Annotated in this window: 56 protein-coding genes (1 of these 56 cut by a window edge); 36 read left to right on the forward strand and 20 right to left on the reverse strand. The window is 67.9% G+C overall.

Annotation, left to right across the window (positions count from 1 at the left end):
• Positions 1 to 124: 124 nt before the first annotated feature.
• From ACFYO0_RS28820 to ACFYO0_RS28830, 3 genes are all read right to left on the reverse strand, one after another.
• On the reverse strand, positions 125 to 682 hold the full coding sequence (locus ACFYO0_RS28820) for a hypothetical protein (protein ID WP_388681752.1): 558 nt from the start codon (positions 680 to 682) through the stop codon (positions 125 to 127).
• A 17-nt stretch (positions 683 to 699) separates the two neighbouring features.
• Entirely contained in the window at positions 700 to 2328 is a 1629-nt protein-coding gene (locus ACFYO0_RS28825) for an MFS transporter (protein WP_388682254.1), read from the reverse strand.
• Positions 2329 to 2664: 336 nt separating this feature from the next.
• Positions 2665 to 3324, reverse strand: coding sequence for a hypothetical protein (locus ACFYO0_RS28830; protein ID WP_388681755.1), 660 nt, complete (start codon positions 3322 to 3324; stop codon positions 2665 to 2667).
• Positions 3325 to 3471: 147 nt separating this feature from the next.
• On the opposite strand from ACFYO0_RS28830, the gene hemL reads away from it, so the two are divergent.
• From hemL to ACFYO0_RS28845, 3 genes are all read left to right on the forward strand, one after another.
• Complete coding sequence (gene hemL / locus ACFYO0_RS28835) at positions 3472 to 4788, forward strand: glutamate-1-semialdehyde 2,1-aminomutase (protein WP_388681758.1); 1317 nt, start codon at positions 3472 to 3474, stop codon at positions 4786 to 4788.
• The gene (locus ACFYO0_RS28840; protein ID WP_388681761.1) at positions 4785 to 5459 is read left to right on the forward strand and encodes a histidine phosphatase family protein; all 675 of its coding nucleotides are present in this window, start codon (positions 4785 to 4787) and stop codon (positions 5457 to 5459) included. Before hemL ends, ACFYO0_RS28840 begins: the two co-directional genes overlap by 4 nt.
• Before the next feature lie 158 nt (positions 5460 to 5617).
• Entirely contained in the window at positions 5618 to 6907 is a 1290-nt protein-coding gene (locus ACFYO0_RS28845; RefSeq protein ID WP_388681764.1) for a hypothetical protein, read from the forward strand.
• Positions 6908 to 7689: 782 nt separating this feature from the next.
• Here the strand turns inward: ACFYO0_RS28845 and ACFYO0_RS28850 are convergent.
• Positions 7690 to 7950 carry a hypothetical protein gene (locus ACFYO0_RS28850; protein WP_388681767.1) on the reverse strand — a complete coding sequence of 87 codons (261 nt, stop codon included), beginning with the start codon at positions 7948 to 7950 and terminating at the stop codon, positions 7690 to 7692.
• A 184-nt stretch (positions 7951 to 8134) separates the two neighbouring features.
• Between ACFYO0_RS28850 and ACFYO0_RS28855 the strand changes: the two genes are divergently transcribed.
• The 7 genes from ACFYO0_RS28855 to ACFYO0_RS28885 all read left to right on the forward strand — a co-directional run bounded on the left by ACFYO0_RS28855 (position 8135) and on the right by ACFYO0_RS28885 (position 16759).
• On the forward strand, positions 8135 to 9304 hold the full coding sequence (locus ACFYO0_RS28855) for a hypothetical protein (protein WP_388681770.1): 1170 nt from the start codon (positions 8135 to 8137) through the stop codon (positions 9302 to 9304).
• A gap of 1304 nt (positions 9305 to 10608) precedes the next feature.
• Positions 10609 to 11241 (forward strand): TlpA family protein disulfide reductase, encoded by a 633-nt coding sequence (locus ACFYO0_RS28860; RefSeq protein WP_388681773.1) that lies wholly within the window; start codon positions 10609 to 10611, stop codon positions 11239 to 11241.
• A gap of 6 nt (positions 11242 to 11247) precedes the next feature.
• On the forward strand, positions 11248 to 12012 hold the full coding sequence (locus ACFYO0_RS28865; protein WP_388681776.1) for a cytochrome c biogenesis CcdA family protein: 765 nt from the start codon (positions 11248 to 11250) through the stop codon (positions 12010 to 12012).
• A gap of 3 nt (positions 12013 to 12015) precedes the next feature.
• Complete coding sequence (locus tag ACFYO0_RS28870) at positions 12016 to 13884, forward strand: cytochrome c biogenesis protein ResB (protein WP_388681778.1); 1869 nt, start codon at positions 12016 to 12018, stop codon at positions 13882 to 13884.
• Positions 13881 to 14972, forward strand: coding sequence for a c-type cytochrome biogenesis protein CcsB (gene ccsB / locus ACFYO0_RS28875; RefSeq protein ID WP_388681780.1), 1092 nt, complete (start codon positions 13881 to 13883; stop codon positions 14970 to 14972). The genes ACFYO0_RS28870 and ccsB overlap by 4 nt, the downstream gene beginning before the upstream one ends.
• A gap of 81 nt (positions 14973 to 15053) precedes the next feature.
• Positions 15054 to 15686, forward strand: a complete 633-nt coding sequence (locus ACFYO0_RS28880) for an RNA polymerase sigma factor (RefSeq protein ID WP_388681783.1) — start codon at positions 15054 to 15056, stop codon at positions 15684 to 15686.
• Entirely contained in the window at positions 15683 to 16759 is a 1077-nt protein-coding gene (locus ACFYO0_RS28885; RefSeq protein WP_388681786.1) for a CU044_5270 family protein, read from the forward strand. Before ACFYO0_RS28880 ends, ACFYO0_RS28885 begins: the two co-directional genes overlap by 4 nt.
• Here the strand turns inward: ACFYO0_RS28885 and ACFYO0_RS28890 are convergent, their stop codons facing one another.
• Together ACFYO0_RS28890 and ACFYO0_RS28895 are read right to left on the reverse strand one after the other, a co-directional pair.
• Complete coding sequence (locus tag ACFYO0_RS28890; protein ID WP_388682257.1) at positions 16760 to 16882, reverse strand: DUF397 domain-containing protein; 123 nt, start codon at positions 16880 to 16882, stop codon at positions 16760 to 16762. It abuts the gene before it with no gap.
• Complete coding sequence (locus ACFYO0_RS28895) at positions 16824 to 17840, reverse strand: Scr1 family TA system antitoxin-like transcriptional regulator (protein WP_388681788.1); 1017 nt, start codon at positions 17838 to 17840, stop codon at positions 16824 to 16826. The genes ACFYO0_RS28890 and ACFYO0_RS28895 overlap by 59 nt, the downstream gene beginning before the upstream one ends.
• Positions 17841 to 17980: 140 nt before the next feature.
• Here ACFYO0_RS28895 and ACFYO0_RS28900 point away from each other — a divergent pair, with 140 nt between their 5' ends.
• From ACFYO0_RS28900 to ACFYO0_RS28910, 3 genes are read left to right on the forward strand one after another with little or no spacing between them, the layout of a single operon-like run.
• Complete coding sequence (locus tag ACFYO0_RS28900; RefSeq protein ID WP_388681790.1) at positions 17981 to 18208, forward strand: hypothetical protein; 228 nt, start codon at positions 17981 to 17983, stop codon at positions 18206 to 18208.
• A 2-nt stretch (positions 18209 to 18210) separates the two neighbouring features.
• The gene (locus ACFYO0_RS28905; protein ID WP_388681793.1) at positions 18211 to 18402 is read left to right on the forward strand and encodes a hypothetical protein; all 192 of its coding nucleotides are present in this window, start codon (positions 18211 to 18213) and stop codon (positions 18400 to 18402) included.
• Between the two features lie 40 nt (positions 18403 to 18442).
• On the forward strand, positions 18443 to 19060 hold the full coding sequence (locus ACFYO0_RS28910) for a TOPRIM nucleotidyl transferase/hydrolase domain-containing protein (RefSeq protein WP_388681795.1): 618 nt from the start codon (positions 18443 to 18445) through the stop codon (positions 19058 to 19060).
• 45 nt (positions 19061 to 19105) lie between these two features.
• Here ACFYO0_RS28910 and ACFYO0_RS28915 read toward each other — a convergent pair whose 3' ends face one another.
• Together ACFYO0_RS28915 and ACFYO0_RS28920 are read right to left on the reverse strand one after the other, a co-directional pair.
• On the reverse strand, positions 19106 to 20083 hold the full coding sequence (locus ACFYO0_RS28915; protein WP_388681798.1) for an isopenicillin N synthase family dioxygenase: 978 nt from the start codon (positions 20081 to 20083) through the stop codon (positions 19106 to 19108).
• Positions 20064 to 20522 (reverse strand): nucleoside deaminase, encoded by a 459-nt coding sequence (locus ACFYO0_RS28920; RefSeq protein WP_388681801.1) that lies wholly within the window; start codon positions 20520 to 20522, stop codon positions 20064 to 20066. The genes ACFYO0_RS28915 and ACFYO0_RS28920 overlap by 20 nt, the downstream gene beginning before the upstream one ends.
• Before the next feature lie 233 nt (positions 20523 to 20755).
• Between ACFYO0_RS28920 and erm the strand changes: the two genes are divergently transcribed.
• Entirely contained in the window at positions 20756 to 21553 is a 798-nt protein-coding gene (gene erm, locus ACFYO0_RS28925) for a 23S ribosomal RNA methyltransferase Erm (RefSeq protein ID WP_388681804.1), read from the forward strand.
• 151 nt (positions 21554 to 21704) lie between these two features.
• Positions 21705 to 22415 (forward strand): leucine efflux protein LeuE, encoded by a 711-nt coding sequence (gene leuE / locus ACFYO0_RS28930; RefSeq protein ID WP_388681807.1) that lies wholly within the window; start codon positions 21705 to 21707, stop codon positions 22413 to 22415.
• Between the two features lie 115 nt (positions 22416 to 22530).
• On the opposite strand, the gene ACFYO0_RS28935 is transcribed toward leuE, so the two are convergent.
• Positions 22531 to 22950, reverse strand: a complete 420-nt coding sequence (locus tag ACFYO0_RS28935; protein WP_388681809.1) for a PLD nuclease N-terminal domain-containing protein — start codon at positions 22948 to 22950, stop codon at positions 22531 to 22533.
• A gap of 84 nt (positions 22951 to 23034) precedes the next feature.
• Between ACFYO0_RS28935 and ACFYO0_RS28940 the strand changes: the two genes are divergently transcribed.
• Complete coding sequence (locus ACFYO0_RS28940; protein WP_388681811.1) at positions 23035 to 24495, forward strand: menaquinone biosynthesis decarboxylase; 1461 nt, start codon at positions 23035 to 23037, stop codon at positions 24493 to 24495.
• On the forward strand, positions 24492 to 25394 hold the full coding sequence (mqnP, locus tag ACFYO0_RS28945) for a menaquinone biosynthesis prenyltransferase MqnP (protein ID WP_388681814.1): 903 nt from the start codon (positions 24492 to 24494) through the stop codon (positions 25392 to 25394). Before ACFYO0_RS28940 ends, mqnP begins: the two co-directional genes overlap by 4 nt.
• Here mqnP and ACFYO0_RS28950 read toward each other — a convergent pair.
• A complete protein-coding gene (locus ACFYO0_RS28950) occupies positions 25384 to 26016 on the reverse strand; it encodes a rhomboid family intramembrane serine protease (RefSeq protein WP_388681817.1) in 633 nt (210 codons plus the stop codon). The two genes, mqnP and ACFYO0_RS28950, sit on opposite strands and share 11 nt — an antisense overlap.
• Before the next feature lie 173 nt (positions 26017 to 26189).
• Between ACFYO0_RS28950 and ACFYO0_RS28955 the strand changes: the two genes are divergently transcribed.
• The 7 genes from ACFYO0_RS28955 to ACFYO0_RS28985 all read left to right on the forward strand — a co-directional run bounded on the left by ACFYO0_RS28955 (position 26190) and on the right by ACFYO0_RS28985 (position 31284).
• Positions 26190 to 26864, forward strand: coding sequence for a UbiX family flavin prenyltransferase (locus ACFYO0_RS28955; RefSeq protein ID WP_388681820.1), 675 nt, complete (start codon positions 26190 to 26192; stop codon positions 26862 to 26864).
• A gap of 91 nt (positions 26865 to 26955) precedes the next feature.
• Positions 26956 to 27411, forward strand: a complete 456-nt coding sequence (locus ACFYO0_RS28960) for an Lrp/AsnC family transcriptional regulator (protein WP_344391957.1) — start codon at positions 26956 to 26958, stop codon at positions 27409 to 27411.
• A gap of 50 nt (positions 27412 to 27461) precedes the next feature.
• On the forward strand, positions 27462 to 28625 hold the full coding sequence (mqnE, locus tag ACFYO0_RS28965; RefSeq protein ID WP_388681824.1) for an aminofutalosine synthase MqnE: 1164 nt from the start codon (positions 27462 to 27464) through the stop codon (positions 28623 to 28625).
• A gap of 219 nt (positions 28626 to 28844) precedes the next feature.
• On the forward strand, positions 28845 to 29495 hold the full coding sequence (locus ACFYO0_RS28970; RefSeq protein ID WP_388681826.1) for a UdgX family uracil-DNA binding protein: 651 nt from the start codon (positions 28845 to 28847) through the stop codon (positions 29493 to 29495).
• A gap of 92 nt (positions 29496 to 29587) precedes the next feature.
• Positions 29588 to 30121, forward strand: coding sequence for a GNAT family N-acetyltransferase (locus ACFYO0_RS28975; protein ID WP_388681829.1), 534 nt, complete (start codon positions 29588 to 29590; stop codon positions 30119 to 30121).
• A 106-nt stretch (positions 30122 to 30227) separates the two neighbouring features.
• Positions 30228 to 30533, forward strand: coding sequence for a DUF4229 domain-containing protein (locus ACFYO0_RS28980; RefSeq protein WP_388681832.1), 306 nt, complete (start codon positions 30228 to 30230; stop codon positions 30531 to 30533).
• A 97-nt stretch (positions 30534 to 30630) separates the two neighbouring features.
• Positions 30631 to 31284, forward strand: a complete 654-nt coding sequence (locus tag ACFYO0_RS28985) for a TetR/AcrR family transcriptional regulator (protein ID WP_388681835.1) — start codon at positions 30631 to 30633, stop codon at positions 31282 to 31284.
• A gap of 4 nt (positions 31285 to 31288) precedes the next feature.
• Here the strand turns inward: ACFYO0_RS28985 and ACFYO0_RS28990 are convergent, their stop codons facing one another.
• Entirely contained in the window at positions 31289 to 32167 is an 879-nt protein-coding gene (locus tag ACFYO0_RS28990; RefSeq protein WP_388681837.1) for a MaoC/PaaZ C-terminal domain-containing protein, read from the reverse strand.
• Between the two features lie 340 nt (positions 32168 to 32507).
• Here ACFYO0_RS28990 and ACFYO0_RS28995 point away from each other — a divergent pair, with 340 nt between their 5' ends.
• On the forward strand, positions 32508 to 34409 hold the full coding sequence (locus ACFYO0_RS28995; protein WP_388681840.1) for an AMP-dependent synthetase/ligase: 1902 nt from the start codon (positions 32508 to 32510) through the stop codon (positions 34407 to 34409).
• Positions 34410 to 34567: 158 nt separating this feature from the next.
• On the opposite strand, the gene ACFYO0_RS29000 is transcribed toward ACFYO0_RS28995, so the two are convergent.
• Positions 34568 to 34771 (reverse strand): cold-shock protein, encoded by a 204-nt coding sequence (locus ACFYO0_RS29000; protein ID WP_033319512.1) that lies wholly within the window; start codon positions 34769 to 34771, stop codon positions 34568 to 34570.
• 354 nt (positions 34772 to 35125) lie between these two features.
• Here ACFYO0_RS29000 and ACFYO0_RS29005 point away from each other — a divergent pair, with 354 nt between their 5' ends.
• Positions 35126 to 35974, forward strand: a complete 849-nt coding sequence (locus ACFYO0_RS29005; RefSeq protein WP_388681843.1) for a menaquinone biosynthetic enzyme MqnA/MqnD family protein — start codon at positions 35126 to 35128, stop codon at positions 35972 to 35974.
• A gap of 108 nt (positions 35975 to 36082) precedes the next feature.
• Positions 36083 to 36508 carry a hypothetical protein gene (locus ACFYO0_RS29010; RefSeq protein ID WP_388681846.1) on the forward strand — a complete coding sequence of 142 codons (426 nt, stop codon included), beginning with the start codon at positions 36083 to 36085 and terminating at the stop codon, positions 36506 to 36508.
• A 66-nt stretch (positions 36509 to 36574) separates the two neighbouring features.
• Here ACFYO0_RS29010 and ACFYO0_RS29015 read toward each other — a convergent pair whose 3' ends face one another.
• Positions 36575 to 41149 carry an FtsK/SpoIIIE domain-containing protein gene (locus tag ACFYO0_RS29015; protein WP_388681849.1) on the reverse strand — a complete coding sequence of 1525 codons (4575 nt, stop codon included), beginning with the start codon at positions 41147 to 41149 and terminating at the stop codon, positions 36575 to 36577.
• A gap of 288 nt (positions 41150 to 41437) precedes the next feature.
• On the opposite strand from ACFYO0_RS29015, the gene ACFYO0_RS29020 reads away from it, so the two are divergent.
• The 6 genes from ACFYO0_RS29020 to ACFYO0_RS29045 all read left to right on the forward strand — a co-directional run bounded on the left by ACFYO0_RS29020 (position 41438) and on the right by ACFYO0_RS29045 (position 45617).
• Positions 41438 to 41737, forward strand: a complete 300-nt coding sequence (locus ACFYO0_RS29020) for a WXG100 family type VII secretion target (RefSeq protein ID WP_388681851.1) — start codon at positions 41438 to 41440, stop codon at positions 41735 to 41737.
• Positions 41738 to 42397: 660 nt separating this feature from the next.
• Positions 42398 to 42712, forward strand: coding sequence for a hypothetical protein (locus ACFYO0_RS29025; RefSeq protein ID WP_388681854.1), 315 nt, complete (start codon positions 42398 to 42400; stop codon positions 42710 to 42712).
• Positions 42713 to 42759: 47 nt separating this feature from the next.
• A complete protein-coding gene (locus ACFYO0_RS29030; RefSeq protein WP_388681857.1) occupies positions 42760 to 43959 on the forward strand; it encodes a hypothetical protein in 1200 nt (399 codons plus the stop codon).
• Positions 43956 to 44405 (forward strand): hypothetical protein, encoded by a 450-nt coding sequence (locus ACFYO0_RS29035; protein WP_388681859.1) that lies wholly within the window; start codon positions 43956 to 43958, stop codon positions 44403 to 44405. Before ACFYO0_RS29030 ends, ACFYO0_RS29035 begins: the two co-directional genes overlap by 4 nt.
• Complete coding sequence (locus ACFYO0_RS29040) at positions 44398 to 45027, forward strand: hypothetical protein (protein ID WP_388681862.1); 630 nt, start codon at positions 44398 to 44400, stop codon at positions 45025 to 45027. Before ACFYO0_RS29035 ends, ACFYO0_RS29040 begins: the two co-directional genes overlap by 8 nt.
• On the forward strand, positions 45024 to 45617 hold the full coding sequence (locus ACFYO0_RS29045; protein WP_388681865.1) for a hypothetical protein: 594 nt from the start codon (positions 45024 to 45026) through the stop codon (positions 45615 to 45617). The genes ACFYO0_RS29040 and ACFYO0_RS29045 overlap by 4 nt, the downstream gene beginning before the upstream one ends.
• A 236-nt stretch (positions 45618 to 45853) precedes the next feature.
• Here the strand turns inward: ACFYO0_RS29045 and ACFYO0_RS29050 are convergent, their stop codons facing one another.
• From ACFYO0_RS29050 to ACFYO0_RS29060, 3 genes are all read right to left on the reverse strand, one after another.
• Positions 45854 to 46180, reverse strand: a complete 327-nt coding sequence (locus tag ACFYO0_RS29050; protein WP_388681867.1) for a hypothetical protein — start codon at positions 46178 to 46180, stop codon at positions 45854 to 45856.
• Between the two features lie 13 nt (positions 46181 to 46193).
• Positions 46194 to 46478, reverse strand: a complete 285-nt coding sequence (locus ACFYO0_RS29055; RefSeq protein ID WP_388681870.1) for a hypothetical protein — start codon at positions 46476 to 46478, stop codon at positions 46194 to 46196.
• A gap of 2147 nt (positions 46479 to 48625) precedes the next feature.
• The gene (locus ACFYO0_RS29060) at positions 48626 to 49897 is read right to left on the reverse strand and encodes a hypothetical protein (RefSeq protein ID WP_388681873.1); all 1272 of its coding nucleotides are present in this window, start codon (positions 49895 to 49897) and stop codon (positions 48626 to 48628) included.
• 876 nt (positions 49898 to 50773) lie between these two features.
• Between ACFYO0_RS29060 and ACFYO0_RS29065 the strand changes: the two genes are divergently transcribed.
• Positions 50774 to 51397 (forward strand): GPP34 family phosphoprotein, encoded by a 624-nt coding sequence (locus ACFYO0_RS29065; RefSeq protein WP_388681876.1) that lies wholly within the window; start codon positions 50774 to 50776, stop codon positions 51395 to 51397.
• Between the two features lie 166 nt (positions 51398 to 51563).
• On the opposite strand, the gene ACFYO0_RS29070 is transcribed toward ACFYO0_RS29065, so the two are convergent.
• From ACFYO0_RS29070 to ACFYO0_RS29085, 4 genes are all read right to left on the reverse strand, one after another.
• Positions 51564 to 51869 carry a DUF6510 family protein gene (locus ACFYO0_RS29070; protein ID WP_388681879.1) on the reverse strand — a complete coding sequence of 102 codons (306 nt, stop codon included), beginning with the start codon at positions 51867 to 51869 and terminating at the stop codon, positions 51564 to 51566.
• 1 nt (position 51870) lies between these two features.
• Positions 51871 to 52626, reverse strand: a complete 756-nt coding sequence (locus ACFYO0_RS29075) for a ferredoxin reductase (protein ID WP_388681882.1) — start codon at positions 52624 to 52626, stop codon at positions 51871 to 51873.
• Complete coding sequence (locus tag ACFYO0_RS29080) at positions 52596 to 53195, reverse strand: sulfite oxidase-like oxidoreductase (RefSeq protein WP_388681885.1); 600 nt, start codon at positions 53193 to 53195, stop codon at positions 52596 to 52598. The genes ACFYO0_RS29075 and ACFYO0_RS29080 overlap by 31 nt, the downstream gene beginning before the upstream one ends.
• A gap of 152 nt (positions 53196 to 53347) precedes the next feature.
• The gene (locus ACFYO0_RS29085) at positions 53348 to 53590 is read right to left on the reverse strand and encodes a DUF5996 family protein (RefSeq protein ID WP_388681888.1); all 243 of its coding nucleotides are present in this window, start codon (positions 53588 to 53590) and stop codon (positions 53348 to 53350) included.
• Positions 53591 to 53833: 243 nt separating this feature from the next.
• On the opposite strand from ACFYO0_RS29085, the gene ACFYO0_RS29090 reads away from it, so the two are divergent.
• Together ACFYO0_RS29090 and ACFYO0_RS29095 are read left to right on the forward strand one after the other, a co-directional pair.
• Positions 53834 to 54481, forward strand: coding sequence for a hypothetical protein (locus tag ACFYO0_RS29090; RefSeq protein ID WP_388681890.1), 648 nt, complete (start codon positions 53834 to 53836; stop codon positions 54479 to 54481).
• Between the two features lie 161 nt (positions 54482 to 54642).
• A protein-coding gene (locus ACFYO0_RS29095; protein ID WP_388681893.1) for a DUF6531 domain-containing protein crosses the window boundary here: on the forward strand, positions 54643 to 56257 show its start. It continues 2957 nt past the right edge of the window; 1615 of the gene's 4572 nt are visible here — the first part of the coding sequence; the start codon lies at positions 54643 to 54645; its stop codon lies off the right edge, out of view.

Raw genomic sequence — 56257 nt, forward strand, 5'->3', positions numbered from 1 at the left:
GCTGTCCTCCCCTCGACTGCCTGGGACAGGCGGACGGCGCCCTTCCCTGCGATCGTCCGCTTCCGTGCCCTTTCGGGCCTCACCCGGTACAGGTGACCCGTTGCCCGGCGACGGACACCACGGATCAATGCTGCAGAACGATCTTGAAGGAGATGATCAGCAGGCCGAGCAGCAGATTGACCGATGCGGTGGCGGCCACAAGCCGCCGCGAAGCACCGGCGCGGCGTGCCGCGGCCACGGACCAGCCGACCTGGCCGGCCACGGCGACGGAGAGAGCCAGCCAGAGGGCACCTCGCACGTCCAGACCAAGGAGCGGGCTGACGGCCACCGCGGCGGCCGGCGGGACGGCCGCCTTGACGATCGGCCACTCGTCACGGCACACGTGCAGCACGACCCGGCGGTCCGGAGCCTGTTGCGACAAACGCGCACCGAACAACTGGGCATGCACATGCGCGATCCAGAAAACCACGCCGGTGAGCAACAGCAGCAGCACCAGCTCGGTTCGCGGGAACGAGCCCAGCTCGCCGGCGCCGATCACCACGGAGGCCGCGAGCATGGATCCGTAGACGCCGCCCGAGTAGTCCGCGCGGGCCCGGTACTCGGCACGGCGCTCCCCGCGGGCCGTGGTCGGGCCGGTCCTGCTCCTGGTCCTGGTCCTGGTCCTGGTCCTGGTCCTGGACACGATGACTCCCTCCGGACTCAGCGCGTCGATCCGGTCGCCCCGGCCGCAGCATCGGTGTCCGGCTGCCGCGGACGGCTGTCCCGGGCGGTCGGCAGGTGCGGAGTGACCAGGAAACTGGCGAGAGCGATGCCGCCGGTGGCAAGGATCGCCGCCTTCAGGCCGTCCAACTGCGCGGAGGCGTAGGAGTCCGCGACGGCGTCGGCCTCGGACGGCGGCAGCCCGGCACGCTCGGCCGCCGAGCGCACCTGATCGGTGGAGACGAAGGCGACCCCGGCCTGGAGAGCGATACCGACCTGCTCACGGGTCTCCTCGGACAGCTGCGGGTTGTCGTCCACCTGCGTGGTGAAGGCGTGGGCCAGCGCGCCGATGAGGATCGACCCGATGAGCGCGGTGCCCAGCGCCGAGCCCAGGTTCTGTGCCGTGAACTGGAGCCCTCCGGCCTCACTGCGTTCCTCCTCCCCGACGCTGGACTGGACGACGTTGCCCAGCTGCGAGGCGAGCAGGCCGACACCCACCCCCAGCAGGGCCATGGCTCCGGCGAACTGCGCGTCGTCGATGACCGGGTCGATGGTGGCCAGCAGCCACACGATGGCCGCCGCCAGGGTCGCCAGGGCCAGCCGGACCACCCTGCGCGCCCCCCACACCCGTCCCAGCGAGGACGCGGAAAGGGAGGTCACCAGCATGGTGGCGGACACGGGGAGCAGGCGCAGCCCTGTCTCGAAGGCGTCGAATCCCTGAACCACCTGCAGGTACAGCGGGATGGTGAAGAACAGCCCCAGCAGGATGAGGTTCTGGCTCAGCAGCGTCATCAGGCCGGACCGCAGCACGGGTCTGCCCAGCAGGGACAGGTGCACGAGGGGGTCGGCGCCCTGGTGGTCCCGCCGCCGCTCCCACCACCGGAAGACGGCCAGGACGGCCACCCCCATGCCGACGACGAACAGCGTCGGGGCGAAGCCGAAGACGGTGAAGGGAGGGTTGCGGGGCTGCACCCATCCCCAGGTGCTGCTCTGCAGCACCCCCAGCACGCCCAGTCCCAGTCCGGCCGCCGAGAGCACGGCACCGACACCGTCCAGCCGGGGCCGCGGGCCGGTCCGGGGGGACTCCGTGATCACCCGGCGGCACAGCAGGACGGTCACGACGACCACGACCTCGCCGGCGAAGACCAGCCGCCAGGTCAGGTACGTCGTCACCCAGCCACCCAGCAGCGGGCCGACCGCGATCCCGGCGCCGGCGAGCCCACCGATGACCGCATAGGCGACGGCCCGGTCCTTCCCGCGGTACGACTCCGCGACGAGTGCGGCCATGGCCGGCAGCACCATGGCGGCTCCGAGCCCCTCGATGACGGACCAGCCCAGCGTGAGGACCCAGAGAGTGGGTGCCACGGCGGTCATGGCCGATCCGGCACCGTAGACGACCAGCCCCAGAAGGAACATGCGACGACGCCCCAGGATGTCCCCGAACCTGCCGCCGATGATCATGAACGCCGCCATGACCAGCGCGTACAGAGTGATGACGGCCTGGATGGCGGTGACCTCCGTGTCGAAGTCCTCGACCAGCTGACTGATGGACACGTTCATGACCGAGGTGTCCAGGACCATGAGGAACTGGGCCGTACCGAGGACGATCAGAGCCCGCCAGTGCTTCACGCTGTCCACCTCGCCGAGTCGGCCGGTACGCCGGCGGAGGCGGCCGGGCAGTGGCTGCACACGCCCCGCCGCTCCTGCCCATCGCATCGGAAGTACGCGGCTCGTGCCTCACCCGCCACGGGGGAAGGTCAGCACCCCTGGGAGTCCGGCCGGTGGGGAGCGCGGGCGCCGGACCCTCTCACCGACATGTGTGCACAGCAGCCCGTCCGGCCAGGGCGCATCAGTGCCCCCAGGAAACCAATGTGCCCTCAATGCGCCCTGGCCGCCTGACGCCCCTCTCCTGCACTGAAAAAGGCGAGGCCCGAAGGCCCCGCCCGCTACCAGTGAAACCCCAGGTCAGGGCCACACAAGGCAATACGGCTGATGCCCCGCCTCATGCAGCCGATGCGAGAAGTCCTGCCACTCGTGCAGCAGTTGGTACACATTGAACGCGTCCCGCGGCCCGCCCCGGTCCGGGACCGTCGACCAGATGAAGGCCGCCGCGCCGACCGCCTCCTCGCCGATTCCGCGTAGGGGGTCTACGACCGTCATGGGGAGCTTGACCACGGCGTAGTCCGGGTGAAGGACTACGAGTTCGAGCGGAGGGACCTTGTGCAACGGGACGCCCTCTATGCCGGTGAGGACCATCGCGGCCATCGTCTCCGGCTTGATCTTCGTGAACATGCCGTTCATGCCGAGCTCGTCGCCGCCGAGTTCCTCAGGGCGCATGGAGATGGGGACACGAGCGGCTGTCGCGCCGTCCGGAGCCCCGAAGTATTTGTACGTCACCCCCACCCGGCCACCATTCCTGCTCTCTGCCCGTGGGGCATCGATCCGACGGATCCCGTTGAGTCCGTCGATCCGCTCGCCCGGCTCGGGCTCACTCTCCGTCTGCCGTACCTCGCGGGTTTCGCGTGTTTCGGCCGCCGCTTCCGCCTCGCGCCGGTGCCTTCCCCGCCGGGCACGACGAGGACCGAGGTCATCGGTCCCCTCGCCCAGTCCGCCACCGCGATGCATATCTCCACCCGACTGCTTTTCTAAGGTGCGCCTACCCCGCCACGCAACCCGATCATCATGTCAGTGACCTCCCCCACGGCCGCCCGCCGAAACGTGCGTTGAAACACCTGTCCGCAGGATCTTCGAGGCCTCTGACACCATGGCTGTGTGAACTATCCGTACGAATACGACGCCCCAGTTTCTCATGCTCTTTTCGACCGTGCGGCGGCCGTCACACCCGGCGGCGTGAACTCTCCCGTGCGAGCGTTCCGCGCCGTGGGTGGTACGCCCCGGTTCATGGTGTCCGGCACCGGTCCGTACCTGACCGACGCCGACGGAAGGGAGTACGTGGACCTTGTCTGCTCCTGGGGGCCGATGATCCTCGGCCACTCCCACCCGGACGTGATCGCGGCGGTCCAGGCGGCCGTGGCCCGCGGCACGTCCTTCGGGACGCCCGGTGAGGGCGAGGTCGCGCTCGCCGAGGAGATCGTCGCCCGCATCGAGCCCGTCGCACAGGTCCGGCTCGTCTCCAGCGGCACCGAGGCGACCATGTCCGCGATCCGTCTCGCCCGCGGCTACACGGGGCGGGCCAAGGTGATCAAGTTCGCCGGCTGCTATCACGGGCATGTGGACGCCCTGCTGGCCGCCGCGGGAAGCGGACTCGCCACGTTCGCGCTGCCCGACACCCCCGGCGTCACCGGTGCCCAGGCCGGGGACACCGTCGTCCTCCCGTACAACGATCTCGATGCCGTGCACGAGGCCTTCCGCGCCCACCCCGGCCAGATCGCCTGCGTGATCACCGAGGCGTCGCCCGGGAACATGGGCGTCGTGCCGCCGGAGCCCGGCTTCAACCAAGGGCTCAAGGACGCCTGTGCGGAAAACGGCGCGCTGTACATCTCCGACGAGGTCATGACCGGGTTCCGGACCAGTAAGGCCGGATGGTTCGGAATCGACGGCGTACGTCCCGATCTCATGACCTTCGGCAAGGTCATGGGCGGCGGCTTCCCGGCCGCCGCCTTCGGTGGCCGGCCGGATGTCATGGCGCACCTCGCGCCCGCCGGCCCCGTCTACCAGGCGGGCACCCTCTCCGGGAACCCGGTCGCCACCGCCGCCGGGCTCGCCCAGCTGCGGCTGCTCGACGACGCGGCGTACGAGAAGGTCGACGCGGTGTCCGAGCAGCTCCGTACGCTGGTGTCGGACGCGCTCACCAAGGAGGGTGTGGCGCACCGGGTGCAGAACGCCTCGAGTATGTTCTCCGTGTTCTTCACCGACCGCCCCGTCAAGAACTACGAGGACGCGAAGGCGCAGGAGTCGTACCGCTTCACCGCCTTCTTCCACTCGATGCTGGCGCAGGGCGTCTATCTGCCCCCGTCGTCCTTCGAGTCCTGGTTCGTCTCGACGGCTCACGACGAGCGGGCGGTCCAGCGGATCGCCGACGCCCTTCCGGCGGCGGCACGGGCAGCAGCGGAGGCCACGGCAGCATGAGTGACATCACGGTCGTACACGTGGTGCGACACGGCGAGGTCGCCAACCCGGACGGGATTCTGTACGGGCGCCTGCCCGGCTACCACCTGTCCGAGCTGGGGCTGCGGATGGCCGAGCGGGTCGCCGAGCACCTCGCCGCCAGGGACATCACGCACGTCGTCTCCTCGCCGCTGGAGCGGGCGCGGGAGACGGCCGCCCCGGTCGCCGAGAGACACGGCCTGGACCTCGCGACCGACCGCCGGCTGATCGAGGCCGGCAACGTCTTCCAGGGCAAGACCTTCGGCGTCGGCGACGGTGCGCTGCGCCGGCCCGAGAACTGGAAGCACCTCCTCAACCCCTTCAGGCCGTCCTGGGGCGAGCCGTATCTGGAACAGGTCGTACGGATGATGGGGGCGCTGGACGCCGCCAAGGACGCGGCGCGCGGGCATGAAGCGGTGTGCGTCTCGCACCAGTTGCCGATCTGGATCGTGCGCAGCTACGTGGAGCGGCGCCGCCTGTGGCACGACCCGCGCAAGAGGCAGTGCACACTCGCCTCGCTGACGACGTTCACCTACCAGGACGACAAGATCGTCTCCGTTGGCTACACCGAGCCCGCTCGTGATCTCGTACCTGCGCATCTGCTGGCGGGGGCGAAGCCGGTCAAGGGTAAAGACAAGGCTTTTGGGGCGTAGGCGACGGAAAATCGCGCCCCCTCGTTCCATTTTGTCTGTAACAAGTTCATCCCCGTCCCGCACGGGAAATGTGACGCTCTTTCCAGGAACCCCCATGTTCGTCGCGCCCTCTAATCCGGTGTCATCCGGCACGGAACAGCGCGACGAACGGGGTGGGAATGCGCCACATCACACGGCGGGGAATGCTGGGACTCGGGGCCGGTGCTGCGGCGGCTGTGGGACTCGCGGGCTGTGGTACCGAATTGGGAAACGGTTTCGGCAGTGACGAAGGTTCCCGAAAAGACCCCGGCAGCGAAAAGGGCAAGGGCAAGGGCAAGGGCAAGGGAAGCACCGACCGCCCGATAGGCGACGGCTCCACCGCCTACACCGGCAAGCAGCCCAACCAGCCCCCGAAGCCCGAACCCCTCGAACCCGGCCAGACCCCGCCGCAGTTCGTGGTGTTCTCCTGGGACGGCGCGGGAGACGTCGGGAACGGTCTCTTCGAGCGGTTCCTGAACCTCTCCAACGAGCACGACGCACACATGACGTTCTTTCTCACCGGGCTGTATCTCCTGCCCGAGTCGAAAAAGCGCAAGTACCTTCCGCCGAACAACGCGCCGGGCGCCTCCGACATCGGTTATCTGACCGACGACCACATCAAGTCGACGCTGAAGTACGTACGGCAGGCCTGGCTCGACGGTCATGAGATCGGCACGCACTTCAACGGCCACTTCTGCGGCGGCACCGGCAGCGGTGCCAACTGGACGCCCAAGCAATGGCGCAGCGAGATCGACCAGGCGAAGTCCTTTGTCAAAGAGTGGCGTACGAACACGGGCTGGACCGATCTGCCCGCGCTGCCCTTCGACTACGAAAAGGAACTCATCGGCGGCCGCACGCCCTGCCTGCTCGGCCAGGAGAACCTGCTGCCCACGGCCCGCGAACTCGGCTGGCGCTATGACGCCTCCTCGCCCGGCGGCCGTCAGCAGTGGCCCGGAAAGAGCCAGGGGCTGTGGGATCTGCCGCTTCAGGCGATCCCGTTCCCCGGCCACACCTTCGAGGTCCTCTCGATGGACTACAACATCCTCGCCAACCAGTCCCTCAACTCCACCCAGGCCCCGCCCGCCAACTACCCGGGCTGGCGCAAGCAGGCCACCAAGGCGTACATCGCCGGATTCAATCGGGCATACGAGACGAATCGTGCACCCCTCTTCATCGGCAACCACTTCGAGGACTGGAACGGCGGCATCTATATGGACGCCGTCGAGGAAGCCCTCAAGCACATGGCCGGCAAGAAGGACGTACGGCTCGTGTCGTTCCGCCAGTTCGTGGACTGGCTGGACGTACAGAAGCCGGAAGTGCTGGAGAAGCTTCGGGCGCTGGACGTCGGGCAGCAGCCGGTGGGCGGCTGGAAGGCCTACCTCGGGGACACGGCCGCGAGCCCCTCGCAGGGGTCCGAAAAGGCCGCCTGACTCTCTGTTCATGCCTCCTGGGACCGTAAGCCCCGGCCGTTGAGAATAGGGGTGACCGGGTGTTCACATGGCACGCCAATCGAGAGCGATTGGCCACTTCAATTGCGATGACGTGACGTTGTGCACGTCGGAGCACAGCTGCCCGCTGTTACCACCCACGCAAACCCCGAACGTGTACCTCTTGTTCTCAGCCAGGTTTCCGTCCTTTGCGGCCGTGTACGGGGAAATGTGCCCGTACGTGCTCGCCTCGCGGACGGGACTCGTCCCCAGATAGGTGGCGATGCCATATCCGCATGGCGTGGGGGCGGCCGCTTGGAGGGTGGTCATGGCCTTGCCCACGACGAGCCCGGACGGCCGTGACGGTCCGCTATCTGAACTGGCGAGCTGTCACGGGCGAAGCTCGAAGGAAACTCAGACATTTTATCAAAATTCTGGATTCTATTTCCGATTTAGGGAATTCCCGGCGGAGAAATCAAGAGGGTCGCAATCAGGCGGCACGTCGGTTACGATCTTCGGCGACCACGCAAAATCTTGAATGTAGGGGGAAATGTGAAGGTTTCTGCTGATCGCTCTGCCGGGGCGTAAACCAACTCGCGGACCAGTCCACGGTTCGGCTGCTGACGTGGTCGTTGATGGCCCAGCTGTTGCGTGGCGCCGTCGGAAATTCTCAGACGGCCTTACGCGCACATCGTCGGCCATGATCTCCAAGGAGATAGGCCTCGAGCCGGGTCGGCTGCATCTCGCCTGATGGCCCGGCTCAGGATGCCGGACCGGTAGCGGAGTCAGCCGCCGAAGGTGGCGAGAAGGAAGACGAAATAGAGCAGTGCCATTGCGCCGGTCGCCAGGCCAACCATGCATCGGACTCGATGGAGACGCTTGGCCAGGCCGAGGGCACCGAGAGTGACGCCGAGGGCACCGAACAGCACGGGGAAGGCGATGCCGACGTAGCTGCCGAGCACCGCAGTGATCAGGCCCAGGACGCCGAACGCCAGTGAGGCGTTTCCATACAGGGAGGCGGGGCTGTCTGTGGCTCCGGTAGTCATGGCGGTCCTCAGGTGTTCGTCGTGATCGGTCAATTCGAAGAGGCCTCCGCAGGAGCGGCTCCCCTTTCATGGCCAATGATCGCATCTCGCGTGTCGGCGGGCTGACCCGCCCGTACGGATTTCCGGCGCTGCTGATCAAAGCCGATTGCCCACATGCACGCGTAACCCCACAACGGAGGAAAACATGAAGCGACTGTCTGTAGCGCAGGCGGCTTCTTTGATGGCGGTGCCGTTGGCCCTGCTGGCGACCGGACTGCCGACAGCGGCGGCATCCGACGACATACCCCGGTCGGATGCCGCGGTGTTCTCGATGGACGCCCTGTCCGACGGTGACGTCACGGATGTGTCGGGGGTAAGCGCGAGAAGCGCCAAGGACGAGCCTATGGAGGCACAGGGTTTCAGCGTGATGCGGGCCGCTTCGGGCGCGACCGCGGTCGTCGATACCTCGATGGAGGGGCAGGGAGTCATCGTCGCCTACGGTGCCACGTTCGTGGACCTGTCGTGGAAGGCCTACTCGCCCGACGCCCGCTACGTGATCCTTCGTGACGGCGCGCAGGTGGCTGCCCTTGACGCGGGCGTGAACTCGTTCCGCGACCTGCAGGTGGAGCCGGGAGCCGAGTACGACTACCAGGTGATGCCGGTTCTGCCCCAGGAGGGCGATCCGCAGGCCCGGTTGTGGGGTGTGAAGGCGTCCGTCCCGGAGTCCGGCTCGCTGGCGGAGATGGAGCAGCATGCCGCGACGCAGGCAAGCACGGCAGCCGCGGCCAGGACGACCACGCTGTCTTGGATAACCTTCATCCCGCAGAAGAAGATCAACGCTCCCGCGACAGGATGTGACTACGGCAGCGGGTACCAGTTCGGCGGAGACGGTCGCACGGTCTTTGACTGGAAGTCGAGCAAGTACCGCACCGCGCTGCACGCGGTCGTCACCTGGAGCTCCAAGAAGGTCGTGGGCGGGGTGGGCATCGGGGCTACGACGGTGTACAAGAAGAGCACCGGCAGGAAGGTCGCGACGAAGACCGGCAGCGCGAGCAACATGAGTGTCAAGAAGCTGGGGGCGGGCGCGAACTCCGTGGACGTGCGGATGGTCACGCACGCCGGCAACCCCTACTGCAGGGGCCTGGGCGGCGTCAAGGGCGCCATCGACGGCGCCCTGACCATACAGCTGACCAAGAGTGGCAACTACACCATCCGCTCCGGCAAGCACCGCTTGATGCCGAACCACCACATCTACATCTACGACGGCGGTAGGGTCACGAACGTCTACAAGCGCAAGTACGCCAACGCCGCCTGCCTGATCGGCTCGATCGCCTGTCAGGAAGCCGACCTGACCGGCCGCCGCGGCAGCTTCTGACCCCGCCCCGCAGTACCCAGTAGTACAGGACAACTGATGGCTGGGGCCCGCCGCGCGAAGGAGATGCTTTTGGCGAAACCCGGCGGCAGCGCGGTGCATCGGCCGATGCGGCCGGACCCACGGTATGCGGTCGCGGGAATGTGACACTCTCCCGCGCGAGTGTCACATTCCCGCGACAAGCCACCTGGCCGGGGAAGATTCGCCAACAGCACCCGCGAAGCGGGACGGGCCCCTGCCGACCGTCGCCCGTCAGTCCGCAGTCTGTGCCGGATTCGCCGTAACCCTGCGCGGCAGTGGCCTGCTGGCGGCGATTGTAGCGAGCATCGCGAGGGCGCTTACCGTCACGCAAAGGGTGTGTGACTACCGCTTGGACGTGGGTTCGATTAGGATCTTGGATGACCTGCATTTTTCGCAACGAACGGGTGGGAATGAGTATCTCTATAGGTAAGCGCGCCGCAAAGCTGCTGACGACCGTGGGTGTCACTGCCGGCCTAGTCCTGACGGTAGGCGCAGGAACTGCCGCTGCTGGTCCGTCGAACGTCAGGTTCGCTGTCAGTGCAAAGCAGAGCGACGGGTCGCGCTCAGCGGTCATCTACCACAACGGCAGAGCGGTCGGAGCGGCGTACTGGACGGCGAACGGGGATCAGCTCAAGGCAGTCGATGTTCACGGCGATGGATACGGCATCAGTGCCTACTTGAGCACGAATCCCGTTCGTGTAGCGGACACGCTCGGGCACCCCGCTCCGTACACGAAGACCGTGGGCGGAAACCTGCCTGAGGACAAGTCCTACAGGTTCTGGTTTTGCATCGGCAACAACAGTGCCGGGCTGACTTGTTCAGACACGTATAGCGTGACGTCGTAGCCAAGAAAATTTCGCATTCGAGCCAGTGTAAACATTGCCCTTCGCCGTGGTGGATCGCCCCGATTTCATCGGTGCGATCCACCACCATGCGTTTGCGTTCTCGTCTCCATCAGAAATGTCATTGAGTAGCTCAGAGGCACTGGCGGCGAAAAGTGATTCCTAAATTCCGTCAGCTGCGAGAGCGGTGAGCGGCGTGAGTCCGTAGAGCCGTCCGTCGCGCAGTGGGGCCCAGAGGACGCTGACGCGGCGGCGGGCGGGATTGAGCACGACCTGGCTGTGATGCTTGCCCTCGGCGTGCTTGCGGTCATAGAACCGGCGCCACTCCTCGCAATACCGGAGCAGTCACGCCTGCGGAAGGGCTCGAAACGTGCCTTGAAGTGCGCTTTCCTACTTACAGGGGGGTGCCCGAGATCGCGGGATGAGACATGCGAAACTTTTCACATGAGTGCCGCCAGCCGCGCCTCCCAGCGCTCGACCCCCCTGACCCGCACATGTAGCCGCGCCGCCCTGCTGACCGGCGGGGTCGTCTCCGCGGCGCTAGTTCTGTCCGCCTGTGGATCCGGGGGTACCAAGGGGGGAGGCGGCGGCACCGGGTTCGTCACCGGCACCGACGGCATCGCCATGGTTAAGGAGGGCGACCGGACCCCCGCTCCCGACCTGTCCGGCAAGACCATCGACGGCAATCAGCTCGACGTCGCCGACTACGAGGGCAAGATCGTCGTCCTCAATGTGTGGGGTTCCTGGTGCCCGCCGTGCCGCGCCGAGGCGCCGGGCTTCGAGAAGGTCTACAAGGACCTCAAGGACCAGGGCGTGCAGTTCGTCGGCATCAACACCCGGGACACCAGCACCCGTCCGGCGATCGCCTTCGAGAAGTCGTACGGGATCACATACCCGAGTCTGTACGACCCCACGGGCAGACTGATGCTCCGCTTCGAGAAGGGCACGCTCAACCCGCAGGCCGTTCCCTCCACCCTCGTCCTCGACCGAGAGGGGAATGTCGCGTCCCGTTCGCTGCAGGCGCTCAGCGAGGACAAGCTCCGCAAGATGCTCAAGCCGATCCTCGCGGAGAAGTGACCGCTCGTGTCCCTTCTTGCCGCAGCCAGCGACACCAACACCACAATCCTCAGCGGGGCCCTGCTGCTCGCCCTGCCGGTCGCCATGTTCGGCGGGCTCGTGTCCTTCTTCTCGCCGTGCGTCCTGCCGCTCGTGCCCGGCTACCTCTCGTACGTCACCGGAGTCACCGGCACCGACCTGGCCGAGGCCCGGCGCGGGCGGATGGTCGTGGGCGCCTCCCTCTTCGTACTCGGCTTCACCGCCGTGTTCGTCTCCGGCGGGGCGCTGTTCGGCTACTTCGGCTCGACCCTGCTGGAGCACCAGAGCACCCTGTCCAAGGTGCTCGGCGGGCTCATGATCCTCATGGGCATCTTCTTCATGGGCCTGATGCCCTGGCTCACCCAGCGCGAATTCCGGTTCCACAAGCGGCCGGTGACGGGACTGGTGGGTGCCCCCCTCCTCGGCGCGCTGTTCGGGATCGGCTGGACGCCGTGCATCGGCCCGACCCTCGCCTCCGTACTGGCCCTCTCCTCCAGCCAGGCGAGCGCGGGCCGTGGGGCCATACTGACCGTCGCGTACTGCCTGGGCCTCGGCGTGCCCTTCGTCCTTGCCGCGGTCGCCTTCCGCAAGGCGCTCGGTGCCTTCGGCTGGGTCAAGCGCCACTATGTCTGGGTGATGCGCATCGGCGGCACCATGATGATCGTGACCGGGGTGCTCCTGCTGACCGGCGCGTGGGACCGCATCGTGCAGGAGATGCAGGTCTGGTCCAACGGCTTCATCGTAGGGATCTGATCCATGAGCACCACTGAGACCGGTAAGCCTTCCACGGCGCGGGACGATGACTCGGCCGCACGGGACGACAACGACCTCGGCGCCGCCGGCTCCCAACTCTCCACCGCCCCCCGCGAGGACGCGCCCAACCTGCCCTCCCTGGGCGTCATCGGCTGGGCCCGCTGGTTCTGGCGGCAGCTCACCTCCATGCGGGTCGCGCTGATCCTGCTCTTCCTGCTGTCGCTCGGGGCGATCCCGGGCTCGCTGATCCCGCAGAGCGGGACCGACGCGATGAAGGTCGAGCAGTTCGCGCAGGACCACCCGACACTCACGCCGATCTACGAGAAGCTCGGGCTGTTCCACGTCTACAGCTCCGTATGGTTCTCGGCGATCTACATCCTGCTGTTCGTCTCGCTCATCGGCTGCATCGTGCCCCGCACCTGGCAGTTCGTCGGCCAGCTGCGCGGCCGGCCGCCGGGTGCGCCCCGCCGCCTGACCCGGCTGCCCGCGTACACGACGTGGCGGACCGAGGCCGAGCCCGAGGCGGTCCGTGAGGCCGCGCTCACGCTGCTGAAGAAGCGGCGCTTCCGCGCGCATCCCGCCGGGGACGCCGTCGCCGCCGAGAAGGGCTACCTCCGCGAGGTCGGCAACCTCGCCTTCCACATCGCGCTGATCGTGATGCTGATCGCCTTCGCCTGGGGCCAGCTCTTCAAGTCCGAGGGCAACAAGCTGATCATCGAGGGCGACGGATTCGCCAACACCCTCACGCAGTACGACGACTTCAAGTCCGGGAACCTCTTCAGCACCGACGACCTGCCGCCGTTCAGCTTCACGCTGAAGGACTTCGAGGGCACGTACGAGGGGACCGGGCCCAACAGGGGCACGCCGCGCACCTTCGAGGCCGCCGTCACCTACAGCGTGGGTACCGACGGCGAGGAGAAGACGCGGACGATCGAGGTCAACGAGCCGCTGAAGATCGACGGCTCTAACGTCTACCTCGTCAGCCATGGTTACGCCCCCGTCGTCACCGTCCGCGACGCAAAGGGCGACGTCGTCTTCAGCCAGGCCGTGCCGATGCTGCCCCTCGACTCCAACGTCACCTCCTCCGGTGCGATCAAGGTCCTCGACGGCTACACCAACGCCAAGGGCCAGAAGGAACAGCTCGGCTTCAACGCCTTCTTCGTGCCGACCTTCGCCGGTGCGGGCCAGGGTCAGATGCTGTCCCAGTTCCCGGCGCTGGACTTCCCGGTACTGGCGCTCTCCGCCTACCACGGCGACCTGGGTGTCAACTCGGGCCTCCCGCAGAGCGTGTACCAGCTCGACACGAAGAACATGAAGGAGTTCAAGGACTCCAAGGGCGAACTGTTCAAGCAACGCCTCCTCCCCGGCGAAACCATGAAGCTCCCGAACGGCGCTGGCTCGATCACCTTCGAGAAGGACATCAAGGAGTGGGCCGGCTTCCAGGTCACCCAACAGCCCGGCAGCGCCTGGGCCCTCGCCGGAGCCCTGGCCGCGATCTTCGGCCTCGCCGCCTCCCTCTTCATCCAGCGCCGCCGGGTCTGGGTCCGCGCCACCGCAGGCCCCGACGGCGTCACGGTCGTCGAAATGGCTGGCCTCGGCCGTAGCGAGTCCGCGAAGGTCCCGGAGGAACTGGGGGACTTGGCGGCCGTCTTGTACGACACGGCGCCTGGCGCATCGGATCCGGACGCCGCATCGGATCCAGTCGCCGAGCCGGAGCCCGACGCCAAGCCCGAGCCTGACGCCAAGGCTTCCGAAGCCGAGTCCAAGCCCGACCCCGAGTCGGACGCCAAGGCCTCCGAAGCCGACGCCGAAGCCGCCCCCACCCCCACCCCCGACCCCCCAGCCGTACCTGCCGAAGGGGCAGAGAAGTGACTCTCGCCGCCGCGACCAACGAAAACCTCGCGAACCTCAGCAACACGCTGATCTACTCCGCGATGGCCGTCTACACGCTGGCCTTCTTCGCCTACATCGCCGAGTGGACCTTCGGCAGCCGCAGCAAGGTCAGCCGCACGGCCGCCGCGCTCACCGCCGACGCGAAGGGCGCGAAGAAGGCCGGGGCCCCCGAGGTCACCGTGAAGAAGGCCGGTGGCACGGCCGTACTGGAGCGGCCCAAGGTCGTCACGCGGGCCGCCGCCGGTGCGCGGGACGTGCCGGACGGACCCGGCGCGCACGGCGGGGACGAGCAGGGCGACCTCTACGGACGTATCGCCGTGTCCCTCACCGTGCTCGCCTTCCTCATCGAGTTCGGCGGTGTGCTCACGCGGGCCCTGTCGGTGCAGCGGGCGCCGTGGGGCAACATGTACGAGTTCAACATCACCTTCTCCACCGTCGCCGTAGGCGTGTACCTCTCACTCCTCGCGCTGAAGAAGAACATCCGCTGGCTCGGCCTCCCCCTGGTCACCTCGGTCCTCCTCGATCTCGGTCTTGCCGTCACTGTCTTGTACACCGCCAGTGACCAATTGGTTCCCGCCCTCCACTCGTACTGGCTCTACATCCACGTCTCCACCGCGATCTTCTGCGGCGCTGTCTTCTATGTGGGTGCGGTCGCCACGATCCTGTACCTCTTCAAGGACTCGTACGAGAACAAGCTGGCCGGCGGCGGCACGCCGGGCCGTTTCGCCACCTCCGTCCTGGAACGGCTCCCCTCCTCCGCCTCCCTCGACAAGTTCTCCTACCGCGTCAACGCCGCCGTCTTCCCCCTGTGGACCTTCACGATCATCGCGGGCGCCATCTGGGCGGGCGACGCCTGGGGCCGCTACTGGGGCTGGGACCCCAAGGAGACCTGGTCCTTCATCACCTGGGTCGCGTACGCCTGCTATCTGCACGCCAGGGCCACGGCCGGCTGGAAGGGCCGCAAGGCCGCGTACATCGCCCTCGCCGCCTTCGCCTGCTGGCTGTTCAACTACTACGGCGTGAACATCTTCGTGAGCGGCAAGCACTCGTACGCCGACGTCGGCTGAGCGCAGCACACCACCACGAGGCCGGTTCCGTGTGACGTACGTCACGGGAACCGGCCTTCGTCGTACGGACAGGTGGGAGACGTGGAGACAAACAGGGGGGACCGCCCGGAACGGCGGCGTGAACAGCGCTCCCGCATACGGGCCGGAGACGCGGATGCGTTCGGCGAGCTCTTCGACGCGTATGCACGCTCCGTCTACAACCATGCGTTCCGGCTGACCGGCGACTGGTCGACGGCCGAGGACATCGTGTCGCTGACGTTCCTTGAGGCCTGGCGACTGCGGGAGCAGCTGGACGCGGAGGGTGGTTCGCCGCGCCCGTGGCTGCTCGGCATCGCCACGAACGTGGCCCGCAACACGCGCCGCGCCACCCGGCGGCACGCGGCCGCCGTGTCCCGGCTGCCACCCGCCGAGGACGAGCGCGACTTCGCCGACGAAGTAGCCGGACGTATCGACGACTTGGCGTACCTCAGGGCCGTACGCGTCGCCGTCGACCACCTGCGCCGCCCCGAACGCGAGGTGCTCGCCCTGTGCGCCTGGGGCGGCCTCGACTACGCGGCTGCCGCCGAGGCGCTGGGCATCCCGGTCGGCACCGTACGCTCCCGGCTCTCCCGGGCCCGTGTGAAGCTCGCCGCGGAACTCGCCGCCGGGCGCGGACAGATGAAGGGCAGCCACACACCCGTGGCCGGGCCCATCCAGGAGGGGAACCACCAGTGAGCGAGATTCCCGAGAAGGACCTCCCGCCGGGCCGTCACCACGTCCTGAGGGAGCACCTGATGCGTGAGATCCGCGAGACCGGCACAGCGACAGACCGTACGAGCGGTTCGGAGGAGGACCGGGACCAGCCGGTACGGACCTTCTGGCGCCGCCCCGCCTTCGTGGCCCCCGTGGCAGCCGCGACCCTCACCATCGCCATCGCGGTGGGAGTCGGCGTCACTCGCGACGCCGCCACCGACGCCCCCCGGCCGGGAGGCGCGGACAGCCCCATGGCCCAGCCGACGATCACGAAAGACCCCGACCCGCTGCTGGAACGGCTCGCCGTGGCCGCCGGGGAGGAACTGCCCGGCGAGATCAAGAACGACCAGTTCATCTACACGAAGCGCGAGACCTACCACTGGAAGGTGGACCCCGACAAGGGCGTGCCCGACGGCTGTGACACGACGCTCGAGGGCTACGAATACGGCGTACGCGAACTCTGGGAGTCCGTCGACGGCCGGAGTGGGGGGCTGTCCCGGGAGCTCAAGGGCAACGGCGAGGCAATCGAGCGCGGGATCGCCCGCCAGCTGCCTGGCAAGAACACCGCCAACTTCTACCGGCAGGCAGAGGAACTCCCCACCGACCCCGAGGCCATGCGCCGCTGGCTCTACGGCCTCGGCCCCGGCGAGAAGCCGTCCGGCAGCAAGTCCGCGGACGTGAACGCCTTCGCCAAGGCCGGCAACCTGCTCACCACCAACCTCCTTCCGCCGAAGGTAGCCGCCGCGCTGTACCGGGCGATCGCCGAGATCCCCGGCCTGATCGCCGTCTCGGACGCCGAGGATGCGGCGGGCCGTACGGGTGTCGCCGTCGCGCTGGACGTGTCCGGTGCCTTCGGCACCGCGATCCGCGGGTCGCAGGGCACGGCGCGTGCCGAGCTGATCTTCGACGACGAGGCGCTGACGTTCCTGGGGGAGAGCGTCGTCAACCTTGAGGCCCCGACGGAGAAGTGCGACCCGCTCGAAGCGGGGGACCTCGTCAGCTCGACTGCTGTCCTCGCGCGGGGAGTTGTGGATACGACCAGCCAGAGGCCGTAGTCAGACCCGTACGGCTGAGATGAATGACGACCAGGCCGAGCGGTTGATCAACAAGACGGGTCCGTCAGGGGTTTTGCTGTCGCGTACGGGGACGACGGCGGGGAAATCGGGGGCTACTTCGATGCAGTTGCCGCCGTTGGAGTCGCTGTAGCTGCTCTTGACCCAGGTCGCCATTTCCAGGCAGTTGCCGCCGTTGTCGCCGCTGTAGCTGCTCCTGATCCAGGTCGCCCTGCTGAGATCGATCCTGTCCATCGCGCCCGTATCCTTCCATCGTCTCGCCGATCACAGCGGCAGACTCTTGGGCCGACAGAGAGTCCGCCCTGAGCGCATCATAGGTCTGCTCATGGCGTGCGTAGACGGCTGGATCGTCGTTGAAATGCCCACGATCCAGTGACTCCGAGTAGACCCACCTGTGGCCGTCCGGCAGCGTGATCAACGACAAGGGGGCGTTGGGACGGACGAGTTCAGGGACGTCTGCCGGGGCGACCTGGATACGAATATTGGGGCGCCGCCCGACGCTCAGCAGACGCGCGCACTGGTCACGCATGACGGCCGGGCTGCCCACCACGTTGCGCAGACAACTCTCGTCCAGAACCACGACGTACAACGGACTGCCCTCGGCCAGGAAGCGTCGCTGTCGGCTCAGTCGGGCCCGAACACGCTCCTCCAACTCATCGCCGCTCGCCACGCGCGAGAACAGTGCCCGCGCGTAGTCCGGCGTCTGCAACAGCCCCGGAATGACCCGCTCCTGATATTCCCGCAAGGTCACCGCCACCGCATCCATCTCGGCCCTCCGCCGGAACCAATCCGGATGCTCTACCTGTGGATACCAGTCAATCCGCCCCCACAACCGCACCAACACCCCACCCGTACCGAGCACTTCGTCGCACTTCTTGGCGAACGTGTCCTGCGGAACCCTCGTCCCCGCCTCCACCCGCGCCACATGGGAGCGATCGCACGGGATCTCCTTTGCCAGTCCCTCCTGCGTCAGCAGTGCCGCCTCACGGAAGTGCTTGAGTAACTCCCCGAAAACGGCCCCGGTGGTGGCGGCCGAACCCCCCTCGGCATTACGTCGGCTCACAGCATCCCTCCGTGACAGTGGCCCAGTGGCACGCGTCCGGCGTTGAACACGGTGCTCCGTTGCGCAACGCTGGATTCACCCAGAGTAACGAGTCATTCGCCCCTGGCAGGTGCGAACGGCAGAGAACGTACGGAGTGGAGATGACGGACGAAGCAGGGCGGTTGGAGCCGGGGGCGCTCGTCTACGACCCGGCGGCACGCAAGGTCGGGGAATACCGCGACAAGGCGGGCCCGTACGCGATGCTGCGTCCCGTCGGCGGTGGCCGGGAGTGGGAGGCCGACCCGGCGCTGCTCCGCCCGGCGACACAGGAGGAACGGATCGACGCCACGCTGATGGCGGCGAACCACCGTACGAAGCGGAGGGTGTGACGTTGCAGCAGCCCGTTCAGCCGGACGAGCTCAACCGCCCGCCCGTCCCGACCCCCGGCTGCGCAACGTGCACCGAACTCGCCATCACCCGGGACGACGCCCGCGCCCGTGGCAACCGCAGGGCCGAAACCGACGCCGACGATCTCCTGCGCCGCCACCAACACAGCGACCACGCCTGCCGCACCACGCGGTAATTCCCTACCGTCGCGGCCGGGAAGGGCGGAGACTCCTGTCATGGCTGACATGGGGGCGTTCCGGGATGCGGTCATCGCGTGGGCGGCCGGTGGCCCGGGCGACCCCGCGCGCGAGCTGGCCGCGCGGCTGCCCGTCCGGGCCGCCGTCCTGCTCGAAGGGCCGAGCGACGTCGCAGCGGTCGACGCGCTGGCCGCGAGCCGCAGCCGGGATCTCGCGGCCGAAGGAATCTGCGTCCTGCCGATGGGCGGTGCGATGAGCGTCGGGCGTTTCGCCGGTCTCCTCGGACCACCCGGACTGGGCCTGAGCCTCACAGGACTGTGCGACGAGCGGGAGCGCAGCTACTACGCCCGCGGTTTGGAGCGTGCCGGTGCGGCACAGCAACAGTTCTTCGTCTGCGCGGCGGATCTGGAGGATGAGCTCATCCGCGCGCTGGGTGTGACGCGGGTGGAGGAACTCGTCCGGGCGGAGGGCGACCTGCGCGCCCTGCAGACCTTCCAGCAACAGCCCGCACAGCAGGGCCGCACCTCACAGCAACAGCTGCGGCGCTTCCTCGGCACAAAGAAAGGCCGCAAGATCCACTACGGCCGCGTCCTCGTCGAGGCCCTCGAACCCGACCGCGTGCCCGCCCCACTCGACGGCCTGCTCACCAGCCTCTGACCGCTCGGCGACCGCCAAGCTCGGTGGAAAACCCCGGGCACCGCCTCAGCCGACCGTGATCGAGTCCAGCTTCTCCCGCAGATACACGTGCGAGTCCACCGGCTCGTACGCCACCCGTCCGACCGGAGCAGGCACCGACTCCACGAGCGTCCCCGGCGTGCACTCGCCGAAGTAGACCAGGGACATCAGCTCCTCGGCGGGCGCGTCCGCAGGCGGCGGCAGGACGCGGTGGCGTCCTGAGCGCCAGCGGTCGCCAGTCCAACGGGCCATCAAGTCACCGATGTTGATGGTGAACGCCTCGGCGTCGTACGGTGCGTCCTCCCAGCCGCCGCCGTCCGTGAAGACCTGCAAACCGCCCTTGCCGGCCTGCCGGTCGAGGATCGTGACCGTGCCGAAGTCGGTGTGCGGGCCGATGCGGAACTGGTCGGGCTCGGGCTCGCCCATCACATCCCTGCCCGGATACCAGTTGATGTTGAAGCCGTAGGTCGGGTGGTCCATGTGCTTCGTGAAGAAGTCCGGCTCCAGCCCGAGGGCCTCGCCGAGGAGGGCAAGGAGGTGGTTCTCCAACTCGGCCATCCGGGCCAGGTACTCCTCGCAGAGCGATCTCAACCCGGGAGCTTCCTCGGGCCAGACATTCGGGGCATACCACTCCGCGTTCACGACCGGGTCCTCGAAGGGCTCGTGCGTCGCGAACGTCAGCGACTCCTTCAGGTCCGGCGGGGTCCGAGTGCCCTCCGCATAGCCGTTGGCCTCCGCACCCGGACCGAGCCAGCCGCGACCGCCGACCCGGGCGGCGTACGGCTGCTTCACCTCGACGGGCAGCCGGAAGAAGGCGCGGGCGGAGTCCCGGACGGCCGTCCGCAATTCCGGGGCCACGCCGTGCCCCGTCACGAGCAGGAACCCGGCGCTCTGCAGGGCCTCGTCGACGGTGCGGGCGATCTCCTTGCGGGCCGCGGGGTCGCCGGAGAGCCAGGGGCGCAGGTCGATGGTCGGGATCCGGGGCTCACTCACCGATGTCCTCATTCCACAGGGCCGGATTGCTCTTGATGAAGTCGCGCATCATCTCGACGCACTCAGGATCGTCCAGCAGGACGATCTCCACGCCGTGCTCGGCCAGCCAGTCGTGGCCGCCGTGGAATGTCGTCGCCTCGCCGATCACCACCCGCGAGATGCCGAACTGCCGCACCAGGCCGGAGCAGTACCAGCACGGTGAGAGGGTCGTCACCATCGTCGTACCGCGGTACGTCCGCTGCCGGCCGGCAGCGCGAAAGGCGGACGTCTCCGCGTGCATGGACGGGTCGTCGTCCTGGACGCGACGGTTGTGGCCGCGGCCGAGGAGGGTCCCGTCGGCGCCGTAGAGGGCAGCGCCGATCGGGATGCCGCCCTCGGCGAGCCCCGCCCGCGCCTCCTCGACGGCGGTGACGAGCCACGCGCGTGCCTGGGCCTGATCCATACGCTCCATGAGTCCACTCTCCTACGAAAAATTCAGTTGCCGAGGGGTACTTGGCGTGACGTAACTTGATCGGCATGTGCGCAGCCGCAGCTATCACCAGGATCCGCCGCTTCTAGCGGCGGGCACTCTCACACATAACGCGTAGCGATCTCGCGTAACGAGAGCATCCGCCGCTCCGGAGACCTCCCGCCGGGCGGCCCCTGCCGTGCTGCCCGGCTTCCCTTCGAAGCCGCGGAGATCCTGTGCGCACCCAGCGTCATCACCAGCACTCGCACCAGCGTCCTGGCCGTCACGAGCTCGGCCAGAACTTCCTCGTCGACCAGAGCGTCATCGACGCCATCGTCGGCCTCGTGACCAGTACCGACGGGCCGATCATCGAGATCGGCCCCGGCGACGGCGCGCTCACCCTCCCCCTGCAACGCCTCGCCAGGCCCCTGACCGGCGTCGAGATCGACGACCGGCGCGCGGCCCGGCTCGATAGCCGTACGCGCCCGTCGACCGCGATCGTCCAGGCGGACTTCCTGCGCTATACGGTCCCCAGCACGCCGCATGTCCTGGTGGGCAACCTGCCCTTCCACCAGACGACCGCCATGCTCCGGCGCATCCTCAACGCCCCAGGCTGGACCGAGGCCGTCCTGCTGGTGCAGTGGGAGGTCGCGCGGCGGCGGGCCGGTGTGGGCGGGGCGACCATGATGACGGCGCAGTGGTGGCCGTGGTTCGAGTTCCGGCTCGTACGACGCGTTCCGGCGGCGGCGTTCCGGCCGCGACCCGGTGTCGACGGCGGCCTGATGACGGTGTCCCGAAGGGAGCGGCCTCTCGTCGACCACCGGGACCAGCGGCGCTACCAGGACTTTGTACAGCGGGTGTTCACCGCCAAGGGGCGCAGCCTGCCGGAGAGGCTCGCCGCCGTCGCACCCGAGCTGCCACGGCAACGGATCCGCCGCTGGACGCGCCACCACCGGATCGCCCCGACCGCACTGCCGAAGAGCCTCACGGCGGAGCAGTGGGCAGAGCTGTTCCGGCTCCGGCAGTGGCGTTGATGTGCCTCTTCTCCGGGATGCGGTGGCATTCAGCGCCCGTGGTCGACACCGGCGACCGACTGACCGGCTCTATTTCCAAGGCGTGCAGTCCGAGTGTTTGCTACGTTCGGCCGACAGAATTTGATCACTCGGCGAAGGGGGAGTCGGAGGAATGCTGGGCGTCAACAATCTGCCCACCTATGCGGTGGGGACTCTGCTCATCATCCTGCTGCCGGGGCCGAGTTCGCTCTACACCCTGTCGGTGGCGGCGCGACGAGGCGTGCGTACGGGCTACCGGGCAGCGGGCGGTGTCTTCCTCGGCGAGCTGCTCCTGATGGTGCTGACCGCGGTCGGGCTCGCCTCCCTCCTCGAGGCCAACGCCGTGGTCTTCGCGGTCATCAAGTACGCCGGGGCGGGCTATCTGTCGTGGATCGCGGTGGGCATGATCCGCGCGGCGTGGCGGATGTGGCGCTCACCGCGCCGGTCCGGCGGGACAGCTCCGGCCGCGCGGAACGCGCCAGACGCGCCAGACACACCGGACGCGCACGACGTGCAGAACGGGCAGAAGGGCACGCCAGTCACCGAACGGCCGTTCCGCCGTTCCTTGTTGATCACGCTGCTCAATCCCAAGGCGATCCTGTTCTTCCTCTCCTTCTTCGTCCAGTTCGTGGACCCTGCCTATCCGTACCCGGCGCTGTCCTTCGGGCTGCTCGCGCTGATCTACCAGGCCATCAGCGTCACCTACGTCACGGCACTGATTCTCGGCGGCACCTATCTGTCCGTTCAGTTCCGTCGCCGGCGGCGTCTGTCGGCGGGGCTCACCTCCGGGGCGGGCGCCCTCTTCCTCGGTTTCGCCGCGAAACTGGCCACCGCCGAGGGCTGAGCGCAGCACGTGGAAAGGCGGCATGGGCGGTGCTGATCGTGCAGCTAGGCCGCGGCCCGCGTGAAGCTCAGTACCGTCGCGACCTTGTCGAAGGTGACGAGGAGTCGGAGCTCCATCACTCCTTGCCGGCGCCGCCGGGGGCGTCGTCGCCACCGTTCTGCTCGCGCCGCTTGAGATCCTCCTCGCGGCGGCGCAGATCGGCCTCCCAGTCCTCGAACAGCTGCTCGTCGTCCTTGTCGCCCGTGCCCCTGTCCGGCTCCTTGGAGGACTTCTCATCCTTCAGGGACTTCAGGAACTCGGGGTTGTCGTCCGGCGCCACAAAGCCCCCCGGGCGCCCGCCCGTGGCGCGCCGTGCGGTGCGCTCCTTGCCCACGAGGAGCCAGGAGATGGAGCCCACCAGCGGAAAGAGCAGGACGAGAATGGCCCAGAGCGGCTTCGGGATGTACCGGATCTGCTTCTCATCGGTGCTGATGCAGTCGATGAACGCGTAGATGCTGAGCGCCAGAGGCACCAGCACCATCAGCACCCTGAGCATGAGCACTCCCCTTGCGTTGCGATCGGGCCACTGGACCAGGCCCCGTTACGGGGCCAGGGTAGCCCGTAGCCGATACTGGGACGCATGGCTTACGACGATCTTCGCTCCCTGCTCAGGGCACTGGAACGCGAGGGCGACCTCAAGCGCGTCAAGGCCGAGGTCGACCCGTATCTGGAAGTGGGGGAGATCGTCGACCGCGTACAGAAGGCGGGCGGCCCGGCGCTGCTCTTCGAGAACGTACGCGGGTCGGCAATGCCGCTTGCGATGAACGTCTTCGGCACCGACCGGCGCCTGCTCAAAGCGCTCGGCCTGAAGTCGTACGGGGAGATCAGCGAGAAGATCGGCGGACTGCTCAAGCCCGAGCTGCCGCACGGCTTCGTCGGCGTGCGCGAGGCCTTCGGGAAGCTCGGCGCCATGACGCATGTACCGCCGAAGAAGGTGAAGTCCGACAACGCGCCCGTGCAGGAGGTCGTACTGCGCGGCGACGACGTCGATCTCGACCAGCTCCCCGCCCTCTTCACCTGGCCGAAGGACGGCGGGTCCTTCTTCAACCTCGGGCTCACCCACACCAAGGACCCGGAGAGCGGCATCCGCAACCTCGGGCTCTACCGCCTCCAGCGCCATGACAAGCGCACCATCGGCATGCACTGGCAGATCCACAAGGACAGCCGGAACCACTACCAAGTGGCCGCCCGCCGCGGCGAGAAGCTCCCCGTCGCGATCGCGTTCGGGTGCCCGCCCGCCGTCACCTACGCCTCCACCGCCCCCCTCCCCGGCGACATCGACGAGTACCTCTTCGCCGGGTTCCTCCAGGGCAAGCGGATCGAGATGGTCGACTGCAAGACGGTGCCGCTCCAGGTGCCCGCGCAGGCGGAGGTCGTACTGGAGGGATGGCTGGAGCCGGGCGAGATGCTCCCGGAGGGGCCCTTCGGCGACCACACCGGCTTCTACACGCCGCAGGAACCCTTCCCCGCCCTGACCATCGACTGCGTCACGATGCGCAAGCGGCCACTGCTCCAGTCGATCGTGGTCGGCCGGCCCCCGACGGAGGACGGCCCGCTGGGGCGCGCGACGGAGCGCTTCTTCCTGCCCCTCCTCAAGATCATCGTTCCCGACATCGTGGACTACCACCTCCCCGAGGCGGGAGGTTTCCACAACTGCGCGATCGTCGCGATCGACAAGAAGTACCCGAAGCACGCCCAGAAGGTGATGCACGCGATCTGGGGCGCGCACATGATGTCCCTGACCAAGCTGATCGTGATCGTCGACTCGGACTGCGACGTCCACGATCTGCACGAGGTCGCGTGGCGGGCGCTCGGCAACACGGACTACGCCCGCGACCTCTCGCTCGTGGAAGGACCTGTCGACCACCTCGATCACGCCTCCTACCAGCAGTTCTGGGGCGGAAAGGCGGGCATCGACGCGACGAAGAAGTGGCCCGAGGAGGGCTATACGCGGGACGGCGGCTGGCCGGACATGGTGCTGTCCGACCCCGAGACGGCGGCGCTGGTCGACCGCCGCTGGAAGGAGTACGGACTCAAGTGAGCAGCGCTTCCGCAGCGATCCCTCAACCCGGCCGTACAAAGGCGTTCCTGCGCCTCGTCATGATCGAGCACTCGGTGTTCGCGTTGCCCTTCGCCTACATCGCGGCGCTGACGGCGATGTTCCAGATGGACCGGAACATCCACTGGGGCCGGCTGCTCCTCGTCACCATCGCGATGGTCGGGCTGCGTACGTTCGCCATGGCCGCGAACCGGATCATCGACCGCGAGATCGACGCCCGCAACCCCCGTACGGCGCAACGGGAGTTGGTCACCGGCGCGATGACGGTGCGGCACGCGTGGACGGGCGCGCTGGTCGCCCTGGTCTTCTTCCTCGGCGCCGCGGCCCTGCTCAACCCGCTGTGCCTCGCGCTCGCGCCCATCGCCGTGATCCCGATGGTGGTCTACCCCTACGGCAAGCGGTTCACGAACTTCCCGCAGGCCATCCTCGGTCTCGCCCAGGCGATGGGCCCGGTGGGCGGCTGGCTGGCGATCACCGGCGAATGGTCCTGGGAAGCGGTGATCCTCGGCCTCGCGGTCGGCATCTGGATCGGCGGCTTCGACCTGATCTACGCCTGCCAGGACGTCGAGACGGACCGCGAGATCGGCGTCATGTCGGTCCCGGCCCGCTTCGGCATCCCGGCCGCCATCTGGGGCGCCCGCGGCTGCCACACGGTCACCACGGCACTGTTCGTCTGGTACGCCCTGTCCACCGACGCGGGTGCCTTCTTCTGGCTGGGCCTGCTGATCGTCGCCGCCGCGTTCCTCTACGAGCACTCGATCGTGCGCCCGCACGACCTGTCCCGGGTGAACAGGGCGTTCTTCAGCGTCAACGGGTTCATCGGCATCGCACTGTTCGTGTGCGCGCTGCTCGACCTGCTGGTGCGCGGGCTTACCGTGTAGCGCGTTCGGGTGAGCCGGAGGCCGAGCGGCGGCGGAACAGGAACGCCGCTGCCACGCCCGACACCAGACCGACCAGATGCCCCTGCCAGCTCACCGTGGTGTTGGTGGGGGCTATGCCCGCGAGGACCGAGCTGCCCCAGGCCGCCGCGATCAGTACACCGGCCATGATGCCGAGCGGCCTGCGCTCCACGAAGCCGCTGATCACCAGGAAGCCGAACAGCCCGAAGATCAGGCCGGAGGCACCGGCGGTGTTGGTGTGCGCCGGAGATATCAGCCAGACGCCGAGGCCGTCGGCCACGATGATCAGCGCGCACACGGCGGCGAAACGGCGCAGCCCGCTGAGAGCCGCGACAAAACCCAGGACCAGCAACGGAACCGTGTTCGCCGCCAGGTGGGCGAAGCCGAAATGCAGGAACGAGGCAGGCACGATGTCGACCAGCTCCGACGGCTCGCGCGGAGTGATCCCGAGGCTGTCCAGCGAGTGGCCCGTGATCACGTCGACCACTTCGAGCAGCCACAGCAGGGCCACCCAGCCCACCATCAACTTGGCGGCCGTCCTCGCCCGCTCGCCCTGCGACCAGCCCCGGTCACTCCGGGTCCAACTGACGTCCCTACCAGCCATCGCCGTCCCCCATGTCCGCCCGTACCGCCGCTGGCACCCGTCGTACGCATCTGCCGCGTCTGTCGCATCTGTCGCACGCATCTGCCGTACGCACCAGTCGCCCGGCTCTGTCAGATTAACGGCCCTGCCCCTCGCTCCGTTCCCACTCCGTACCGCCGGATAGGCTCGACACCATGAAGCCAGGACAGACGCAGCGCACGCCTTGGATCGTGGGGGTCTCCGGTGCGTCCGGTACGCCGTATGCCGCTGCTGTGTTGCGTGCGCTTCTGGATGCGGGGGAGAGCGTCGACCTGATCGTCAGCAGGGCTTCGCGGCTGACGTTGCTGGACGAGACGGGGATCAGCTTCCGGGACGCCCACTGGGACGAGGACCTGCGCGAATGGCTGGCCCGTGGCGCGGACGGCAAGCCCGGCATCTTCGACATCCAAGCCCCGGACGTGCGGTACTGGAACCCCGGTGACCTGGCAGCGGGGCCGTCGTCAGGCTCGTACCCCTCGAAAGGCATGCTCATCGTGCCCGCGTCCACCGGCTGCGTCGCGGGGGTCGCGCTCGGCCTCTCGAAGGACCTGTTGCAACGCGCCGCGAGCGTCACACTCAAGGAGAGCCGCAAGCTGGTCGTCGCCGTCCGCGAGACCCCGCTGAACGGCCAGACCCTGCGGCACCTGGTGACCCTGGACGACGCGGGCGCGACCGTACTGCCGGCGTCCCCGGCGTTCTACGCGGGCGCCACCCACATCCAGGACCTCGTCGACTTCGTCGCCGGGCGTGTGCTGGACGCGGCAGGCGTCGCGCACACGCTCTACCGCCGCTGGGAGGGCGAACTGGGCGGCGGCTCACGCCCCACCTGAGCAACCCGCAGTACCCACTCAGCACTTCAGCACTTCAGCACTTCAGGACCTCAGTACTTCAGGAACTCTTCAGCGGAAGGCTATCGATCGCATGGACGCGGTGGACAGGCAGCTCATCCAGGCCCTCAGGGAGAACGGCCGGGCCTCCTACGCGGAGCTGGGACGCCTCGTCGGACTGTCGGGACCCAGCGTCACCGACCGCATCAACCGCCTGGAGGCCGCCGGTGTCATCACCGGCTACCGCGCGACGGTCGACGCCGCCTCGCTCGGCCTCGGCGTCACCGCCCTCATCGGCATCTCGCTCTCCGACGCCGCCGACCACGAGGACGTCGCGCAGCGGCTGCGGGACCTGAACGAGATCGAGGACTGCTGGTTCATCGCGGGCGACGACTCGTTCATGCTCAAGGTCCGGGCGCCGGACGTGGACGGTCTGGAGAAGACGATCCGGCGGCTGTCCGGGACGAAGGGTGTGTCCCGTACGCGTACGACGATCGTGCTCTCCACCAAGTGGGAGAACCGGGTGGGAGAGCTGCCCGAGGAGCAGTAAGGCAGTAGGCGTACGGTTGACCGAGTTGTCGGGCAGGGAGAGGTAGAGGCATGGACGTCGGGCTCAAGCGCGAGCTGGAGGAGAAGGTCCGGGCCGGTGAGCGGCTGACCCGTGAGGACGGCATCGCGCTGTACGAGTCGGACGACCTGGCCTGGCTGGGTGGTCTCGCGCACGAGGTGCGGACCCGTAAGAACGGTGACGTCGTCCACTTCAACGTCAACCGGCACCTCAACATGACCAACGTGTGCACGGCCTCCTGCGCGTACTGCTCCTTCCAGCGCAAGCCGGGTGAGAAGGACGCGTACACGATGCGCATCGAGGAGGCGGTCAAGCTCGCCAAGGCGATGGAGGGCGAGAACCTCACCGAGCTGCACATCGTCAACGGCCTGCACCCGAACCTGCCGTGGCGTTACTACCCGAGGTCGCTGTCGGAGCTGAAGAAGGCACTGCCGAACGTCTCTCTGAAGGCCTTCACGGCGACGGAGATCCACCACTTCGAGACGATCTCGGGCCTGTCGGCATCGGAGATCCTGGACGAGCTCATCGAGGCGGGTCTGGAGTCCCTCACCGGTGGTGGCGCGGAGATCTTCGACTGGGAGGTACGCCGGCACATCGTCGACCACCGCACCCACTGGGATGACTGGTCGCGGATTCATCGGCTGGCGCACTCCAAGGGCCTCAAGACCCCTTGCACGATGCTCTACGGGCACATCGAGGAGCCGAAGCACCGGGTCGATCACGTGCTCAGGCTTCGTGAACTGCAGGACGAGACGGGCGGTTTCCAGGTCTTCATCCCGCTCCGCTACCAGCACGACTTCGTCGACATGAAGGACGGCAAGGTACGCAACCGCCTCCAGGCCCGCACCCAGATGGCAACGGGTGCGGAGGCTCTGAAGACCTTCGCGGTCTCGCGGCTGCTCTTCGACAACGTCCCGCACGTCAAGGTCTTCTGGGTCATGCACGGCGTCCAGACCGCCCAGCTGGCCCTCCAGCACGGTGCCGACGACATGGACGGCTCGGTGGTGGAGTACAAGATCACCCACGACGCCGACAACTACGGCACGCCGAACAAGCTGACCCGCGAGGACTTGCTGGACCTGATCCGGGACGCGGGCTTCCGCCCGGTGGAACGGAACACGCGATACGAGATCATCCGCGAGTACGAGGGCCCGGACGCGTCGCGCCGCGAGTCGCCGCAGCCGATGCGGGTGTGATCGTTTTCGTTCCCACGCACCCGCCCCCTGGGTGCTCGTGTTGCGGGCGCCGGCAACAAATCAGCCCGTCCGGCGTTTGAGGACGAGGCCCTTCAGGCCGATCGGGGGTCTGGGGGCGGAGCCCCCAGCGGGGCCCAGGGGCAGCGCCCCTGGTTACGGGAAGGGGCGGGGTGGGGGAGGAATCCGTGTGCCCCCGCCCGGCACGGGTACTCGAAGCGCATGGTCAGCACCAAGGCCCCCGAGGACGCGTACACGGCGGAGCCGTTCGTGCCGGAGCACGGCGGCCTGCCCGCCCTGCGCAAGGCCGCCGCCGAGTGCCGTGGCTGCCCCCTGCACCGGGACGCCACGCAGACCGTGTTCGGCAACGGCGACACCGACGCCCGAGTGCTGATCGTCGGGGAACAGCCGGGAGACCAGGAGGACCGGCAGGGGAAACCGTTCGTCGGCCCCGCGGGCCGCCTGCTCGACCGGGCTCTGGCCGAGGCGGGCATCGACCCCGGCCAGACGTACGTCACGAACACCGTCAAACACTTCAAGTTCACCTCCTCCGGTCCCGGCAAGCGCCGTATCCACAAGGCGCCCAGCCTGCGCGAGATGACCGCCTGCGGCCCCTGGCTTGCCGCCGAACTGGCCGTGGTGGACCCGGAGTTGATCGTCATACTCGGCGCCACGGCGGGCAAGGCCCTGCTCGGTTCCTCGTTCCGCGTCACCCAGCAGCGCGGAATGCTCCTGGAGGAGGAGATCCACGGCCGCCAGACCCGCGTGGTCGCCACCATCCACCCGTCCGCCGCCCTGCGCGCCGACGACCGGGAGGCGGTGTACCAGGGGCTGGTCTCCGACCTGAAGGTGGCGGCACGGGCGCTGGACTGAGCGTGGCCGAGCGGAGAGTGGGCCGGACCGACAGCTCGTCGGGCCTCCGAATGCGCTTGAGCCCCGTACGTCGTAATAGGTAGCCTCGCCGCATGCCCCTTACGTTCACCCTCGACCCCTCCGTGGACCCCGCCCTGCGCGACGGCCTCCTCGACCTCTGGGCCGACGTGACCAACGCAGGCGGAGCCGTCGGCTTCGTACCGCCCGTGACCGCGGACGCGATCCGCCCGGAACTCGTCAAGCACCTCGCCGCGATGAGCGAGGGCCGTATGCGGCTGCTGGTCGGCCGGGACGAGGAGGGTGCCGTCGCCGCGACCGGCTTCTTCGCCTTCAACACGCACCGGCTGATGACGCACTGGGTGTGGCTCTACACGGTGATGGTGCACCCGAAGCACCAGGGCAAGGGCTACGGGCGTGACCTGCTAGCAGCCGCCGCGGAGGCGGCCGTCGGCTTCGAGGGCATCGAGGCGATACGGCTCACCTGCCGCGGCGGACTGGGGCTCGAACGGTTCTACGCCTCCTGCGGCTACAAGGAGGTCGGCCGCGTACCCGACGCGATCCGCGTCGCACCCGGCGACGACCGCGACGACATCACCATGCTGCTGCCGCTCACCCGCCTGGCCTGAGGCCACTCGCCTGCGGCCATGGAAGCCCCCCTGCGAGCTCACGGGCAGGACATGCTTGACTGGAGGGTGCCCTTTGGGAACGTTCGAACGGGAAGAGTGGATTGAGATGCTCCGCTACACGCTGATGCGCCTCGGAATCTTCGCGGGCTGCCTCGTGGTCGTCTGGGGTCTCGTCTACTCCGGCGTCGCCCCGCGCGGCCTCGGCGACTCCAACGGCATGTGGATCGTCCTGCTCGCCCTCGTGCTCTCGGCCCCGATCAGCTTCGTGGTCCTGCGCAAGGAACGCGACCGTGCCTCCGCGAAGATCGTCGAGCGGGTGGACCGGACCAAGGCCAACCTGGAGCGCAGCCGTTCCCAGGAGGACACCGCGGACGACGCGGCGCGCGGTGGGGCACAGGGCCAGCCTTCGTGACCCGGCCTTCGTAACCCAGCTTTCGTAACACAGCGTTCGTCACTGACGGCGACACCGTGGGCGCCCTCGGGTGGCGGAGAACCGTAGGCTAAGCCATATGGGTGCTGTGAAGAACAAGCGGATGCCGCGTGCCGTGCGTGAACAGCAGATGCTGGACGCCGCGGTGCGGACCTTCGGGCAGCGGGGTTACCGGGCCGCTTCGATGGACGAGATCGCCGATCTGGCGGGCGTGTCCAAGCCGCTGGTGTACCTGTACCTGAACTCCAAGGAAGACCTCTTCACGGCCTGCATCCGCCGCGAGGCCGCTGCCCTGACGGCCGCCGTACGCGCGGGAGTCCACCCCGGTCTGCCCGCCGACCGCCAACTCTGGGAAGGGCTGCGGGCGTTCTTCACGCACACCGCGCAGAACCCCGACGGCTGGGCGGTGCTGCACCTCCAGGCGCGTACGCACGGCGAGCCGTTCGCCGCCGAGGTCACCGCGATGCGGGAGGAACTCGTCGCGTTCGTCACGCAGTTGATAGCGGTGGCCGCCCGTGAGGCCCACCGGGATCCGTCGCCGGCCGAGCGTGCCGAGCACGAGGTCGCCGGCCTCGCCGAGGCCCTGGTCGGAGCAGCCGAGTCCCTTGCGGCCTGGGCCAACACCACGCCCGGCGTCTCGGCCAAGCAGGCGGCGGCGACGCTGATGAACTTCGCCTGGGCGGGACTCGGGAACCTGATGGATGGGCGGGCCTGGGCACCCCCGAAGCCGTAACGCGTCACGCCGGCGGGCGTACCTCACCCGTGACGTGCACGCGTTCCCCGCCCCCTCGCAGCTCGAAGGCGCCCCCCTTCGCCGCGTACGTCACCGTCCCCGGCAGCAGCACCGGCGCCCTGAACTCGGCCTTGATGTGCGCGGCTTCGGGAACGCCGTGCTCCGCGAGGCAGCGGGCCACCGTCCACATGCCGTGCGCGATGGGCCTCCGGAAGCCGAAGAGCCGGGCCGTGAGCGGATGCAGGTGGATCGGGTTCCGGTCTCCGGACGCCGCCCCGTAACGCCGCCCGAGATCCCCGCCCAGCCGCCACTCGGCGATGGCGGGAAGGGGTGGGGGTTTGCGGGCCTCGCCCGGCGGCGACCCGGCGTGGGCCTTGCTCCGCGGAGCCTCGGTCAGCTCGGTCCGATGCCGGGCGAGATACGTACTCCTCGACTCCCATACGAGGCTGCCGCCGGCCCGGACCTCGGTGACGAGGGTCGCCTCGGTCCCTCGCCGGTGGGGCGCCAACCCCTCGACGCAGGCATGGAGTTCGTACTCCCCCGTGGCTGGAAGCGCCTTCCGCTGGACGATCTCGACGGCCGTGTGCACAAGCCCGAGCAACGGCAACGGAAACGCCCGCGCACTCATCAGCCGCATGGCCAGCGGAAACCCCAGTACATGCGGATACGTCACGGGCAGCGCGTCGGCGCCCACGCCGTACCCGCAGACGCGCTCGTACGCGGCGAGCTTGGCGAGGTCGATGCGAACGCCGGGGAGTACGAGGTGAGTTGGGGGCGCCTCGGGCGTGCTGCCGGGCCGGGGTCGCTTGAAGGGGGAGGCGAGGGCGCCGCGGGTGAGGAGCGGGGCGAGGGCTGGGGAGGCGGCGAGAGTCCGGGTGTGCATGCGGCGCATGGAGCAGTGGTCGGCCATCGTCCAAGAACTCCCAGCTCGATCGGCGCAGTCGTGGATCCGGTCGTGGATCTGATCGCGGATCTGATCGCGATTCTTACTCCAGAGTAAGATTACTCAGAAGTCAGTAAGCGGTCGAGACGCACCTCAGCGCCTGTGAATGTTGTGGAGGGTGGCGTCGTCGCTGGTGAAGACGGTTCGTCGACGACACCCGCGTACGTCGTAATGCGTATGTTGATGGCCCGACTCCCACTGAACACCGGGTAGATCAGCCCCGTAGCACCCATGGGGACCCCTGGAGGGACCGCCAGGCATGACGACAAGGAGCCGCCCCATGTCCGCCAGGAAGTCCTCCATCCCCGCCCCCGCGCTCGTCGAGCCGGACCTCAAGCGGCTGGACGGTGTCGTACGGGAGGCGGCCGTGCCGCCACTCGTCGCGCCGGTCACGCATGGATCCCTCGCGGACATCCCGTTTGACAACGCGAGCGAGGCCCCCGCCGACGTCGTACTCAGCCGCAAGGGGCCGGACGGCGACTGGGTGGACGTGACGGCGAACGCGTTCGCGGACGAAGTGCTCGCGCTGGCCAAGGGATTGATCGCCGAGGGGCTGGTGCCGGGCGACCGGATCGCCATCATGGCGCGTACGACGTACGAGTGGACGTTGCTGGATTTCGCGGCCTGGGCCGCCGGCCTGGTGACCGTGCCGATCTACCCGACCTCGTCCATCTTCCAGACCCGCTGGATCCTCCAGGACTCCGGGGCCGTCGCGCTCGCTGTCGAGAGCGTCGCGCAGGCCGCCGCGCTGGGCCCGGAGCGCGAGAGGATCCCGGATCTGCGCCATGTGTGGGTCTTCGAGAAGGGGCACGTGGAGCGGCTCGCCGAGTCGGGCCGGAACGTGCCGGACTCGGAAGTCGCCGTACGCCGCGGGATGTTGGGGCCGGGCACCCTCGCCACGATCATCTACACCTCGGGTACGACCGGACGCCCCAAGGGCTGCGCACTGTCCCACGGCAACTTCTTCGCCGAGGTCGACAACGCCATCGAACTCCTCTACCCCGCCTTCAGGTCCCTCACCGACGAACCGGCGGCCACCCTCCTCTTCCTCCCCCTCTCCCACGTCTTCGGCCGCATGATCGCGGTCGGCTGCCTGCGCGCCCGCGTGCGGCTGGGGCACGCCCCGGGCATCGGTTCCGAGGAGCTGCTCACCGACCTGGCCTCGTTCAAGCCGACGTTCCTCGTGGCCATCCCGTACGTCCTGGAGAAGGTCTTCAACACGGGCCGCGCGACCGCCGAGCGCATGGGCCGTGCCTCGTCCTTCGACCGCGCGGCCCGCCTCGCCCGCGCGTACGGCGTGGCGGTCGAGGCCGAGCAGCACGGCACGGGCTCCGGCCCGAGCCGCTCCCTGCGCGCGGCCCGCTCCCTCTACGACCCGCTCGTCTACCGCCGTATCCGGGGCGCCCTGGGCGGCCGGGTCCGCTACGCGATCTGCGGCGGCTCCCCGCTCAGCCGCGACATGGCGGCGTTCTTCGCCGGCGCGGGCATAGAGATCTTCGAGGGTTACGGCCTCACCGAGTCGACGGCGGCGGCCACTGTCACCCCGCCGCTCAAACCCCGCCTCGGCACGGTGGGCTGGCCCCTGCCCGGCACCCGGGTCCGTATCGCCGCGGACGGGGAGATCCTGCTGAGCGGCAGCCATGTCTTCCGCGGCTACTGGGACCCGTACGCGGGCGGCGTCGTCCCCGCCGCCCCCGACGGCTGGTTCGCGACCGGCGACATCGGCGTTCTGGACGACGAGGGCTACCTCACGATCACCGGCCGCAAGAAGGAAATCCTGATCACGGCCGGCGGCAAGAGCGTGGCCCCGGCCCCCCTGGAGGACTGGCTCCGCTCCCACCCCCTGATCGCCCAGGTCATGGTCGTGGGCGACGGCCGCCCGTACGTCAGCGCCCTGATCACCCTCGACCCCGACGGCATCACCCACTGGCGCCAGATGAACCGCAAACACGCGGTACCCGCCGAACTCCTCGTCGACGACGAGGAGCTGAACACCATCCTGAAACGAGCAATCCACGAGGCCAACAAGCTGGTGTCCCGCCCGGAATCAATCCGCCGCTTCACCATCCTGCCGGGCCGTTTCAGCGAGGAGGCCGGGCATCTGACTCCGACGATGAAGCTCCGGCGGGATGCGATCGAGCGAGACTTCGCGGCGGAGATCGAGGCGTTGTACGAGCGGTAGGGGCCCACAAGGGGGCGCGGGAAGGCGCAGCCTTTTTCGGGGCGCCCGCCGGAGGCAAAAGGCAGGAGCCCCGCCACCAAATGGTGGAGGGGCTCCTTGGGTACTGCACTCGTTCCGGAGATCAGAGCATCAGAGCGTTCGCTCCAGAAGCCGAAGGATCAGACAGGGGTGACGTTCTCCGCCTGCGGGCCCTTCGGACCCTGGGTGACGTCGAAGGTAACCGCCTGGTTCTCTTCGAGGGAGCGGAAGCCGCTCGCGTTGATCGCGGAGTAGTGGACGAAGACGTCGGGGCCTCCGCCTTCTTGGGCGATGAAGCCAAAGCCCTTTTCGGCGTTGAACCACTTCACGGTTCCGGTAGCCATAAGCCCTCCTTGGGCCCAAAGGGTTGCCCTGCTCCAGAACCAGCGATTGTGTAAACAACTGCATTCGTCTGAAAACGACGAGAGCCCGCGGTCACATGCGCTCCGCAGGCTCTGTACTGCAAGGGAAACCAAACTGCAACTTGCGGCCGAGCCTAGCACGCAGGCAGCCGAATGCAATAGAGGTCAAGATCACGTCACCCAAAGGTTTGAGTAGCTCCCCCGAGGGGTTGACGTAAGGGCGGCGAGTGGGTGGCACAGGGGTTGACACAAGAGGCGCAGCCGGTTTCCGGAATGGCTCCCACCACTCCGGGACCCGAAGCCTGCACCGTACCCCAAAGGGTCTAGCCTCGCGATGTGGACAATTCTCGCACCCGGCCGCGCGTCGGCCACATCCAGTTCCTGAACTGCCTGCCCCTGTACTGGGGGCTCGCTCGTACAGGGACGCTTCTCGACTTCGAGCTCACCAAGGACACCCCGGAACAGCTCAGCGAGCAGCTCGTGCGCGGCGATCTCGACATCGGGCCCATCACGCTCGTCGAGTTCCTCAAGCACGCCGACGAACTGGTCGCCTTCCCCGACATCGCGGTCGGCTGCGACGGCCCGGTGATGTCCTGCGTGATCGTCTCCCAGGTCCCGCTGGAGGACCTGGACGGCGCCAGAGTCGCCCTCGGCTCGACCTCGCGCACGTCGGTACGGCTCGCGGAGCTGCTGCTGGCCGAGCGGTTCGGCGTACAGCCCTCGTACTACACCTGCCCGCCCGACCTCGCCCTGATGATGCGGGAGGCCGAGGCCGCCGTACTCATCGGTGACGCGGCGCTGCGCGCCAACCTGCTCGACGGACCGCAGTACGGGCTCGCCGTGCACGACCTGGGCGCGCTGTGGAAGGAGTGGACGGGCCTGCCGTTCGTCTTCGCGGTCTGGGCCGCGCGCCGCGAGTACCTGGAGCGCGAGCCGGTCCTCACGCGCAAGGTCCACGAGGCCTTCCTCGCGTCCAGGGACCTGTCGCTGGAAGAGGTCGGCAAGGTCGCCGAGCAGGCGGCGCGCTGGGAGGCCTTCGACGAGAGAGTTCTGGAGAACTACTTCACGACGCTCGACTTCCGTTTCGGCGCGCCGCAGTTGGAGGCCGTCACGGAGTTCGCCCGCCGGGTCGGCCCGACGACCGGCTTCCCGGCGGATGTGAAGGTGGCTCTGCTGGAGCCGTAGGACGGCGAAAGTGCACGCTGGCGGCAGCGTACCGGCGCGCCCAAATCCCTTGTTTCGAACCCTTGTTGGGCTAAAGTCACCCCGTTGATCGACCCTAGGGAGGGATACGTGCGTCGTTACAGCGTCGCGCTCCTGGCTGCCGCGGCAACTGCCGGACTTGTCATGACGGGGGCGCCGTCCGCTTCGGCGGCAGCCCAGCTCAAGAGCTGCTCAACGTCGGACGGCGGGGCGTCCGGTGGCATGCAGTGGAACTGGACGAGCAAGAAGACCATGGATGTCGCGCTGATCCTGGCCGACACCGAGAAGGACGGCGCCTGGGTGCGCATCCGGCTCGACATCACCACCGGTGCAGGCAACCGCTACAGCTATGGCTGGCGCGAACTCCACGACGGCAACGGTTCGAACAAGACCTGGACGACGACCGCCACGCACGCGAGTGGCATCGTCAGCGCGCGCGTCCAGGTCGAGAACGTCAAGGGCTCCAGCCCGCTCGCGACGTGCTACAGCGGCAAGGCCTACAACGACTACTACTAGGTCGTTTCGCAGGCAGTTTCACGGACGGGCCCTTGCGGAATGCCAGGGCCCGTCCGCTCGTTTTCCTCACCCTGGAATGACAACCGTGCGAAGTTCTCCGTCGCCGAGATGCAGGAGGCCTTTGCCCGGGGCTATCTGGCCGCCGACCATGCTGCGTGACATTCGTAGGCCGATGAGGTCGCCGCTCGACGATTCCTGGGGGGAGAGGAGGAGGCCGCGGCGGCTCTTCTTCGCGTCGACCTGCCAGCCTGAGAAGCCGCTGCAGACGTCCTCCTCGTCACCCCCGATGACAAGCGCCAGTCCCCGTTCGGCGCCGCGCTGGACGATCCGCTTCATCTGAGGCCCGGCGTCGCAGTCCTCGAGGATTTCGCCGTCGTCGACAAGTACGGCGATCGGTTCGTCCATGGACGCCGACTCGATGATCTCCTCGAAGTCGTCCTCGTCGATGTCGTCGCCGGTGTACACCTTCAACACGCCATCGGCGCCGTCTAGTTGGCGCAGCGGTGACTGGCGTGGAGTGGCGATGACGAGACGTACTCCCTGAGCCAGATACGACTGCGCGAGGTTCATCAACGCCGTCGAGCGGCCCGACTTGGCGGGACCTGCGATGACGAACGCCGGCACACCCTGGGCGAGGTCCGGGCCGAATCCGACGATCTCGTCACCTCCGATGCCCACCATTGCCCACAGCTTGGAACGGGAAGCGTCGGGGTCGCGGAGTTCCCAGGCGTCGCCGAAGGAGATCCGGCTCGGCAGGCTGTCGACACGGAACGGGCGCCTGGCACGCGGTACTCCGGCGTCCCGCTCCGCCGCTGCCTCGCCGATCGCCGTGAGGGCTGCGGCCTGGCCCTGACCGGTGGTGTCCTCGGAGAGCAGAGCGAACTGTGTCTCCGTACCGGACTCGTTCTTGAAGCCGCGGCCCGGAGGAATCTCCTCCGGCACCTTGCGGGTCGGGATGCCGAGCGTCGAGAAGTCGCTGCGATCAGCCAGCCGCAGCCCGTACTTGTCCTCGGTCAGGGTCGCGATACGGCCGACCAGCAGCGTGCGGTCGCCCGTCAGCACCAGGTGGATGCCGACACTCGCGCCCTCGCGCATCATCGTGGTGAGCTCGTCTGTGAGCGAGCCGTGGTCGATCTCGCCGAGTGTGGGAATCCAGCCCTCCCAGCGGTCCAGCAGGATGACGATGTGCGGCAGTCGCTCGTCCTCGGCAGCTGCGGCCCGCTGTTCTCCGATGTCCGCGAATCCGCTCTCGGCCAACAGGTCTTGGCGTCGGGAGAGTTCGCCCTTGAGGCGGTTGACCAGCCTGACCACGCGCTCGGTCTGGTTGCGCCCGACGACCGCGCCGCAGTGCGGCAGGCGGGTCAGTGCGTTGAGCGCACCGTTGCCGCAGTCGATGCCGTAGAGGTGGACGTCGGCACACGAGTGCGTGCGGGCCAGGGAGCCCGCGATGGTCCGCAGGATCTGGGAGCGGCCACTACGCGGCGCCCCACCGATCATCAGATGCCCGAAGGCGGAGAAGTCCACGGCGACCGGGCGGCGCGCCTGGGCGGCCGGCAGGTCCTCGACGCCGTACGGAGCAGGCGGCAGCGCGCCCGGGGTTTCCGCCACCTGCGGCGTCGGGATCTCGTCGAGCAGCAGCGTCTCGGAGAGCGCGGGCAGCCAGGGGCTGTGCTGGGCCGGAATGCCCAGTGCCTGGTTGGCGTCGCGTACCGCGTCGACCAGGACCTTCAGATCGGTGATCTCTTCTTCTTCCCGCGCCTCGGCCTTCGGCTTCACCAGCGCGGTACGACCCAGATCCTCCCAGGTGAGTGCGCCCGCCCAGGGGGCGAGGAGCTGCGGGTCCGCGGCTCCGGGGCGGCGCCCACCGACGCGTCCCGACTGGAAGGGGACCAGCGAGGCATGCCCGAGCCGCACGTAGGCACGACCCGGGGTGCCCTTCGAGATGTGCCCGGCTTCGGGGGAGTCGATGACATCGGTGGACTCGCCGCCGTCCGTCACACGCAACGCGATACGGAGGTTCGTGTTGGCGCGGATCTCGGGGGACACCACGCCGCTCGGCCGCTGCGTGGCCAGGAGCAGGTGGATGCCGAGCGAACGGCCTCGCTGGGCGATGTTGACGAGACCTGTCACGAAGTCGGGCAGGTCGCGCACCATCGATGCGAACTCGTCGATGACGATGAGCAGTCGGGGCACGGGAGGGTGCGAGGGATCGCGTCGTACGAGGTCTTGATAGTCCTCGATGTCCTTGGCGTCGGCGGCGGCGAGGATGTGCTCACGCCGCTTCAGTTCGGCGCCGAGCGATTCCAGGGCCCTCTCGACGAGGTGTGCGTCGAGGTCGGTGACCATACCGACCGTGTGCGGCAGCTTCACGCAGTCCTTGAACGCCGAGCCACCTTTGTAGTCGACGAGCACGAACGTCATGTTCTCGGGGGTGTTGGCAACCGCGAGCGCGGCCACGATGGTCTGCAACAGCTCCGATTTACCCGAACCGGTCGTACCGGCGATCAGACCGTGCGGCCCGTCCTTGCGCATGTCGATGCCGAACGGCCCGTCGTACGACTCACCGATGACCGCCAACGTCGACTGGCCGCCCATACGCCAGCGCGCGGTGATGGCATCGCTCGTGGGCGGCTCCAGCTGCAGTACGTCGAGCAGGCGGCTGGAGGCGGGAAGCGCGGAGTCCTCCGTCTCGCCGCTGATGTCGCGCAGCGGCGACAGCGAGCGGGCCAGGCGGAGGCACCAGGCGGCTGAGACGAAGTCGGGGCGCACCTGGGCGACCCGTTCGGTCCCAGCCTCCTCGACTCGCAGCCGCAGCTTGTCGGTTCCGTCGCGTCCGGAGGGTTGGTTCCCGGCCGTGTGCCAGGCCTGCATGGAAGGGAAATTTCCGGCGGCCGGCCGGGGGATGCCGCCTTGGGGCTGCTGATCCGCGTCCGTTGCCTGGCTGTTCGCCTCGCCGGGCTCCTGCGGCTTCGGCTCGGCGATGACCATGGCCTGGCACTCGCCTGGCAGGAACCGCTCCTCGGCGTCGAGACACAGCGCGTACATCGACACGCTCGGACCCTCGCGCAGCAGCCGCACTACTCCTGGCAGAGACCGCAGCCGGCGGGAACCGTCCCAGATGACGACGATGTCCGGGTCACTGAAGGACGAGGCCTGTCCACGGTTCTCCTGCGCCGCCTTAGTACGCGCGTCGAGGATCTGCGTCAGTTCACCGATGCGAGCACCGACGGTTTCGGCGTCGGTGCCGATCAGCAGATTGATGTCCTGGCCGCCGGAAGGCCGCGCGTGCGGCAGCCAGCGCACCCAGTCCCAGCTGTCCTGAGCGGTGTTCTCACTCAGAACGTAGAACTGCACATCCATCGGGCTGTGCAGGGCCGCGGTCTGCGCCACTGCCCAACGGCCGAGCGCACGGGCCGAGTCGCCCGGTCCCGCCATGCCGATGACCCCGAGGGAGCGCAGCGACAGCGCGACGGGTGCGTCCTCGATCTTCCAGGTGACCTGCCGACGATGCTCGTCCTGCTCGGGGTCGTCCAGTACGACCTCCGACGGAAGCTGCCCTGTGCCCACGCGCACCAGCAGATGGTCGCGGTCGGTGCGCCGCCGCTCCCACAACCGGGTACGCGGACCAGTGCCGAGGGAGAGAATCGTGGCGGGGTCGGGAATGGCGTGTCGCCGGTCGAGGCGCTCGGTGACGAGGGCTTCCTGTGCGTCCTTCTCGATGCGCTGCTTGTGTTCCTTGTACTCCTTGACCTGCTTCGCATGGGACTTCCTCCCATGCTTTTTGTCCATGAAGTAGTTGCCGAAGAGTATGAGCGGGCTCAGGACCGCCATGATCAGGTAGTACCAGCGACCGAAGATGGCCACCGCAACGACCGCGCCGACGAGCGGAGTCAGCGCCATGAGCCAGGGCAGCGGCCTTGCTTCGAAGTCCCGGGGCGGCGACGGCAGCCGGAATTTGGTCTGCCGGTCCGGAGGACGCAGCCGCGGCGGCCGGTTGTAGTCGAGGCCTATGCCGTCCTCGGACCATTTGAGGGCGGCGTCCGGCGGGGAGTACCGGGTCAGTTCCAGCAGGGTGTTTCCCACGGCGATCTGCCCGCCAAGAGGCCACTCGTCGCCTTCGAGTTCCGCTCCGTCGAGGGTGACGCCCTCCTTGCCCCCATGCACGGCGACTTGGCAAGTGCCATCGGTTGCAACTGACAACGTGAGCGCGCGGGCGTCGAGTTCTGGGTCGTCGATCCGTATGTACGACACCGATCCGCTTCCGATGTCGTACCGCCCGATCCCGAGCCGGTGCACGGCACCTGCCACGGGCCCGCCCACCACCCGCAGTTCGACCAGCCCGGTGGGCTCGCCCGGCAGACAGCCGGCGGGGTCCTGGAGGCTGACGACGGCTCCCTCCCGCAGAGGTGAGCCGACGGCGGTGGTGCTGGGGTCCAGGGCGTAGCCGTCCACGTACAACATGGGCGCGCCGTTCCTGGGAGCCTGATGCTGCCCGAGCGGGATGACTTGGGCACCGCTGTGCCCTACTTGCCGCGCCAGTTCCTGAGCGATGTCCCCGACAGTGGACTCAGGATCCGCATCGAGCACGACGTCGGCGGTTTCACCGCCGAATGGATCGACAACGGTCAGAGTCAGGCGCACGCTTGTCCTCCCCACGGCCCTGTGGCCGCTTCCGCAACGCGGGCCACAGTGGGAGCGACGATATCGGCTCACTATCACTGGAGGGCAACGGGCCGCCTCCTGCGCCTTCCCATTGGCAACGCCCTGTGCACCAGTTCACGGCCGATTGTTCGGGGACGGGGATGTGTCCTCATGGGCCCCACCCGTAAGCTGCTGGCTCAAGAGCGGAAGATCGCACCGATCGCACAATCCGCATCAAGAGGTGCCACGGGGGTTGGCCCTGCGGCGAGTTGACTAGGGAGTGGCTGTATGGCCAAGGACCTTGACATCACATACCAGGACATGCGGGATGCGGCCAAGCATGTCGTGAAGGAGAAGGAAAGGGTCCAGGAGAAGCTCGACGGCTTGCGGAAGTACATCGCGAACCTGGTCGAGAGCGGCTACGTCACCAAGAGCTCGTCGAAGGCCTTCGACGAGAACTTCGACGAGTTCGTCCGCGGGGCCAAGGACACCATGGACGGCCTGGACGGCATGGGTGACTACCTGACCATGGCTGCGGACAAGTTCGAGCAGATTGATGAGGAACTGGCGCGGTCGGCCAAGAAGTGATGCGCAGCTGACTTCTTTGGTGTGACGGTGTGGCGGGCCGAGTGTCTGCCACACCGTTCTTCTTTCTGTCTCTTTGAGCCTGCCTCACGGAATGCCGCCGTTCCGTCGAATTCCCGGGCTGAGGTGTCCTCGGCGTCACGGGCGAGATCCATGAGAACGGCCCCGGGCTCGACGTTCTCCGTCGGAGAGCGCTCAGCGGCTCGGAGACCGCGGGGTGGGCGTTCTGTGCATCCGCTCGGCGGGGAGGTAGAGCGTCAGGCAGAACGGACATGCGTCTGTCTCAGGTGACGCTAGGTCACTCGCTCAATCTGTTCCGACAGCCCGTGCCCGTGTCGCGCGCAAGCCTCTTTCGGTCGTTGCCCCCTGTGACTCGCACGTGATCGTTCCGCCGGGAGAACAGAAGGATGCGGCCGATGAACTGTCCGAGTTTTTATGGCGGAATGATTCGATTTGACTCGCTTGGTGTTGCATCGTCGATACAAAACGAGGCGTGGGGTGGTTCAGCTTGAAACGCCCTGCTCCTGCCTGTGCGGGTCCAGCGAAGTGTGCGTGTGTGTGATACGTGAACTTCTTCAGGTGGCCCATTGTGGCGATGATAGTTTCGCGGTGTTGTGCCAGGTGAGCCCGGAGGGCTGGCCGATTCTGTGAACGGGGATACCGGTGGGTAATTCAGACCTGACGGTCGACATCACGCTGTTGAAGGCGACGGAGAAGCAACTCCGCTTTATCCAGGGCGAGTTCGAGGGGATTGAGGACTGGAAGCAGGAGCTTCGAGCCGCGGTCGGAGCGGAACGCATGGTCAAGGCCATGTCCACATTTGTCGACAACTGGGACAGGCATCGGGGGGAGCTTGTCGAGGAGATCGACAAGATCGGCGGCTGGGTCAGCTCGACTCGTAAGGCCTTCGAGAAGGCCGATCTGGACCTGGCGGAAGCGGCCAACAAGGCGAAGCAGGAAAAGAAGAGAGGGAAGTGACGATGGCTCGCCCTGTGGACTGGCACCCTCTGGCGGACAGTGATCCGGTGCCCGGATCCGTCAAGGACATCGAGGACGAAGTCGAGCACATGAAGAACGTCGCTAGGAAGCTGCGCGACCAGGCCGACAAACTCCATAAGATTGCCAAAAAAGAGGGCTTGAAGGGTAAGTACTCGGACAAGTTGACCGAGGGGGCGGCCGAACTCGGCAAAAAGCTCGACCAGACCGCAGAGCGGTACGAGGGTGTCAAGACGCATCTGTCGGGCTGGGCGGGTGAGTTGCGGAGCGCCCAGGCCGCCGCCGGGAACGCGCTCGAACTGGCCAAGAGCGACAAGGGGCAGGCCAAGGAAGACTTGAAGAAGGCCACCGACAGATACCACGAGCAGGCCGACCACTATGCGTCGTTGATCGAGAAGGCCATCGACGACGATCCCCTCACTGACAGCTGGTGGGACAACGTCAAGGACTGGATCGACAAGAACGCCGGCTGGCTGAAGGTAGTCATCGAGGTGGCCAGCTATGTGGCTACCGCGCTCGCTATCGCGGCGATCTTTGTCTCCGGTATCGGGATCGGAATGGTCCTTGCTGCGGGGATCGCTGTGCTGGTGGCGAGAGTGGCGATGGCTGCGGCTGGGCAGGGCTCCTGGGCAGATGTCGCGCTGGACGTGTTTGCGCTGGCCACCATGGGCCTTGGACGCGGTGCGGTGTCCGGCCTGAAGGCCGGGCAGGCCGCAACGCGACTGGCTGCGGGGCAGGGCGCCAAGAAGGCCGCCACCAGTGCCGCGAAGAACGGCATGAACAAGGTGTATGGGCAAGCGGGCCGTACTCTCGCCAACAAGGGCGCGTCCAAGGCGCAGAAGCGCGCGGCCCGGGAAGCCATCGAGCAGGCGGACGCGCTGGCCGCAAAGGCGGGTGAGGGCGCCGAGAAGCTGGCTACGAAGGCCCCGTTGCCCAAGGTCAGCAAGGTGGACATCCTCAAGGCAGGTGGAGACAAGGACGCGGCCGTGGCGTACAAGGACATCGTGAAGACGCGGGCTTCCTACGTGGAACACAGCGGCGTTCACACGGCCAGCCAGGGCGCCGAGAGCTATCTGCGCCACAGCCAGCAAGTCTTCATGGCCGGACAGGGGATCGACCTGGGCGGAAAGGCCCTCGGCGCCAGCGACACCGTGACCGACAAGCCATATCTCGAGCCGTTCCAGGACTACAAGAACGAGTACACCGCCGAAGTCGGGTCCACTTGGTGACCCGCCGCGAGCCGGGCGAGCGCTACTTCGAGGGCCTCGAGCGAAGCAGGCAGGAGAAGGCGCGGGCGCCGGAGGAAGCGGAGCGTGCCTATTCCAAGGACGTCGCTTTTGTGCGTGTGATCTCGATGGTGCCGCCGCTCCTGTTCTGCGCGGCCATGGTCGTGGGCGCGGCGTCGGACGACGTTGCGATGATCGTCCTGCGGTATGTGCTGGGACCGGCCGGCGTCGTGGCCACGGCCTTCATGGTCGGGCTGATCCTCAAGTACGAGCGTTCGCCCCAGCGGGACTTCGGCATTCCGGTGGTGGTTTTCGGCGGCGCCCTCCTGAACTGCCTGGCCGGGTTCGCGACGGACTCGCTCGCCTACGTACTGATCCCGCTGGTGGCGCCCCTCACCCAGTGGGCGCTACCGAAGCTCCGCATCCGGCGGAAGGGAAACCGTGACTGACCGCGCCATCACAGCTCCCCACGGCTACCAGCTGATCCTGCCGCCGGAATGGGTTCGCATCCCGATGCGATCCGGGACCGACGAGGCGATACGGACGATTGTCGACGACGCCTTCGCCGCACTACCCGCGGACGCGCCTCGCGACAGAATCGGTCCGTACCGGCGTGAGTTGGAACGACGCCTGAAGGACGCCGTCAAGGAAGCCAGGCGAGCCGAGGCGCTGGATCTGTACCTGCCGCTGGAGCAGATGCACGGCATCGCCGTCCCCGCCTCGATCGTGGTGTCGGAGATGCAGTTCCCAGACGAGGTCGCGGTCGATCCCTCGGCCGTGGCGCGCCGCCTCCTCGAGGCGCCCGGGCGGGATGGTGAGACAAGTTTCGTCGAGGTCGACGAGGTACGCGGTGTCCGTACGGAACGGACGGTCGCCGCCGGTGCCCCGGGCGGCGGAGAGCTGGGATCGCGCCATGTCGACTACATCGTCCCGGTCCCCGGCGACCGCGGACGCTGGGTCGGCGTGGTCTTCTCCACCCTCGGAGCGGGCGACCCCGAGGACGAACTCGCCGACCTCTTTGTGGAACTGTTCGACGCGATGATGACCACCTTCCGTTGGAGCCGCTCGTGAGCTGGCCGTATGTGGACTACGACACCGACCTGTGGATGCAGATCCCGAGCTCGTGGGAAGGCACCCCGTGGAAGGGGCCCAAGGAGTGGGGCCGCTACATGTCCGAGGCATGGTGGGGCGACAGCGACTTCGAACCGAGCCGCAAGGACCTCAAGGGCCTGGCCGCCACCTTGCAGGCCTGCGCGGAGCGATTCCCGCAGAGCCACCCTGGCTTCGACGTTTACCTTCATCTGCCGGACCCGCGGCTCATGCCGCTGCCCGTATACGTCGCCTCTGTCGAGGCGGACGGAGACCGTGAGGAGACTCTTCGGGAACTGGTCACCACGGACGACCCGGACCTTGTGGAGAAGCCGATCGTGGAGGACTTCACCACCGAAGCGCTCGGCACCGGCTTGCGTTCCTTGCGCTATACGCAGACGGAGGAGGATCGCACGATCATCGCGGGCGTGCGGTACGCCTGGCGCAGCGAGGAGGCCGACTGCGACGTTCTGGTCATCGTCGCGGCCCCGGACCCGCGCCGGGTCCTTGGCGCCATGGACGACATCGACGCATTTGTCGGGCGGATCAGCGTGACGGCCGGCAGGGGATGACCGGCCGCCCGGTCCGCGGTCGTTGACAGCGGAACGGTGTATCCCGTGGTGGAAGCTCAACTCGACCCGGTGCAGACGTGGTCTCGGGTGCTCCGCAACGGGCAGATCATCGGCACTCAACTGCAATCAGCACATGACGAAGCCCACGGATGGCGTCGAGTGAAGACCTCGGCCTGAAGTGGGCGATGGAACGCGGCTTTCGCGTCAGAACGCCCTGGCGGCAGGCATTTGGCTGCTCATTCGTGCGGGACTTCTTCGACCACGGTCTCCCCGAGGCGCCACGAGCCCCGACTGCCTGCCGCCTCCGCGCGCAGCCCCATGTCCCAGGCGATCCGGGCGGCCCGGCGCTGCGACACGTCGGGGTAGTCCTCCGGGTGCACCTTGATGTAGCTGTGTCGGTCGGCGGGGAACGTGCGCAGGGCCTCGCGCAGCTTCTGCTCCTGCGAGGCCTGTGCCTTCCGTATCGCGGCTGACCGTCTTTCGTCGTCCCGCTGCTTCGCGGTGTCCGATCCTCGCCGTGTCATCCAGCCGACAGAGCCGAGCGCGGCGAGAGCGAACGCCACTGACCAGAACACCTCACCGGTGACGTCTGCCTGGCCCGGCGTCTGGCAGGGAGGTGCACACGATGAACAGCGCCGCGGTCGCGCTGGAATCTCCGGCGGCCCCCAACTTCCGGATCAGCACGACGAGAAGCACCCAATGCACGATCCACAGGGGCACGAGGAGTCCGGAGCCGAAGTCGTCCTCCAGGAGGAACATCCCTGTGATCACGGCGAGCACGTAGCAGTCGGTGCCGATCGCCAGCGTGACGCGGTACCGCGGACGCCTCTCCTGCGCCTCGTCCTCCGTATCGGCACTCATGCTTGTCTCTCTGTTCCTCCGGCATCCAAGGGCGAGAGCCGCTCGGCGCACCACCGATAGTGCCGACTGCTCCGCGTATTCCGCGATACGGAGCGCTCAAGTGGAAACGGGTGGTGCGCATGCGGCGCATGGACCCGGGCGAGCCTCGTACGCGTGCTCCATGTCCAACGTCATGGTCCGCCTCCCCGCTGAAGTCCACGACCAGCACGCCCGTCAGGACAGCTTGCGGCTTCCTCCAGGGTGAGGCGCGCGGCCGGGGGGGGGCTTGCGGCACGTCCGCAGGCTCAACCGGCGCCGCGTCCTAGCTCGTTACGGCCGCGGTATACGACCTCGCGGAGCCCCCCCGACCGACCAATGCCGCCCGCCTCGGCACAGGCGGCATCTATCGACTGCTCCTCGGCTTCTACCGTGTCACGTACGAAGACGGTGACCGTGGAGGTCCTCAGCGTCGGTCGCAGCGATCGTCCACGTTGAGTCGCGGCCGTGACGATGGGCACCTGGGCAGCGTAGGGCGCGGCCGGTTCCAGAAAGCTGAACCGGCCGCGAGCCGTCCGCTCCGATCAGCGGTTGGTCAGCAGTAGGGCTGCGGTCGCGGTGAGCGCGGCAGCAACGGGCAAAGTGCGGCGTTTCACTGTGGACTCTCCGTGAGGCATAGGTTCAGTCAAGAGCCATGACGGTATCCGTGGGGCTGGTGGTTTCGCCAGGCTGGACTTCCCTTGTTGGCATGGGCATTTGGGGATCCAGTAGAGCAAGTCGGTCGGCTTCTGTGTCCTGATCGTGTCCAAGCCGGCGCGCCCTGCGACGGACACTGGGGAGGGCGTCCGTCGCAGGGCGCGGCAGTGGGGCTTTGCGGGAGTTATCGGGGTGTTCTGCATCTCCGGCAACTGCAGGGTGGGAAGGCGGCCATTCGTGGAGTTGGGTCTACGCGGCTGCCTGTCCAGGTGTGGAGTTCACCGCGGTCCTGAGTGGTGGTGACGTCCTCTGTGACCTTGTAGACGCGGATCGTCATCCGTTGATGCGCGTGCCGTGGTGTCCAGGAGTTCCAGGGCGTCCGTCAGGGGTGGGTAGTGCTCGGCGCAGTCCTTGCAGGCGTAGACGTTGAAGCCGGGGCCGGTTGCCGCGTGGACCTCGTGGACGAGTACCGGTTCGTTCGTGGTGCAGTGGCAGCGGGCGCACATCCGTACCGGTGGGTGGTGGTTCACCGGGCGGCTGCCGGTACGCGTACGCCGTGGATGTGGGCCGGGCTCGCGTCGATGCCCAGGGTTGCCAGGTAGAGGGCGCGGCGGCCTGCGCGTTGGCGGCGGCGTTCCAGGTGTGACGCGGGGTGCCGAGGAGTCTGCTGACGCCCGTAGTGCTGGTGCTAACGGGCCGTGTCTCCAGAAGCGGGGCCCGTGGCGCTTCCGCCCTGACCGCGCAGACGCCCGAGCCTCCGAGGCGCGTCGCGACTGGGGTCCCATTGGAAGGTGAAAGGGGTTCGTTGGTCTGGCGTGACGAGCGGTTCCGGTTCGCTGCTGGGATGGTCGGGGTCTTGATCGTCCTGGCGACCGTCGGAGTTGTTCTCGTGTTCGGGCTCGGCACCTTGAAGTGGCTCGTGCGCGACTCAGCGCCGACTCTGATGGGCTGGCCCGGTGGGCCTTGGGCTGGCGGAGGCGTTTTCGGGTTGGTGACGGTCTTCGGCAGCCTTGGCGGGTTGCGGCTTGCGCCCGGCTTCGTGGCGGGGGCTGGGCCCAGGCGTGCGTTGCATACCGCGGGATCCGGGCTCTGCTGGGGGCTGGCGTTCTGCGCCGGGATGTACATGCTGCATGCCCTCGACCCCCGGCAGGGGTTGCCGGTCCGGGCCGAGTTGCAAGTACATCCCGGGCACGGGCAGCGCATTTCTCGCGTACGCCATTACCGCGGGCGTGGTCGGCCGGCTCGTCCACCGATGGCGTGCCGCGCGGGCCGAGGAAAGCCGGGTGCGGGAGCGGGAGCGTATGCGGAAGCTCCGTAGGAAAGGCAAAAGAAGGAGCCGGGCGGCCGCTCGCCGGGGGTGACATGACGCCGTCGGTTGAATCTCGGGTCTTCCCCGGGGAGCCGAAGGAGGCCGCTCCGGCGGGCCTGCGACCAGTCATGATGCTCGCAAGACAGGAACGTTGGCACTCGCTCCGTCAATCCCGCGTCCGTTCCGCAGCCGTGACGCCGCGCGAGAAGTCACCCCGCCCCACCCGGAGCGCCAAGCAGTCATCCGGACCTGCCAGCAGGGAGCCGTACCCCGTCCTCGCCCAGAGGCTGTTGGACACCTCGAAGTACGGCACAGGTCGGTCGTCGTGCTCCGTCGTGTCCATGAGTACCTCCGGAGCGCGTCGCGAGCGCACCGCCTCGGTGCAGGTAGCGCACGTCGCCACCCTGAGCGATTCGCGGTGGCCGAGGAGCCGCCAGTTGGTGCGGGAAGTGGCGCGGCCGTGGAGGGGGTTGAAGAAGCAGAGGGGGAGGGGAGTGGGGGTGGCGGAGGCTGCCAGGGCGTCGTGGCCCTCGGCGACCAGGGCCAGGACTCCGGCCAGGTCCGGGACACCGCGGGATGCGTCGAGGACGGTGCCGGCGGCGGCGTAGGCGTCAAGGACGCGTTGGAGGGCGGGGGTTGATGGGGCTGCCGACTGGACCGATTCGCCGAGGGAAAGAATCTCCGCCTCGGCCCGGCGGCGGAGTTCCGCCTCGTCGGCCGTGCGGGCCGCGGTGAGCACGGCACGGTGGTATGGGAGGGGCGTGCCTCGGCGGCGTACGAAGAGGAAGGCGACGAAGGCTGCCGCGAGCGCCAGTACGGCGATCAGTGTCGGCCACAGCCAGGGCGGCGTTGAAGTGTTTCTGTCAGGGCGGGAGTTCGATGGGGACGAGCTGTCGCCCAAGTCCTCCGTCGCCTCCTCGTACGCCTTCTCCCCGTCCTCCTCCTCCACCAGCTCGATCGCCTTCGCCGTCCGGTCCGCCAGGCCCGCGTCCTCCATCTCGTCCAGGAAACCGACCGCGGTCACCGCATCCTGCGCCTGGTGGGCCTCGCCCGGCCATTCGTAACCGTTCAGGGAGTCGGTGAAGTCGCCGTCCGTGGTGATGAGGATCAGGTCGCGCACGCCGAGGCGGTCGTGGACGATCTCCGCGAGTGTGGCCGAGTCGCCGTTGAAGGGGTCGCCCTTGGTGAGGGGAGTCAGAACCACCTTGATGGGGAGGCCGGTTCGCGCGATCTGGTCGGCCAGCTCCTGTTGCCGGTCGGGTGGGACCGAGCCCTCGTACGCAGGGTCGACGTACACGGGCGACGAGCGCAGGGCGTTCGTGATGCGTTCGCCGGGGCTCGGGGCCTTCGCCCAGGCCGCCGCCGGGACAGCGGCGAGGAGCAGCGCGGTCACGAGTGCGGTGAAGATGAGGACGGCGGGGACTCGCTTAGCTGACACTGGCACTCCCGTACGTGATAGATGAGTTGGGAAATTCCGTCGCGTACGGCGGGAAGGGGGCCCTCGGCCTCCTCGTACGGTATGCGCTCGTCGCGCCCCGTCCTCTGCCCTTGCCCCCGCCCCTGCCCCTGCAGCGTCATCCGGAGCGTGTGTACCGTGCCCGGCTCGGCGATGGCCGTGTTTGCGGCACACCTCGCAGACGGGGAGCAGGCGTCGGCGTACGGGCTCGGCGGGACCGGAGATGCGTACGTGATGGCGGCTGACCGCCGGGCCGTGCAGGGGGTTCAGGCCGCAGCAGCGGTTGTTGGTGTCGCCGGCGAGGGCAGCCCGGCCGGCGCGGGAGAGGACGATGACCGCCACCAGGGAGGCGGGCTCCACCGTGTCTTCGTCGATTCCGACATCGGCGTCGACCAGCAGCATCGCTGCGTCGAAGCAGTCCCAGGCGCGGGTGCCTGCCTCGGGGGCGGTGACGGTGGGGTCGGGTTGTCCGTCTCGGTCGTTGAACTCCCTTGCCAGTGTCCGGAGTTCGGTACGCGCCGTGCGACGCAAGTACGCGGTCGACGGGTCTGTCGGCGCCTCCAGGGGCAGCGCCGCCGTGGGTACGGGTACAGGGTTGCGTGGCGTACGTCGTAGTCGTAGGGAGTGATCGCTGTCGCCTGCACGTTCCGTGCGTACCGTCCGTCCCGTGGGCCCCGTAATCTCATTCGCGGCACTCTACTTATCCGTTCGCTTTGGCGAAACGGGGACTGGACCGGCTGGGGTGCGGCTGTCGTCCTCGCTCCGTAGGCTTGTACGGGAGTGTCGTCGGCGGGCCGAGGTACACCTGGCGCACCGCGTCACTCGCCTCCAGCTCCTCGAGGTGAGATGGAGCCATTCATGACGACGCCACGGGACCTTTTGATCATCGCCATGGACCTGCAGGCCAGCCGCACCCTGGAACGGGGCGATCTGTCACTTGCCCTCGCGGGAGCCGAGCTGATCGACCTCCTGGATGCCCAAGCCATCACACTGGCCGGTGATCACATCGTGCCGAGTGATCATGCCGTGGCTGATCGGATGTTGGATGAGGCTGAGTCGTCGCTCGCGCGACAAGCGCCGTACGACTCAGTCGACGAATGGCTGTGGCGCAGGGGTCGCGACCTGTCCGCGGCTTATCTGGCGGCCCTTGAAGCGGAAGGGCAGCTCAGTCGGCAACGCCACCGCCGCTGGCTGATCTTCCAGCCCACTCACCTGGTGCTGGGGGATTCGCCCGCACGCCGCCACGCGGCGAACCGCTATGCCTCGGATGAGCCCATCCTCGCCGCCCTCGCGGCGGCCGTGGGGATCGGAGACAACGTGGGGATCGGCGACAAGCCGACGGGAGAGTCACCAAGCGTGGCCGACGATGCCGTGGCGACAGTGCTCGCCGCCGTCCATGACGCCGTGAGGGGCCTGGAGGCCGAACGGCAGCGGCGAGCCCTCGACGAGGCGGCCTTCGACAACATCTGGCGGGGTGAATAAGGACCGCACGCTCGGTGGTGTCGCCGTCACCATGCTCACGGTGTCCCTTACCTGTCACCTCGGGGACGGCACCATCCGCCGATCGAACCGCTGGGCACACTCTGCACAGCCACGTCCTGGCCAGGAGGGTGTTTGAAGGAGTGATCCCCCCGTCCGTGCTGAGCGGTCAGGTGCCGAGGGGGACGGTGAGGGCGACGGTGCCGCGGAGGTCGAGCCAGGCTTTGTCGGGGCTGCGGACGAGGCGGAGGATCACGTGATCGCAGTCCGGGCAGCGGCCGACGTATCCCGGGGCGTGTGCGTAGACGTGCAGCCGCGCCAGAGGCCAGTCGCTGCCACAGCCGGTGCAGCGGCCGAGAACAGTGGTCGGGTCGACCGCGAGGATTTCGGAGAGGGGTCCGGCCAGGGCGTTGCCGTCCTCGTACTCGTATTCGTACTGGCCGGTGTAATGGTCCTCGTGGGGCTGGTGGGGCATCTCATCCTCCGCTGGGGCCGAAACGTTCGGTGCGAATGCGGTCCGGGGCGTGGCCCAGGGCTACCAGCAGGTCTGCGGCTGCTTCGACGAAGCCGGTGGGCCCGCAGACGTAGCAGGTGGGTTCGAAATCCGGCGGCCACCCGGCGCGCGTGAGGTCTGCTGGGGTGAGGCGCCCGGCGGGCCTCGGCCACTGTGGCGGGGTGGAGCGGGTGTAGAGGTACGTCTTGTCCAGGCCGGGATCGTCCCGGCCCAACTCCGGTGCGTAGAGCTGGTCCTCGGGCGTGCGCACGGAGTACACCAGCCGGAAGGGCGTACGGCTGGCGACCGCGCGGCGGACGCGGATCATCGCCATCAGCGGCACCAGGCCGGAGCCGCCGGCCACGAGCAGGACCGGTTCCTTCTGCTCGGGGCGCCACACGAACCAGCCACCGACCGGTCCGCGCAGTTCCACCAGGTCGTCGACCGCGAGTTCGTCCGTCAGGTACGGGGACACCTCGCCGTCGGTGACGCGCTGCACGGTCAGCTCGATGCGCTCGCCGTCCGGCGCCGATGCCAGGGAGTAGCTGCGCTGTGTGCTGTAGCCGTCCTCCGCGGTGAGCCGCACATCGACATGCTGGCCCGCCAGATGGCCCGGCCAGCCAGGGACGTCGAAGACCAGGGTGTGCGCGGCGGGGGACTCGGGGCGCCGTTCGGCCAGCCGGGCCGTCTTCCAGCGCAGCCGGTCGCCTAGTCGCCCTGGTACCGCTGCTCGCGCCATGGGTCCCCGTATGCGTGATAGCCGGCGCTCTCCCAGAAGCCCGGTTCGTCATCGAGGAGCAGCTGGATCCCGCGCACCCACTTCGCGGACTTCCACAGATACAGATGCGGGACCAGCAGCCTGGCCGGGCCGCCGTGCTCGGGCGCCAGCTCTTCCCCGTCGTAGCGGTACGCGATCCACGCCTTCCCGTCGAGCAGGTCCTCCAGAGGCAGGTTGGTCGTGTAACCACCGTAGGAATGGACGAGCCTGAATTCGGCAGCGGTCTCCACGTCCTCCAGAAGGAGATCCAACGAGACCCCCTGCCACTCGCTGGCGAACTTCGACCACTTCGTGACGCAGTGCAGGTCCACCGTCGGCGTCTGGCTGGGCAACGCCATGAGCTGCGCCCAGCTCCAGCTGTGCCGCGCGCCCGTCTCGGTGCGGATGGTGAACTCCCACGTGTCACGGTCCACCCTCGGCGTGGGGCCGGCGGACAGGACCGGGAAATCGGTGGTCTCGTACTGCCCGGGAGGCAGTTTGTGGTGCGTATCGCCTGGTCGGCCGCGGAATCCGCGTGAAACAACAGCCATGCCGTGCCGCCATTCTCGGAATTCTCTGAAGGTGCACTCTCCGCCATCGTTGATGACCTGGCGCATCAGAGCAACTGGTGGAGCAAGAAACCGATGGGGCGGCACCCGCCGCGAGGCCTCGACCGCGAGCGCTCGCGCGCCACCGTGGCCGTTCAGGTGGGAGGCGCCGCCAGGTGCTGGTCCGTTATGCCTCCGGAGCAGGCGAGCCCGGCCACGTCCCAGTCGGCACGCCCGGCTGTGGCCTGATAGGCGCTGTCGTAGAAGGTGAGCACGGCGGCGCGGGGGTGAGCTTCGGCACGGGCTGCGTCGTAGAGGAGCATGGCCGGGTGACTGCCGCGGCGCGCCACCCACTCGGCAGACCCGGGTGCGAGCAGTGCCTCCGCCTCGCCCGCCACTGGCTCCTTCGGCGGCCCGGCGGCCCGGAAGCGAGTCGGTGAGTCGCGGCTCGGTCGCCGGAGGCGCCGCGCCCCGCACCTCAGTCGAGTCCCATGCGTACGGCGGGTCAGCTCAGCCCTGTTGTCGCGGCCGTGGCGATGAGTATGCGGGGAGCGTGCCCATGAGCCGCCCGAACGAGGAGTACGTGGCCTCGTAGGCTTATGAGCACCAGCCTGCGTCGGAACCGGGGGAGAACAACGAACATGGCCCGCTACATGGAGGCCCTCACCATCGAGCGCGGTGGCTTTCGGATCAAGGTGCCGGAGTCGTGGTGGGAGTTCGACGTGCGGCCCGAGTCGCGGGACGACTCCATACGCAGGATGGTGAGCGAACGGGTGCGGGACCGCCCGGAGTTGGCCAAGTACCGGGACACGTACACCGCCTTCCTGCAGAAGTCGGCGGCCGACGCCTGGAAGTCGGGCGCGCTGTACTGCGGTTGTATGGCGGAGAGCTTCGGCGGGGACACCTCGATCACCGGCTCGATCACCGTCTCGCTCGTCGGCGGACGTACGCAGGCCGGCGACCCTCTCTCCACCGACCCCCAGGTCATCGCGGGCCAACTCGCCGTGCGCGAAGCCAAGAAGGAGGGCGACGCGTGGCGGAAGGTCACGATCGTTGACATCCCCGGCGTCGGGCCGGCGGCGCGTACGTACGGCATCGAGGACATCCCGGTCCCCGGCGACAGCCTCAACCGCACCATTCGTGCCGTACTCATGCAAACGTTCATCCCCGTCCCCGGCCAGGAGGGCAAGGTCGCCCTCATCGCCGGGAGCAGCCAGGTGCTGGACCTCGCGGACTCGTTCTTCGACATCTTCGACGCGATCACGTCCACGTTCCGCTTCGCGGAGTAGGACCTGTGGGAGCGCGGGGGCTTCGCCTCCCCCCTGCGTCCCCATGCGGCCTTCACATCGAACGCTCGTACCCAGTAACTTCACTTGTGCGTATGTGTGGTTGACGGGGTTGGTGTGACGGGGGTTGCGGCGTGGCGGGGTATCGGCCGACGGACTGGCATGTGCTGGATCTGGAGAAGGATCCGACGCCGGGGGATCCGGAGCGGGTGCGGTCGTTGGCCCGGCAGTTGCATGACTTCGCCGATGATGTGCAGGGCGCGCTGCGGTTGGTGAAGGGGATGGCGGAGGAGGATGCCGTCCTGACGATGGTGGGCAAGACCGCCGATGTCTTCCGTGACGAGTTCTCCGGGGTTCCGAAGAACCTGAAGAAGCTGAAGAAGTCCTACGACTTGGCCGGGGACGCTTTGGCGGCGTACTGGCCGAAGTTGGAGCGTGCGCAGGCGCTGGCGGACAGGGCGCTGGTCAAGGGGCGGGAGGCGCAGGTGGATCTGGCGTCGGCCAAGTCCCGGCTGTCGACGGCCGATTCGTGGGTAACCCGGGCCACCAAGGAAGCGGACAAGTACAAGGACGATCCAGGGTCGGCGGGCAAGGATGTCCCGAAGCCGGATGAGTCCAAGGTGCGTGCCGCCACGCGGGATGCGACCAACGCCAAGTCGGCCCAGACTGCCGCCCAGTCGGATGTGACTGCCGCGCAGAGCGCGTTGGATGCGGCGAAGAAGATGGCCGCGGACGCGCGGCAGATGCGTGAGGACGCCGCGCGGGAGGCCAAGAACAAGCTGGAGGAGGCTTCCGACGCGGGGATCCAGAACCGTGCCTGGTACGAGGAGGTGGGGGACTGGGTTTCCGACAACTGGGACACCATCGTCACGGTCTGCAAGGTCGTCGTGGCGGTTGTCGGCATCATCGCGATGATCATCGGCGGGCCGATCCTGGGCGCGATCGTCCTGGTCGCCGCCTTGGTGGTGCTGGCCGACACCCTCAACAAGTACGCGAAGGGCCAAGCATCGCTATGGGATGTGGCGTTCGCGGCGCTGGACTGCATCCCGGGTATGAAGGGCCTGACGACCCTCGGCGGCCTCGCCAAAGGTCTGAAGTCCGCGGGTGCTATGGGCCTCAAGGGCATGGCCAAGGGCCTGAAGAACGGTCTGAGGCGCGGTGCCGACGACGCTGTCGCCAGTAGTAAGCCAGCCAATGGCCGGTGCAAGGGTGGCGACCCGATCGACATGGTCTCCGGCGAGATGATCATGGAGGAGGTCGATGTCGCCCTAGCCGGCCTGCTCCCGCTCGTTTTGCGCCGCACCCACCTGTCGACGTACGAGTCGGGGCACTGGTTCGGCCCCTCCTGGGCCTCGACGCTCGACGAGCGGCTGGAACTCGACAGCGAGGGTGTCGTCTTCGCCGCAGAGGACGGGATGATCCTGGTCTACCCGGTTCCCGAGCCCGGAACGGCGACTCTGCCGCTTGAAGGACCGCGCTGGCAGCTGGACTGGGACGGCGGGTCAGAAGCCCCCATCCGCATCACCGATCCTGCCACCGGCCGCACTCGTCACTTCGCAGCGACTTCCCAACCACCCTCCGCCGCCGAGGCGTTCACCCTTCCACTGGCGGCCTTGAGTGACCGCAATGGTCACCGGATCGACATAGACAGGGGCCCCGACGGCGCACCCACAGCGGTGCGTCACTCGGGCGGCTACCACGTTTTCGTCGATACCGAAGGAGACAGGATTACGCGCCTGCGTCTGAGGGAGTCCGAGGCAGGGACCGAAGGCGTGACGC

This window comes from Streptomyces sp. NPDC006365, from assembly GCF_042870755.1.
Taxonomy (GTDB): domain Bacteria; phylum Actinomycetota; class Actinomycetes; order Streptomycetales; family Streptomycetaceae; genus Streptomyces; species Streptomyces xiangluensis.

Excerpts from the sequence above, each read along its gene's own strand:
- ACFYO0_RS28985 (WP_388681835.1), top strand. The coding sequence starts at position 30,631 with ATGGGTGCTGTGAAGAACAAGCGGATGCCGCGTGCCGTGCGTGAACAG.
- ACFYO0_RS28950 (WP_388681817.1), bottom strand. The coding sequence starts at position 26,016 with ATGGCTGGTAGGGACGTCAGTTGGACCCGGAGTGACCGGGGCTGGTCG.
- ACFYO0_RS28900 (WP_388681790.1), top strand. The coding sequence starts at position 17,981 with ATGACGGACGAAGCAGGGCGGTTGGAGCCGGGGGCGCTCGTCTACGAC.
- ACFYO0_RS28960 (WP_344391957.1), top strand. The coding sequence starts at position 26,956 with ATGGACGCGGTGGACAGGCAGCTCATCCAGGCCCTCAGGGAGAACGGC.
- ACFYO0_RS28845 (WP_388681764.1), top strand. The coding sequence starts at position 5,618 with ATGCGCCACATCACACGGCGGGGAATGCTGGGACTCGGGGCCGGTGCT.
- leuE (WP_388681807.1), top strand. The coding sequence starts at position 21,705 with ATGCTGGGCGTCAACAATCTGCCCACCTATGCGGTGGGGACTCTGCTC.
- ACFYO0_RS29055 (WP_388681870.1), bottom strand. The coding sequence starts at position 46,478 with ATGAGTGCCGATACGGAGGACGAGGCGCAGGAGAGGCGTCCGCGGTAC.
- ACFYO0_RS28840 (WP_388681761.1), top strand. The coding sequence starts at position 4,785 with ATGAGTGACATCACGGTCGTACACGTGGTGCGACACGGCGAGGTCGCC.
- ACFYO0_RS28970 (WP_388681826.1), top strand. The coding sequence starts at position 28,845 with ATGGTCAGCACCAAGGCCCCCGAGGACGCGTACACGGCGGAGCCGTTC.
- ACFYO0_RS29090 (WP_388681890.1), top strand. The coding sequence starts at position 53,834 with ATGGCCCGCTACATGGAGGCCCTCACCATCGAGCGCGGTGGCTTTCGG.
- ACFYO0_RS28920 (WP_388681801.1), bottom strand. The coding sequence starts at position 20,522 with ATGGAGCGTATGGATCAGGCCCAGGCACGCGCGTGGCTCGTCACCGCC.
- ACFYO0_RS28995 (WP_388681840.1), top strand. The coding sequence starts at position 32,508 with ATGTCCGCCAGGAAGTCCTCCATCCCCGCCCCCGCGCTCGTCGAGCCG.
- mqnE (WP_388681824.1), top strand. The coding sequence starts at position 27,462 with ATGGACGTCGGGCTCAAGCGCGAGCTGGAGGAGAAGGTCCGGGCCGGT.
- ACFYO0_RS28915 (WP_388681798.1), bottom strand. The coding sequence starts at position 20,083 with ATGAGGACATCGGTGAGTGAGCCCCGGATCCCGACCATCGACCTGCGC.
- ACFYO0_RS28870 (WP_388681778.1), top strand. The coding sequence starts at position 12,016 with ATGAGCACCACTGAGACCGGTAAGCCTTCCACGGCGCGGGACGATGAC.
- ACFYO0_RS29065 (WP_388681876.1), top strand. The coding sequence starts at position 50,774 with ATGACGACGCCACGGGACCTTTTGATCATCGCCATGGACCTGCAGGCC.
- ACFYO0_RS28830 (WP_388681755.1), bottom strand. The coding sequence starts at position 3,324 with ATGCATCGCGGTGGCGGACTGGGCGAGGGGACCGATGACCTCGGTCCT.
- ACFYO0_RS28975 (WP_388681829.1), top strand. The coding sequence starts at position 29,588 with ATGCCCCTTACGTTCACCCTCGACCCCTCCGTGGACCCCGCCCTGCGC.
- ACFYO0_RS28855 (WP_388681770.1), top strand. The coding sequence starts at position 8,135 with ATGAAGCGACTGTCTGTAGCGCAGGCGGCTTCTTTGATGGCGGTGCCG.
- ACFYO0_RS29075 (WP_388681882.1), bottom strand. The coding sequence starts at position 52,626 with ATGGCGCGAGCAGCGGTACCAGGGCGACTAGGCGACCGGCTGCGCTGG.
- ACFYO0_RS29070 (WP_388681879.1), bottom strand. The coding sequence starts at position 51,869 with ATGCCCCACCAGCCCCACGAGGACCATTACACCGGCCAGTACGAATAC.
- ACFYO0_RS28935 (WP_388681809.1), bottom strand. The coding sequence starts at position 22,950 with ATGCTCAGGGTGCTGATGGTGCTGGTGCCTCTGGCGCTCAGCATCTAC.
- ACFYO0_RS28980 (WP_388681832.1), top strand. The coding sequence starts at position 30,228 with ATGCTCCGCTACACGCTGATGCGCCTCGGAATCTTCGCGGGCTGCCTC.
- ACFYO0_RS28990 (WP_388681837.1), bottom strand. The coding sequence starts at position 32,167 with ATGCACACCCGGACTCTCGCCGCCTCCCCAGCCCTCGCCCCGCTCCTC.
- ACFYO0_RS29080 (WP_388681885.1), bottom strand. The coding sequence starts at position 53,195 with ATGGCTGTTGTTTCACGCGGATTCCGCGGCCGACCAGGCGATACGCAC.
- ACFYO0_RS28940 (WP_388681811.1), top strand. The coding sequence starts at position 23,035 with ATGGCTTACGACGATCTTCGCTCCCTGCTCAGGGCACTGGAACGCGAG.
- ACFYO0_RS28850 (WP_388681767.1), bottom strand. The coding sequence starts at position 7,950 with ATGACTACCGGAGCCACAGACAGCCCCGCCTCCCTGTATGGAAACGCC.
- ACFYO0_RS29000 (WP_033319512.1), bottom strand. The coding sequence starts at position 34,771 with ATGGCTACCGGAACCGTGAAGTGGTTCAACGCCGAAAAGGGCTTTGGC.
- ACFYO0_RS29020 (WP_388681851.1), top strand. The coding sequence starts at position 41,438 with ATGGCCAAGGACCTTGACATCACATACCAGGACATGCGGGATGCGGCC.
- ACFYO0_RS28955 (WP_388681820.1), top strand. The coding sequence starts at position 26,190 with ATGAAGCCAGGACAGACGCAGCGCACGCCTTGGATCGTGGGGGTCTCC.
- ACFYO0_RS28860 (WP_388681773.1), top strand. The coding sequence starts at position 10,609 with ATGAGTGCCGCCAGCCGCGCCTCCCAGCGCTCGACCCCCCTGACCCGC.
- ACFYO0_RS28910 (WP_388681795.1), top strand. The coding sequence starts at position 18,443 with ATGGCTGACATGGGGGCGTTCCGGGATGCGGTCATCGCGTGGGCGGCC.